The 45,390-nt window shown below is 69.7% G+C and carries 34 protein-coding genes; 14 read left to right on the forward strand and 20 right to left on the reverse strand.

Annotated features, from left to right (window positions below):
- The first annotated feature begins 175 nt into the window (after positions 1-175).
- The 3 genes from AC5JJ2_RS26840 (at position 176) to dnaB (ending at position 3,149) form a co-directional block, all read left to right on the forward strand.
- Positions 176-709 carry a single-stranded DNA-binding protein gene (locus AC5JJ2_RS26840; protein WP_495861133.1) on the forward strand — a complete coding sequence of 178 codons (534 nt, stop codon included), beginning with the start codon at positions 176-178 and terminating at the stop codon, positions 707-709.
- A 219-nt stretch (positions 710-928) separates the two neighbouring features.
- Entirely contained in the window at positions 929-1,519 is a 591-nt protein-coding gene (gene rplI / locus AC5JJ2_RS26845) for a 50S ribosomal protein L9 (RefSeq protein ID WP_495861134.1), read from the forward strand.
- 262 nt (positions 1,520-1,781) lie between these two features.
- Positions 1,782-3,149 (forward strand): replicative DNA helicase, encoded by a 1,368-nt coding sequence (gene dnaB, locus AC5JJ2_RS26850; RefSeq protein ID WP_495861135.1) that lies wholly within the window; start codon positions 1,782-1,784, stop codon positions 3,147-3,149.
- 14 nt (positions 3,150-3,163) lie between these two features.
- Here dnaB and AC5JJ2_RS26855 read toward each other — a convergent pair whose 3' ends face one another.
- Positions 3,164-4,522, reverse strand: a complete 1,359-nt coding sequence (locus tag AC5JJ2_RS26855) for a DUF1501 domain-containing protein (protein WP_495861136.1) — start codon at positions 4,520-4,522, stop codon at positions 3,164-3,166.
- A 171-nt stretch (positions 4,523-4,693) separates the two neighbouring features.
- Here AC5JJ2_RS26855 and AC5JJ2_RS26860 point away from each other — a divergent pair, with 171 nt between their 5' ends.
- From AC5JJ2_RS26860 to AC5JJ2_RS26870, 3 genes are read left to right on the forward strand one after another with little or no spacing between them, the layout of a single operon-like run.
- Entirely contained in the window at positions 4,694-5,254 is a 561-nt protein-coding gene (locus AC5JJ2_RS26860; protein ID WP_495861137.1) for a hypothetical protein, read from the forward strand.
- Positions 5,255-5,269: 15 nt separating this feature from the next.
- A complete protein-coding gene (locus AC5JJ2_RS26865; protein WP_495861138.1) occupies positions 5,270-6,103 on the forward strand; it encodes a CPBP family intramembrane glutamic endopeptidase in 834 nt (277 codons plus the stop codon).
- A complete protein-coding gene (locus AC5JJ2_RS26870) occupies positions 6,100-7,059 on the forward strand; it encodes a hypothetical protein (RefSeq protein WP_495861139.1) in 960 nt (319 codons plus the stop codon). The genes AC5JJ2_RS26865 and AC5JJ2_RS26870 overlap by 4 nt, the downstream gene beginning before the upstream one ends.
- A 1-nt stretch (position 7,060) precedes the next feature.
- On the opposite strand, the gene AC5JJ2_RS26875 is transcribed toward AC5JJ2_RS26870, so the two are convergent.
- Positions 7,061-7,693, reverse strand: a complete 633-nt coding sequence (locus AC5JJ2_RS26875; RefSeq protein ID WP_495861140.1) for a DUF2760 domain-containing protein — start codon at positions 7,691-7,693, stop codon at positions 7,061-7,063.
- A 284-nt stretch (positions 7,694-7,977) separates the two neighbouring features.
- Here AC5JJ2_RS26875 and AC5JJ2_RS26880 point away from each other — a divergent pair, with 284 nt between their 5' ends.
- The 3 genes from AC5JJ2_RS26880 (at position 7,978) to AC5JJ2_RS26890 (ending at position 12,351) form a co-directional block, all read left to right on the forward strand.
- Complete coding sequence (locus AC5JJ2_RS26880; protein WP_495861141.1) at positions 7,978-10,569, forward strand: hypothetical protein; 2,592 nt, start codon at positions 7,978-7,980, stop codon at positions 10,567-10,569.
- A gap of 66 nt (positions 10,570-10,635) precedes the next feature.
- A complete protein-coding gene (locus tag AC5JJ2_RS26885; protein ID WP_495861142.1) occupies positions 10,636-10,929 on the forward strand; it encodes a hypothetical protein in 294 nt (97 codons plus the stop codon).
- Positions 10,930-12,351 carry a WD40 domain-containing protein gene (locus AC5JJ2_RS26890; RefSeq protein WP_495861143.1) on the forward strand — a complete coding sequence of 474 codons (1,422 nt, stop codon included), beginning with the start codon at positions 10,930-10,932 and terminating at the stop codon, positions 12,349-12,351. It begins immediately after the preceding gene.
- Positions 12,352-12,476: 125 nt separating this feature from the next.
- Here AC5JJ2_RS26890 and AC5JJ2_RS26895 read toward each other — a convergent pair whose 3' ends face one another.
- Together AC5JJ2_RS26895 and AC5JJ2_RS26900 are read right to left on the reverse strand one after the other, a co-directional pair.
- Positions 12,477-13,766: a tetratricopeptide repeat protein gene (locus AC5JJ2_RS26895; protein WP_495861144.1), complete on the reverse strand. Its 1,290-nt coding sequence runs from the start codon at positions 13,764-13,766 to the stop codon at positions 12,477-12,479.
- Positions 13,763-15,079 (reverse strand): FG-GAP repeat domain-containing protein, encoded by a 1,317-nt coding sequence (locus AC5JJ2_RS26900; protein WP_495861145.1) that lies wholly within the window; start codon positions 15,077-15,079, stop codon positions 13,763-13,765. Before AC5JJ2_RS26900 ends, AC5JJ2_RS26895 begins: the two co-directional genes overlap by 4 nt.
- A 211-nt stretch (positions 15,080-15,290) precedes the next feature.
- Here AC5JJ2_RS26900 and AC5JJ2_RS26905 point away from each other — a divergent pair, with 211 nt between their 5' ends.
- Positions 15,291-15,962 (forward strand): RNA polymerase sigma factor, encoded by a 672-nt coding sequence (locus tag AC5JJ2_RS26905; RefSeq protein WP_495861146.1) that lies wholly within the window; start codon positions 15,291-15,293, stop codon positions 15,960-15,962.
- Positions 15,963-16,050: 88 nt separating this feature from the next.
- On the opposite strand, the gene AC5JJ2_RS26910 is transcribed toward AC5JJ2_RS26905, so the two are convergent.
- The 3 genes from AC5JJ2_RS26910 to AC5JJ2_RS26920 all read right to left on the reverse strand — a co-directional run bounded on the left by AC5JJ2_RS26910 (position 16,051) and on the right by AC5JJ2_RS26920 (position 27,692).
- Positions 16,051-18,162 carry a DUF1549 and DUF1553 domain-containing protein gene (locus AC5JJ2_RS26910; protein WP_495861147.1) on the reverse strand — a complete coding sequence of 704 codons (2,112 nt, stop codon included), beginning with the start codon at positions 18,160-18,162 and terminating at the stop codon, positions 16,051-16,053.
- 218 nt (positions 18,163-18,380) lie between these two features.
- On the reverse strand, positions 18,381-18,689 hold the full coding sequence (rplU, locus tag AC5JJ2_RS26915; RefSeq protein WP_495861148.1) for a 50S ribosomal protein L21: 309 nt from the start codon (positions 18,687-18,689) through the stop codon (positions 18,381-18,383).
- 246 nt (positions 18,690-18,935) lie between these two features.
- Positions 18,936-27,692 carry a cadherin domain-containing protein gene (locus AC5JJ2_RS26920; protein ID WP_495861149.1) on the reverse strand — a complete coding sequence of 2,919 codons (8,757 nt, stop codon included), beginning with the start codon at positions 27,690-27,692 and terminating at the stop codon, positions 18,936-18,938.
- A 401-nt stretch (positions 27,693-28,093) separates the two neighbouring features.
- Between AC5JJ2_RS26920 and AC5JJ2_RS26925 the strand changes: the two genes are divergently transcribed.
- On the forward strand, positions 28,094-29,356 hold the full coding sequence (locus tag AC5JJ2_RS26925) for an RNA polymerase sigma factor (RefSeq protein WP_495861150.1): 1,263 nt from the start codon (positions 28,094-28,096) through the stop codon (positions 29,354-29,356).
- Positions 29,357-29,378: 22 nt separating this feature from the next.
- Here AC5JJ2_RS26925 and AC5JJ2_RS26930 read toward each other — a convergent pair whose 3' ends face one another.
- From AC5JJ2_RS26930 to sucC, 12 genes are all read right to left on the reverse strand, one after another.
- Positions 29,379-29,924: a hypothetical protein gene (locus tag AC5JJ2_RS26930; protein ID WP_495861151.1), complete on the reverse strand. Its 546-nt coding sequence runs from the start codon at positions 29,922-29,924 to the stop codon at positions 29,379-29,381.
- Positions 29,917-30,459, reverse strand: coding sequence for an RNA polymerase sigma factor (locus AC5JJ2_RS26935; protein WP_495861152.1), 543 nt, complete (start codon positions 30,457-30,459; stop codon positions 29,917-29,919). The genes AC5JJ2_RS26930 and AC5JJ2_RS26935 overlap by 8 nt, the downstream gene beginning before the upstream one ends.
- Before the next feature lie 184 nt (positions 30,460-30,643).
- Complete coding sequence (locus AC5JJ2_RS26940) at positions 30,644-30,829, reverse strand: hypothetical protein (RefSeq protein ID WP_495861153.1); 186 nt, start codon at positions 30,827-30,829, stop codon at positions 30,644-30,646.
- A 111-nt stretch (positions 30,830-30,940) separates the two neighbouring features.
- Positions 30,941-31,582 carry a Uma2 family endonuclease gene (locus tag AC5JJ2_RS26945; protein WP_495861154.1) on the reverse strand — a complete coding sequence of 214 codons (642 nt, stop codon included), beginning with the start codon at positions 31,580-31,582 and terminating at the stop codon, positions 30,941-30,943.
- Positions 31,583-31,647: 65 nt separating this feature from the next.
- The gene (locus AC5JJ2_RS26950) at positions 31,648-34,365 is read right to left on the reverse strand and encodes a WD40 repeat domain-containing protein (protein WP_495861155.1); all 2,718 of its coding nucleotides are present in this window, start codon (positions 34,363-34,365) and stop codon (positions 31,648-31,650) included.
- A 22-nt stretch (positions 34,366-34,387) separates the two neighbouring features.
- Positions 34,388-35,062: a Uma2 family endonuclease gene (locus AC5JJ2_RS26955; protein ID WP_495861156.1), complete on the reverse strand. Its 675-nt coding sequence runs from the start codon at positions 35,060-35,062 to the stop codon at positions 34,388-34,390.
- 396 nt (positions 35,063-35,458) lie between these two features.
- Positions 35,459-35,761 carry a hypothetical protein gene (locus AC5JJ2_RS26960; RefSeq protein WP_495861157.1) on the reverse strand — a complete coding sequence of 101 codons (303 nt, stop codon included), beginning with the start codon at positions 35,759-35,761 and terminating at the stop codon, positions 35,459-35,461.
- A gap of 17 nt (positions 35,762-35,778) precedes the next feature.
- On the reverse strand, positions 35,779-36,693 hold the full coding sequence (sucD, locus tag AC5JJ2_RS26965; protein ID WP_495861158.1) for a succinate--CoA ligase subunit alpha: 915 nt from the start codon (positions 36,691-36,693) through the stop codon (positions 35,779-35,781).
- Between the two features lie 197 nt (positions 36,694-36,890).
- On the reverse strand, positions 36,891-37,133 hold the full coding sequence (locus AC5JJ2_RS26970; RefSeq protein WP_495861159.1) for a hypothetical protein: 243 nt from the start codon (positions 37,131-37,133) through the stop codon (positions 36,891-36,893).
- Positions 37,134-37,149: 16 nt separating this feature from the next.
- Complete coding sequence (locus tag AC5JJ2_RS26975) at positions 37,150-37,983, reverse strand: hypothetical protein (RefSeq protein WP_495861160.1); 834 nt, start codon at positions 37,981-37,983, stop codon at positions 37,150-37,152.
- A gap of 28 nt (positions 37,984-38,011) precedes the next feature.
- Positions 38,012-38,596: a Uma2 family endonuclease gene (locus tag AC5JJ2_RS26980; protein ID WP_495861161.1), complete on the reverse strand. Its 585-nt coding sequence runs from the start codon at positions 38,594-38,596 to the stop codon at positions 38,012-38,014.
- A 19-nt stretch (positions 38,597-38,615) separates the two neighbouring features.
- Positions 38,616-39,815, reverse strand: a complete 1,200-nt coding sequence (gene sucC, locus AC5JJ2_RS26985) for an ADP-forming succinate--CoA ligase subunit beta (protein ID WP_495861162.1) — start codon at positions 39,813-39,815, stop codon at positions 38,616-38,618.
- A 123-nt stretch (positions 39,816-39,938) separates the two neighbouring features.
- Between sucC and AC5JJ2_RS26990 the strand changes: the two genes are divergently transcribed.
- On the forward strand, positions 39,939-40,523 hold the full coding sequence (locus AC5JJ2_RS26990) for a transposase (protein ID WP_495861163.1): 585 nt from the start codon (positions 39,939-39,941) through the stop codon (positions 40,521-40,523).
- An 8-nt stretch (positions 40,524-40,531) separates the two neighbouring features.
- Here AC5JJ2_RS26990 and AC5JJ2_RS26995 read toward each other — a convergent pair whose 3' ends face one another.
- Entirely contained in the window at positions 40,532-43,105 is a 2,574-nt protein-coding gene (locus tag AC5JJ2_RS26995) for a c-type cytochrome domain-containing protein (protein ID WP_495861164.1), read from the reverse strand.
- 207 nt (positions 43,106-43,312) lie between these two features.
- Between AC5JJ2_RS26995 and AC5JJ2_RS27000 the strand changes: the two genes are divergently transcribed.
- Positions 43,313-44,086, forward strand: a complete 774-nt coding sequence (locus tag AC5JJ2_RS27000; protein ID WP_495861165.1) for an alpha/beta fold hydrolase — start codon at positions 43,313-43,315, stop codon at positions 44,084-44,086.
- Between the two features lie 171 nt (positions 44,087-44,257).
- Entirely contained in the window at positions 44,258-45,157 is a 900-nt protein-coding gene (locus AC5JJ2_RS27005; RefSeq protein ID WP_495861166.1) for an alpha/beta fold hydrolase, read from the forward strand.
- Positions 45,158-45,390 lie beyond the last annotated feature (233 nt).

Below are 45,390 nucleotides of genomic sequence, written 5' to 3' on the forward strand. Positions count from 1 at the left end.
CCCTCACCCCGGCCCTCTCCCCCGCAAAGCCGGGGGAGAGGGAGAAAAAGCCGCTACCGACGTTGCGGCCGGCCGACGGATCGCGTAATGATCCACCTACCGACCGCGCCCCGGACGTAGACCTTTTGTCTGACGCATCCCTTTTGCGGGGCCGGCGGTACCGAGGTCGCGACTCATGGCGACGTTCAACAAAGTCATTCTGATGGGGCGGCTGACGGACAACCCGGAGCCGCCGCGGACGCTGCCGAACAGCGGCAGCACGGTGGTGAAGTTCCGGCTGGCCGTCGGCCGGAGTAAGAAGAACCCGCAGACCGGGCAGTGGGAGAACGACCCGAACCCGCTGTACATCGACTGCGAGGTCTTCACCCGCCAAGACACGAAGCGGGACCTGTGCAACCTGGTCACCCAGTACGTGAAGAAGGGCGACCCGATCTTCATCGAGGGCCGGTTGCAACTGGACCAGTGGGACGACAAGACGACCGGCCAGAAGCGGTCCAAGCACAAGGTCGTCGTCGAGGGCATCGAGCTGCTCGGCGGCAACCGGCAGCAGGGCGGGCAACCCGGCGGCGGGTACGACGGCGGGATGGACGACGCCCCGCCGCCGGCGCGGTCGCCCGGCCGGCCCGCGGGCCGCGGCGGGTTCACCCCGCCGGCCCCGGCCGACGACGGCCCCGGCGACGACGAGCCGAAGGGCGACATCCCGTTCTGACAGAGTAGTAGGCACACTCCGTGTGCCGTCTCCTGTCGGTCGCGGGGCGTTCGTCCGAGCCGCTGTGCCGCTCAACAAACGGCACACGGAGTGTGCCTACTACTATGACCAACCGGGGCCGCGGGGTCGGCCCCGGACTTTGTTTCCTTCACCACCGCTTGGGACACACCCCTTCGTCCCTAACCCGCACGCCGGGGACAGGCGCGAGAGACGACGACCATGGCGAAAGCCGACGCGAAGACGAAGCCGGCCGCGAAGGCCGCCCCCGCCAAGGGGGAACGGACGCTGCCGAAGAAGAAGGTCCGCCGCCGCCAGCAGATGATTCGGGGCAAGCACGGCGGGATGCAGCTCGTCCTCGTCGAGGACGTGGCGCACCTCGGCAAGCAGGGCGACCTCGTGGAAGTGAAGGCCGGGTACGGCCGCAACTACCTCGTCCCCTACGGGCTGGCCGTCGTGCCGGACCCGCACAACCTGAAGCGGCTGGAGAGTTACAAGATCACCGTCAGCAAGGCCCGCGAGGCCCGGATCGCGGACCTCAAGGTGCTGGCCGAGCAACTGGCCCGCATGGGGTCGTTCACGATCGAGGCGAACGCGACCGACGACGACCACCTGTACGGCTCCATCGGCGCGGCCGAAATCTCGAAGCTGCTCAAGGGCAAGAACCTCGGCATCGAGCCGGCGATGGTGAAGCTGGAGCACCCGATCAAGGAGGCGAACACGATCTCCGACGTGCCGCTGAACCTCGGGTACGGGATCGAGTCGAAGATTCAGCTCATCGTGGTCGGCATCAAGCAAGGGGCGAAGAAGTAACTTCCCCCGCAGGACGTGCGAACGGCTCACGGAGGACGCTCCGTGGGCCGTTTTTTTACGTCCAGACTTCCGAAGTCCGGCTTCGACTTCGGAAGTCGATCCCGCGCAACGGCTATCGCGGGGTCGGGAACGCTTCACCGCCCCCTCGACTTCCGAAGTCGAAGCCGGACTTCGGAAGTCGGGCATCCGCGATTGACAGCACCGCGCCTCCCGGCGGATAACGTGGTTTGCCAGACCCCAGACCCCAGACCCCGGCCCCGCCATGTCCGACCTCGTCCTGCCCGACCGCGTGCCGCCGCAGAGCAAGGAAGCCGAGATGGGCGTCCTCGGCAGCATCTTGCGCGACAACAACGTACTGAACGAGGTCCAGCAGATCGTCCGCGCCGACAACTTCTACTTCGACGCGCACCAGAAGATCTTCCAGGCCGTCGTCGAGACGTACAACGACGGCAAGCCGGTCGATGCCGTCATCCTGTTCGAGGTGCTGAAGCAGCGGAAGCAGATCGAAGACGTTGGCGGGCCACTGTACATCGCAGAGTTGTTCGACTCCGCGCCGACGGCGGCGAACGCCGAGTATTACGCCCGGATCGTCCGCGAGAAGGCGATCGTCCGCAACCTCATCCACGCGAACACGGAGCTGCTGCGGGACGCCTACGACGGGACGATGCCGGCCGACGAGCTGCTCGGCATGGCCGAGCGGCGGGTGCTGGAGATCGCCGAGAAGGGCACGGTCGGCGAGCTGAAGACGCTCAACGACGCGATGAAGGAGGCGCTCGACCGGATCGACGCCCGCTCGACCGGCAACCTGTCCGAGGTCGGCGTGCCGACCGGGTACATCGACCTCGACAACCTCACCGCCGGGCTGCACGAGAACGAACTCGTCATCCTCGCGGCGCGGCCGGGTATCGGAAAAACAGCGTTCGCTTTGAACATGGTCCGGCACGCGGTGGTGGACGAGCGGATGCCGGTGTTCTTCGTCAGCCTCGAAATGGCCCGCGTCGAACTCGCCGAGCGGTTGCTCGCCTGCCAGTCCCGCGTGGACAGCTTCAAACTCCGGAAAGGAACGCTCAACAGCCACGACATCCAGCGGCTCATGGAGGCCGGCGAGCAGCTCCGCGGCCCGGCCCGCGACCCGGTGAAGCTGTTCATCGACGACACGCCGGCGCAGACCATGCTCCGCATCGCGGCCAACGCCCGGCGGCTGAAGATGAAGCACGGCCTGCGGCTCGTCGTCATCGACTACCTGCAGCTCATCGAACCCGAAAACCGCCGCGACCCGCGGCAGGAGCAGGTGGCGCAGATCAGCCGGCGGTTGAAGTTCCTGGCGAAGGAGCTGCACATTCCCGTCATCGCGCTCGCACAGGTGAACCGGGCGAGCGAGGACCGGCAGGACCACAAGCCGCGGCTGTCGGACCTCCGCGAGTCCGGGTCGCTGGAGCAGGACGCGGACACGGTGATGATCCTGCACCGGCCGGGGAAGTTCGACGGCAACGCGGACGACAACGTGCTGGAGGTGATCGTGGCGAAGCAGCGGAACGGCCCGACCGGGGAGGTGACGCTGACGTACCTGAAGGAGTACATGCGGTACGAGAACTACGCCGCCGACGCCGGCCGCGGGGACGGGATTTAGGCGGCCCGGTACGCTCAGAACAAACCCTTCACCACCTCGCCGCGGCTGGCCGGGAGCGGGCGGCCGAGCGGGTCGATGTACTCCGCGTGCGGGTCGATCCCCATCGCGTGCAGGATCGTCGCCGTCAGGTCTTGCGGCGTCACCTTGCCGTCCTTCGGGTACGCTCCCGCCTTGTCCGAGCTGCCGTGGACCTGCCCGCCGCGGATCCCGCCGCCGGCGAGGGCCACCGAGAACACCGGCCCCCAGTGGTCGCGGCCGCCGCGGCCGTTGAGTTTCGGCGTCCGCCCGAACTCGGACAGGCACGCGACCAGCGTGTCTTGTAGCAGCCCGCGGCGGTCGAGGTCGTCCAGCAGCGCCGCGAACGACTGGTCGAGCGTCGGCGCGAGCGGCGACTTCATCCGCTCGGCTTCCCGCACGTGCGTGTCCCAGCACGGCGCGTCGGACGGCTCGTCCGGGCCGCGGTACCAGTTCACCTGCACCAGCGACACGCCGGCCTCCACCAGCCGCCGGGCGAGTAGGCAGCTCTGCCCGAAGTGCGTCCGGCCGTACCGGTCGCGGGTCGCCGGCGGCTCCTTGTTCAGGTCGAACGCCGCCCGCGCGGCCGCCGAGCCGAGCAGCGCGAACGCCTGCCGCGTGTGCCGGTCGTACTTCCCGCCGGCGTCCTCGGCCGCCTTCGCTAGATAGCGGTCGAACGTTTGCAATAGTCCCTTGCGGTCGCTCAGCCGGTCGAGCGGCACGTCCGGGGCGAGGGTGAACTCCGGGATTTCAAACTTCGCCTCCCCCGGATGGCAGCGGAACAGCCACGGGTCGGCCGCCCGGCCGAGGAACCCGCCGTCCTGCCCCGGCCAGACGGAGCTGTCCGTGTTGAAGATGTGCATCGGCAGCCGCACCGCCCCCGGCAGCCCGCCGGCGTCGCCGCGGATCCGCCGCACGAGGCTGCCGAGGTTCGGCCAGTCGTTCGGCGGGCCGGGGTTCGCGTTCTCGACCTGCATCGGGGCGTGCGGCACGCCGGTCATCATGTAGTAGCCGCTGGACGAGTGCGCGTTGTCGTTCGTGGACATCGCTCGCAACAGGCAGAGTTTGTCCGCCTGCCCCGCCAGCTTCGGGAACAACGACCCGACTCGGAGGCCGGGGACGACGGTGTCGATGGGGCCGAACTCGCCGCGGACCTCGGCCGGGGCGTCCGGCTTCGGGTCCCACGTCGCGTGCTGCGGCGGCCCGCCGAGCAGGAACAGGACGATGCAGTTCTTCGCCTTCGCGGTCGAGCCGGCGGCGCGGGCGGGCGTCAGCTGCGGGAGCGCGAGGCCGAGGGACGAGAGCGCACCGGCCCGGAGGAGTTCGCGTCGGGAGACGCGGTCGGCGAGGCGGAACATGGAACGTGCGTCCGGCGGGGAGGGATGAGCCGATTGTCCCCGCGCCGCCGGTCGGAGTCAACGGTGAAACGGCCGTCCAACCGACCCGGCCGGTTTTTTGTTGGACGGCCCCGAACCGCGGCCGGTATCCTTATTCCGGCCCTCCCGCCGCACCCACCACGAAAGGCCGCCATGGCGAGCGACGAACTCGGCAGCTTGTCCCAAAAGGTCCGTACCGACAGCCTCCGGTCCGCCCGGATCATCATGATCATCGTCGGCCTCCTGATGAGCGGCGCGAACCTGTTCTTCGCCCTCAGCGCCGAGGCGATGGTGGACAAGGAGATCAACGACCTGCGGAAGTCGGGAATGGTGTTCGACGAGGCGAAGTTGAAGCCGTTCCGCGACTCGGCGATCCGCACGACGCAACTGGCCGCCTTCGTGTTCGTCGGCGTCGGGGCGATCTTCTTCGTGCTCGCGGCGATGATCTACAAGGCCCCGGTCCCCTGCACGGTGACGGCCCTGGTCCTGTACGTCGGCGGCTGGGTCGCGAGCGTGGCCATCGCCATATCGAATACGGACGACGCGAAGGAGGTGGGCCAGGCCGTCGCGAGCGGGTGGCTGGTCCGCATCCTCATCATCATCGCATTGGTGAAGGCGGTGCAAGCGGCCATCGCGTACCAGAAGGAACGGCAGAACGAGGCCGCCGACCGCGACGCGGACGGCGACGGGCTGGCCCCGCTCGGCAACCTGTAAGCGGACGGCCCCGGCATGACCCCGCCCGACGACGACGAACCGCCGCCGGACCCGGCCACCGAGCCGGAGCCGATCCTCGAACCCGAACCGGTCGCGTGCTGGCGGTGCGGCCTGGCGGTCGCGGCGAAGCGGGCCGAGTGCCCGCACTGCCGCGCCCGCCTGCGGACGCCCGCCCCGCCGGTGAAGCCCGCCCCGCCCGCGGACGACGGCCGGCCGCTGTTCGTCGCCCTCCGCGGGTTCTTCGCGCTGCTCGTCGTGTCCATCGTCCACGGGGCCGTCCTCGCCGGCGCGGACGACAACCAGCCGCAGGCCGTCGAGAACGTCACCCTCGCCGTGTTCGAGGCCATCGACACGGTCATCATCCTGATTACGTGGGCGGCGTGCGGGTCGGCCCGGCTGCCGCCGCCCCCGCCGCCGCCGGGCCGCCGGCCGCTGGCGTGGGCCGCCGCGTGGCCGCTGCTCGCGGTGATGCTCCTGGTCAACGTCGGCTACCACGCCGTCCTCCGCGAGTACGCGAAGTTCGACGGGCTGAACCTCCCCGCCCCGCCGGGCGTCACGCTCGTCACGGTGCTGCTGATCTGCGTGCAGCCGGCGGTCGTCGAGGAGCTGTTCTTCCGCTACCTGTTGCTCGGCGTCCTCCGCCGGCACGCCGGCGTCCACGGGGCGGTCCTCGCGTCCGCGGCCGCGTTCGCCCTGTGCCACGTCCACGCCCTGCTGAGCATGCCGTACCTGTTCCTCGTCGGCGCGTTCCTGGGGTACGCCCGCGTCGCCTCCCGGTCGATGTTCCTGCCGGTGGCGCTGCACTTCACCCACAACCTGGCCGTGCTCGCGTTGGAGGGGATTCTGTGACAGGGGAAATCGTCGAATCGCGGCCGACCGGCGGGGTCCTGGCCGGCGTCTTCCTGGTCGCCGCGGTCGGGCTGGCCGCGCTGTTCGCGACCGCCCCGAAGAAAAGTAACTGGCCCATCGCGTTCCTGCCGGTGGGCGTAGCGGCCGGGATTTGGCTCGGCCGCGACCGGCTGGTGCGGTTCCGCGTCGGCGAGCAGGCGCTGGAGTTCGAGCGGCCGACGGCGGACATCGTCCACTACCAGTACCTGACGGCCGTGACGACGCCGGTGGACAAGGGGACCGAGTACCCGATCCAACTCACGCACGCGGCCGGGCAGACGCTCATCCCGGCCCGGCTGACGGTCCCGTCCCGCGAGCTGCACGAGTTCCTCGAAAGCAAGCTGCCGCCGGAGGAGGTGGACGACGTGCCGGCCGCGATCACGCCGTTCCGGGACGAGCAGATCGCGAAGTTCGGCCGGGAGCGGGTGTTCACGTACCTCGGCCGGCCGAAGATGCTCCAGCCGCGGTCCTACCGGGGCGTCGGCGGGATGCTCGGCCTCCTCGTCGCCGCGGTCCTCATGGGGTTGCTCGGCACGCTGATTCACGGCGACCGAGACGGCGTGTGGCTGAACGCCGCCATCGGCCTCGGCTTCTTCGGCGGGTTCACGGCCCTCATCCTGTACCTGGTCGGCGGGCCGAAGGCGGAAGACGGGTCGCGGCCGGCGCTGGTCGTCAGCCCGGTCGGCATCGCGCTCGTCCAGGGGGACACGAAGGGGAAGCTGCGGTGGGACGAGGTGAAGGGGATCGAGCACCCCCCGGTGAAGCGGATGGGCACGGCCCGGACCGGGAACAGCCGGTACGGCGTCGGCATCCTGGTGGCCGGGGCGTACATCGTCATCAAGGACCAGTACCACCGGCCGGCCCGCGAAATCTACGACGTGCTGTGCGAGTTCTGGAACGACGGCCGCCCCGGCTGACCTACGCCAACTGCACCTCCGCCGGCTGGACGACGAACGCGTCCTGGCCGGCCGGCAGCGGGGACAGCTTCACCTCGCGGACCCGCCAGCCGGGGTGCTGCACCTCGCCGGTGTACGGCGGCTGCCCGGTCACGTTCCCGAGCACGCGGATCGCCGACGGGTCGAACCCGGCCGGGACCGTCACCTTGTCCCCCTCGGTCCCCGCGACGATCGGCTCCAGCACGAGGTGCTGCTTCAGCACGGCCTGGGCCTTCCGGTGGATGTCCCGCACCGCCTGCCCGACCTGCGCGTCCTGGTAGCCGCCGATGTCTTCCAGCAGGAAGTCGAGGAACCGGGCTTCCGTTTGAAGGAGCGCGAGTAGTCGGAGCGGCTCGCCGGACGGCTTCTCGATCAGCGGCTTCGGCGGCGGGGGCGGCGAACTCGCGACCGGCGGCGGGGGCACGGTCGGGGCCGTGACCGGCAGGCCCATCAGCTCGTTGACCTTGTTCGCGAACGCCGGGTCGAGGTTCGCCCGCCCGGCGACGTTGAGGCCCCACGACGCCCGGCCGATGCTGCCGGCCCGCGCGATCATCACGACCGTGAACAGGAACCCCGCCACGACGAGGCCGACCACGAACCCGAGCAGGTATTCCATCCGAATGTTCCCTAAATAATCTCGTCCCGAACAAGACGCCCCGTCCGACGTCGGAGGGTGCGACGGCGAACGGCACGGCGTCAGCGTGCCGGTGACGCCGCAACCACCCACACCGGCACGCTGACGCCGTGCCGTTCGCCGTCATGGTCCTCGGATTTATACGGATTGTGCGCGTCGCTTGACCCCGGCCGGGCGGCGGTTTACCATCATCTCTACCTGCCACCCGCGGAACCGCGTTCCGCTCTCGCGCTTCTAACGCCGCGCCCGTGTCACGGAGACTCCCCATGCGCCGACCCCTGCTCGCGGTCGCGTTCGCCGTCGCGTCGGTCGCGGTCGCCCAACAGCCGCAGAACCTGCTGCCGCTGCCGCGGATCAACTCCGTCTTTCCGGCCGGCGGGAAGGCCGGCACGACCGTGGACGTGACGGCCCTCGGCACCGACCTCGACGACGCCACGGCCCTGACGTTCTCACACCCCGGTCTGAAGGCGGAGGTCGTGTTGCCGCCGGCCGACCCGCCCGCGGACCCGAAGAAGAAGGACCCGCCGAAGAAGAAGAACGCCCCGCCGCCGACGGAGGCAAAGTTCAAAATCACGGTCGCCGCCGACGTGCCGCCGGGGGCCTATGACGTCCGCGTCGTCAACAAGTACGGTGTCAGCAACCCGCGGCTGTTCGTCGTCGGCGACAAGCCGGAGGTCAACGAGAAGGAGTCGAACAACGACACCGGCGAGGCGCAGAAGGTCGAACTCAATAGCGTCGTGAACGGCGTCATCAGCAACCCGGTGGACGTGGACTACACCGCGTTCAGGGGGAAGGCCGGGCAGCGGGTGCTGATCCACTGCGCGGCGAGCGGCATCGACAGCAAGTTGAAGCCACTGATCGAGGTCTTCGCGCCGGACGGCCGCCGCGTGGCGAACGCCCGCAACTACCAGGACGCCGACGCGCTCGCGGACGTGACGGTCCAGAGCGACGGCGAGTACCTCGTGCGGCTGACGGAGTTCGCGCACCAGGCCGGCAGTCCGGACCACTTCTACCGGCTGACGCTCACCACCGGGCCGTGGATCGACGCCGTGTTCCCGCCGGTCGTGGAGCCGGGCAAGGCGGCGACGCTGACCGTCTACGGCCGCAACCTGCCCGGCGGGAAGCCGAGCGGGATGAGCGTGGACGGCAAGCCAGTCGAGTCGGTCACGGCATCGGTCACACCGGCCCAATCGCCGTTCCGTCGCCGCATCGACCCGCCGACCGGGTTGCAGGACAGCTTCGAGTTCCGGCTGCCCGGCTCGAACGCCGTGCCGGTCTACCTCACGTCCGGGCCGGTGACAATGGAGAAGTCGGCCGACAACGACAAGCCGGAGGCGGCCGAGGCGCTGACCGTGCCGTGCGAACTGGCGGGGCGGATCGAGAAGCGGTACGACCGCGACTGGTACAGCTTCACGGCGAAGAAAGGCGACACGCTCATGGTCGAGCTGTTCGCCGACCGCATCGGGTCCTCGATGGACGGCTTCCTCACGATCCGCAACGCCGCGACGAAGCAGGACGTGGCGAACGAGGGGACGCTCGACGACGACGCGGAATCGCTGCACCCGACGAGCTTCTTCAGCCGCACGACCGACCCGGTCGCGTTCAAGTTCACCGCCCCGGCGGACGGCACGTTCCAAATCCTGGTCGGCAGCCGCGACGCGAACGTGAGTTACGGCCCCCGCAGCTCCTACCGCCTCCGCGTCGGCCCGGCGAGGCCGGACTTCCGCGCCGTGGTCATGCCGCGCAGCCGCGAGTTGCCCGCGGCCGTGGTCGCGCGGCCGGACGGCGAGGTCGCGTTCGACGTGTTCCTCCAGCGGCTCGACGGCTTCGCCGGGGCCGCGACCGTTTCCGTCGAAGGCTTGCCCGCCGGCGTCACGGCGTCGCCGACGACCATCGGCACGGGCCAGAAGTGGGGCACGCTCGTCCTCTCCAGCGCCGCCACGCTCGCCGACGCGCAGGCGACGCTCAAGGTAAAGGTGACGGCCACCATTAATGGGAAGCCGGTCACTCGCGAGGCTCTGCCGGCGTCGATTACCTGGGCCGTGCAGGGGCAGAACGTCCCGACCGTTGCCCGGCTCGACCAGTCGCTGGTCCTCGCCGCCCGCGGGGACAAGGCGACGTTCCGCGTCAAGCCGGACCTCGCCGCCGCGACCGTGAAGCTCGACGGCAAGGACGAGAAGGCGTCGTCCCCCCTCGTCGTGAAGCCGGGGAGCAAGGTGACGGTCCCGGTGAAGGTGACGTGGCAGGAGAAGGACGCCCGGCCGAACCCGGTGAACGTGGTGATCGAGCCGACGCAGCAGAACATGAACCAGTCGGCCGTGAACGTGAACAACGCCCAGCCGGTCGCGATCCCGAAGGACAAGGCGGACGGCACGGTCGTCGTGGACGTGAAGAGCAACGCCGCGCCGGGAACTTACAGCGTCCCGCTGCGGGCCGAGACGACGGTGAAGTTCTCGAAAGACCCGACGGGCAAGGACAAGAAGGACATCACCGTGTATGCGTTCGCGGCCCCGTTCGAGGTGACGGTCATCCCGACGAGCCTCGCGAAGTTGTCGGCCCAGTCGCCGGGCAACCTGAAGCAAGGCGCGACGGCCGAGGTCGTGGTTCGCGTCGAGCGGCAGTTCGACTTCGACGGCCCGTTTACCGTGAAGGTGGAGCTTCCGAAAGAGGCCGTCGGCGTGACGGCGGAGCCGGTGACGATCCCGGCCGGCGCGACGGAGGCGAAGCTGAAGCTCGTCGCCGCGAAGGACGCGAAGGTCGGCGCGGTGAACAACGTGGCCGTCACCGCCGTCGCGAAGTGGGACGGCAAGTACGAGACGAAGCACGAAACGAAGTTCAACGTGAACGTGGTGAAGTGAGGAATTGAGCCCCAGATGAACAAAGAGGACACGGGTAAAATCAGATAGGAGAGCGAAGGATCATCAATGGATCACCCGAACAATCTTGAGCCGATTCGCTGGTCCATACTCGTGCGGTTCGCGGCCGTTTTCGGCCTCGTGTTCGGGTTGATCGGCGTCTCGGCTCGTGCTGTTGCCGAGCGGCTGGTACGCGGTCACGAACTCGATCCCGTCGATTTGGCTCAGGTATTTTTGAGTCGCCTGACCGAGGGCTATTTCTTCTCCCTAGTTTGCGCCTACCTATTGCTCCGACAAATTCGCCAAGAGGCCGCCACGCCGCCACCGCCCGCCACACCTGATTCATCCCCACCGAGAGAATAAATGATGCGCACCCTGACCCTCCTGTTCCTCCTTTCCGCCGTCGCTTCGGCCCAGGAAAAGAAGGACGCCAAGCTCACGCCGATCGAGCCGGCGAAGCTCGACCGGAAGGAGCCGATCGACTACGCGAAGGACGTGCAGCCACTGTTCGCGGCGAAATGCACCGTCTGCCACTCCGGGTCGGAGCAGAAGGGGAAGTTCGACATGGGCACGTTCGCGGCCGTCATGAAGGGCGGCCGCCGCGGCGTCGCCGTCGTGCCGGGCAAGCCGACGGACAGCCTGCTGTACGCGTACAGCAGCCACAACAAGGCCCCGGTCATGCCGCCGAAGTCGGAGGAGAACCCGCTCACCCCGGCCGAGGTCGCGGTCCTGAAGCTCTGGATCGAGCAGGGGGCGAAGGGGCCGACCGCGCCGGAGGTGAAGTCGCGGCCGAAGGTCGTGCTGACGCTGCCGCCGGCGCTCGTGAAGCCGGTGCGGGCCGTGGCCGTCAGCCCGGAGAAGGTCGAGAAGGCCGTCGTCGCCGCCGGCCGCGGGAACCAGATCCACCTGTTCGACGGCAAGACCGGCGCGTTCAAGGCGACGTTCCTCGACCCGACGCTGAAAACCGCGGACGGCAAGGAGGCGAAGTCCGCGCACGTCTCGCTCGTCGAGTCGCTGGCCTACTCGCCGGACGGCAAGACGCTCGCCAGCGGCAGCTTCCAGGAGGTCACCCTCTGGGACGCCGAGAAGGGGACCGTGAAGGCCCGCGTCCCCGGCTTCGCCGACCGCGTCGTGGCGCTCGCCTACTCCGCGGACGGCAAGTTGCTCGCCACCGGCGGCGGCGCGCCGACGGAGGACGGCGAGGTCAAGGTGTTCACCGCGGACGGCAAGCCGGCGTTCGAGGTCAAGAGCGGGCACAGCGACACGGTGTTCGGCGTCGCGTTCAGCCCGGACGGGAAGCTGCTCGCCACGAGCGGCGCGGACAAGTTCGTGAAGGTGTGGGAAGTGCCGAGCGGTAAGTTCGTGAAGTCGTTCGAGGGGCACACGCACCACGTCCTGGACGTGGCCTGGACGGCCGACGGGAAGAAGCTCGTGTCGGCCGGGGCCGACAACGTCATCAAGGTGTGGGACTACGAGAAGGGGGAGAAGGCCCGCGACATCCAGGGCCACCAGAAGCAGGTGACGCGGCTGGCGGTCGTGCCGAAGACGCAGACGTTCCTGACGGCCAGCGGCGACGCGACGGTGCGGCTGTACAACGCGGACAACGGCAACCAGGCCCGGACGTTCGGCGAGAACAAGGACTACGTGTACGCGGTGGCGACGAACCCGGACGGCGCGGTCGTCGCGGCCGGCGGCGAGGAGGGCGTCGTCCGGCTGTACAACGGCACGAACGGGCAACTCGTGAAGGCGATGCTCCCGCCGGACGCGGAGCCGAAGAAGAAGTAGCCTCGACTTCCGAAGTCCGGCTTCGACTTCGGAAGTCGAGCGAGCCCAGAACCTTCGCCGCGTCCGCAGATGCCGCTCTCCCCTCGGACTTCCGAAGTCGAAGCCGGACTTCGGAAGTCGGGTTCTCACTTCCCCATCACCGCCAGCGCCCGCGCCGCGCGGCCGTGGTCCGGGTCGAGCGACAAACACTTCTCGAACGCCTGCCGCGCCTCCGCGGGGCGGTTGAGCGCCCGGTACGCCTCGCCGAGGCGGTACCACCCGTGGGCCAGCTGCGGGTCGAGCCGCACCGCCTCCCGGAACGCGCCGACCGCCTCCGCCGGCTTCCCCGCGTCGTGCCGGTCGATCCCGGCCGACAGGAACGCCAGCGGCAACAGCGCCCTCGCCGCGGCCGCGTCGCCGGCCTGCTCGTGGGCCGCCGCCAGCTTGTACCGCAGGTCCTTCACGTCCGGACCGGTCCCGAAGGCCGCGGCCCGCGCCCATGCCGCCCGCGCGTCGGCGGCGCGGCCGGCGGCCTCGTAAGCCTCGCCGAGCCGCCACACCATCTGCACCGACGGCCCGCCGCGGTCCACGGCGTCCGCCAGCACCTTCACCGCCTCGGCCGGGCGGTTGCGGTTCAGCAGGTGCTCGGCGTACCCGTCGGCCGCCTCGACCGACCATGCGTTCGCCGTCACGTCGGTTAAAAATGCGTCCGCTTCCGCCGCGGGCATCTTCGGAAGTTTCTTGAACGCGGCCCGCACGCCGAGCCGGTCCTTCACGGCTTCGAGCCACGCCGCCTCGCGGTCGAGCGGGTTCGGCAACCGGTCCGGCGACCGCTCGAACCGGTCGGCCAGCTCGTCCGCCTGCCGCGCGTCGCCGCGGGCCAGGGCCGCGCGGTAGCGGAGGGACACCGACTGCTGCGCGTCCGGGAGGTCGGCGGGTCGGCCCAGCCGCACCAACTCCAGCCGGGCGGCGGGCAGGTCGCCGCACTTCGCGAAGGCGTCCGCCGCCGCGACCGCGTCTTCGAGCCGGAGGTGGTTGCGGCCGACGTGGTACCACACTTCCGTCGGCCGCGGGTGGCCGGCGTCGATGGCCGCGGCGTACCGCCCGTTCGCCTCTACCACGAGGCTCAGCCGGTCGAGCGCGAACGCATGGCGGAACAGCGCCTCCGGGTCGCCGGTGCGGGCGGCCACGCGGTAGCACGCCTCCGCTTCGGGCAGGAAGCCGGTGGCAAAGTACGCGTCCGCGAGGTTCCCCCAGTCGGCGGGAGTCTCGCACCGATCCGCCAGCGCGCGAACGTCGGCGGCCGTGATCGGGTCAATCGCCGACAGGTCCGGCCGCGGCGGCGTCGGGCGACTCCACTGCCGGTACGCGAACACCGCCCCGGTGGCGAGTTCGACGAGGATGATGAACGCGAGCAGCGCGCGGGGGCGGGTCATGGGCCGCCCGCCTTCCGGTTCAGCCACGCGGTCAGCCGACCGCGCTTCCCCGGCGGGACCGGTTCCAGGTTGAGCGCCCCGGCCACCACGTCCGTCCGGCCGTCGCCGTCGAGGTCGCCCGCCGCGACCGTGGCGAGCGCCACCGGCCGGTCCGCGAGTGTCTTCGCGGCGAACGTCTGCCGCCCGTCGTTCTCCAGCAGCACGAGGCTCGCGGCCCCGTCCGCCCGCCAGTCGTTGAACATGCACGCCAGCACGAGGTCGGTGTCGCCGTCGGCGTCCAGGTCCGCCGCCGCCGCCGCGTACACGCCGCCGACCGCCGCCAGCCGGTGGACTTCAAACTGCAGGTTGCCCTTGTTTTCCAGCCAGAAGCAGCCATGCCACGCCTGCGGGAAGTGGTGGCCGACTTCCAGATTGTCCCCGGCCGAGAGGATCAGGTCCGGGTCGCCGTCGCGGTCGAGGTCGGCGACGGTCAGCCCGGCGCTGCCGAGGTCGTAGTTCGGGAAGCCGTGCAGCTTCCGCGGCGCGAACGCCCCTTTCCCGTCGTTGACGAACGCCCACACCTCCTCGTGGTCCTGCGACACGAGCGCCACCACGTCGAGGTCGCCGTCGCCGTCCAGATCGACGACGGGGACGTGCGACGGGCCTTGCGACGCGAACAACAGGTGATCGCGGAACCGGCCGCCGCCCTTGTTTTCCAGCCACAGGACGCGGCCGCGGTTGAACCCGTACTCGGCGACCACGAGGTCGAGGTCGCCGTCGCCGTCGAGGTCGCCGGCCCGCACGTCCGTCACCCGCCGCACGTCGTCGAGCAGCGTGCGGCGGCCGAACTCGCCGCCCTTGTTCTCCAGCCACACGACCTGCCCGACGCGGTCGTCCGTCGGCCAGATGCTGCCGACGACGGAGACGATCAGGTCCGGGTCGCCGTCGGCGTCGAGGTCCGCGACGGCGAACGGGCCGGGGCAGTTCAACTCGGGGCCGAGCGGCCGCTCGTCCCAGTTGCCGCCGCGGCGGTGGTACGCGAACAACTGGTTCCGCTGCCCGTCGGCCGCGATCACTTCGGGGCGGCCGTCGCGGTTCAGGTCGAAGAGCTGGACGTGCGTGACCCGCGGCTGCCCGACCATCGGCCCGACGGCTTCCGCCCGTAGGGCCAACGCGGCAGGGGGGAACACGGCGACCGGGCTAACGTGCAGCGGCGGCGGGCCGCCGGCCGCCGGGACCGCCCGCACGACGAAGTAGAGCGCGACCGGCAACACCGCCGCGGCCGCGATCAGCACCCACGGGCGGCGCGGGCGTGTGGGAGATTGATGAGACATCGGGCGGACCTTGCAAGAAACCCGCGGCAAACCGGAATAGCCGATTATCCTACCGGCCGCCGGCAGGGGCGGGGGGCGGTTTCGGGTCGTGCCGGATTTCCCGCCTGTACGGGCGGTCAACTTTCCGCTTCACCCGTTGAGTGCCGGCGGTTTACCCGGTAGGGTTGATAGTAGAGCGTGACCCCGTGCGGCCCCAGCGAGGAGGCGAGTCGTGGCCCTCTTACCCGTCGATCGCGACCTGCTCCAACGGTGCCTGCGGAAGCAGCCGGGGGCGTGGAACGACTTCGTCGACCGCTACCTCAGCCTCATCTACCACGTCATCGGGTACACGGCCCACCTGCGGAGCGCGAAGGTCAACGCCGAGGACGTGGAGGACATCGCGGCCGAGGTGATGCTGCAAATCGTCGCGGACGACTACAAGGTGCTGCGGCAGTTCCGCGGGAACGCGACCCTCGCCACGTACCTGACCGTGATCGCCCGCCGCATCTGCGTCCACGAGCTGACCCGCCGGCAGACGGTCCGCGACGCCATCCGCAAGGGCGACGTGAAGGTGGACGACGTGCCCGACTCGTTCGAGGGGTCGCTGGCCGAGATCAAGGGGCTGGAGCGGCTGGACGAGGTGGACCGGCTGTTGCGGAAGCTCTCCGGCAAGGAGCGGGAGATCGTCCGGCTGTTCTACCTGGAGGGCCGCACCTACGAGGAGATCAGCACGGAGACGGGCGTGCCGGTGAACACGATCGGGGCGGTCCTGAGCCGCGCCCGCGAGAAGCTGCGGAAGTACCGCAAGAGCGCGACGGACATCCCGGTGCTGACGAAGGCGGACATTCGCGCGGCGAACGCCAACGCGCGGAAGCCGGAGATGAAGACGGGGGAGTCGAAGTAAGCAGAGGTCAGAAGTCAGAGACCAGAGGTCAGAAAAGACATTCGGCGTCCTTCTGACCTCTGGTCTCTGACTTCTGACCTCTGGCTCTTCAATCCACGTACAGGAACTCGTTCAGGTTCAGGACGGCGTGGCACAGGTCGGTGACGGCCTCGGCGCTCGTGCCGGGGTGGGCCGCCAGGAACTTCGCCGTCGCCGCCCGCTCCGCGGCCGACGGCCCGCGGGCCAGCGCCAGCGCGAACACGCGGTCGGTCAGCCTCTCGCGGTCCTCGCCGGCCTCTTTCCGCACCCGCTCGGCGAACGCCTTCGCGAAGTCCAGGACGATCGCGTCGTTGACGAGCATCAGCGCCTGCGGGGCCGTCGTCGTCACGAACCGGCGGGCGCACGTCTCGCTGCGGTCGGTCGCGTCGAACAGGAGGAACAGCGGGTAGCGGAGGTTCCGCTTCACGTACACGTACACGCTCCGCCGGTTCCGCTCCGCGGCGTCCTCTGTCACCGCCCACCCCTTCGCCCCCTTCAGTTCCGCCGGCAGCGCCGGCCGCACGCCGGGGCCGCCGGCCTTCGGGTTCAGCGCCCCGCTGACGGCCAGCATCGCGTCGCGGAGGGACTCGCCGTCCAGCCGCTTCCGCGGTGACCGCCAGAGCAGGTCGTTCTCGGGGTCGGCCGACAGCCCGGCGTTCCCCTGGCTTGTCTGCCGGTACGCCGCGGACGTGACGAGCAACTTGTAGACGTGCTTGACGGACCACCCGTGCGCGACGAAGTCGGTCGCCAGCCAATCGAGCAGTTCCGGGTGCGTCGGCTTCTCGCCGGTCAGGCCGAAGTCGCTGCTCGTCTCCACGATCCCGCGGCCGAACGCGTGCTGCCAGACGCGGTTGACCATCACGCGGGCGGTCAGCGGATTCTTCGCGCTCGCGATCCAGTTCGCCAGTTCCGTGCGGCGGCCGGTCGTCGTCGCGGTCGGCTTCGGCTCGGCCGTGCGGTCGTCGATGGCCGACAGGTAGCCGGGATCGACCTCGTCACCCTTCTTTTGCCAGTTCCCGCGCTTGAGTTTGAAGTGCGGCGGGGCGGCCGTCCCCACGTCCGTCATCGTCATCGCCGTCGGCGGCTCCGGCGGCCGCTCCTTCGCCAGGGCCGTCATCTGCTTGGACATCTCGTCCCACTTCGCCTTCGCGTCGCCCTTCAACTGCGTCGCGAACTTCGTATTCCGGGCGCGGTCGAGTTGCTTCTCCACCATCACCGCGATCTGCTTCTGCCAGGGCGTGCGGTCGGCGAACGGGATGTCCACGAGATTCGCGTAGTCCTCGTCGAACCGCGACCGCTCCTTCTTCGCGCTCTTCTCCCGGTACGGTCCTTCCAGTTCCGCCAGCTTCGCCCGCACGTCGGCCGTCCTCGCCTCCCACGCGGCCTTCTTTTTCGCGTACTCGGCGAGTTGCTCCGGGGACTGCACCGGCCGTTCGCTCGGCCAGAACCCGGCGAAGAACGCCTGCATCCGGTAGTAGTCGTCCTGGAGGATCGGGTCGGTCTTGTGGTCGTGGCACTTGGCGCAGCCGAGGGTGATGCCGAGGAACGCGGCCGCCGTCGTGTCGGTGATGTCGTTGAGAATTTCTTGCCGCCGCTGCTCGAGGTTGACCGCGTTGTACTCGTCCGGGTAGTGCCGCAGGAACCCGGTCGCGACGGCCGCGGCCGGGTCGGCCGGGAACAACTCGTCGCCGGCGAGCTGTTCCTTCAGGAAGCGGTCGTAGGGCTTGTCCTTGTTGAAGCTGTCGATGACGTAGTCGCGGTACCGCCACGCGGACGGCCGGGGGTCGTCCGAGTTGAACCCGTCGGTCTCGGCGAACCGGGCCAGGTCGAGCCACCAGACGGCGACCCGCTCGCCGAACCGCGGCGACGCGAGCAGCCGGTCCACGACCTTCTCGTAGGCGTCCTTCGCCGTGTCCTTCTCGAACGCGGTCAGTTCCGCCGGCGTCGGCGGGAGGCCGGTCAGGTCGAACGTGACGCGGCGGAGGAGCGTCGCCTTGGACGCCGCCGGCGAGAACGCGAGCTTCGCGGCGCGCAACTTTTCGAGGAGGAACGAATCGACCGGGTGCGCCGCGAGCTTCGGCGGCGTCGGCCTGCCGAAGGGCTTGTACGCCCAGTCGTCCGGCGGCTCCGCGGCGGGGACGGCTATGGAAGCGAGCAAAAGTGCGAGGGAAGCGAGTCGCATCGGCGGGGTCCGGTCGGCGGGAGACGGTCACCGCTAGTGTAACCGGCCGCGTGCGGAAGGGGCAATCGGATTCCTACAGCCCCCGGCGGTAGAACCCGGAGCGGAAGCGATGGGGTGAGGGACCAACACCCCATCGCTTCCGCTCCGGGTTCTACAAAACAGCCGAGGGCTGACCGCGAATGACGGTCAGCCCTCGGCTTTGTATCCCCGGAGGGGCGTTACCCGACGATCTGCTTGACCTTCACGCGGACGTGCGGCTGGGTGTGGCCGCGGAGCCGCTTGGACGCCTTCCGCCGGCGGAAGTACTGCGTCTGCGTCTTCACCTTCGGGAAGTCCACGACTTCCGCGACGACTTTCGCCCCGGCCACCAGCGGCTGGCCGATCGTCGCCCCGCCGTCCTTGCCGACGATCAGCACCTTCGTCAGCTCGATCGTGTCCCCGAGGTTGACCTCGCGGTAGTCGATGTTGACCGTGCTGCCCTCTTCGACCCGGTACTGGCGGCTGCCGTCTTCAAAAATCGCGTACATCGGAATGAACCCTTGCGTCTCGGTCGCACAATTTTGCGAGACTGCTAACCTACGGCGCGGCTGGTTATGCGGCAAGTTATATAGCCGCCGGTTTACCGGCGGGGTTTGGGGGTCGCAAAACCCCGCCGGTAAGCCGGCGGCTATCTATATTCCTCGTCCCGAACGTCTCGTTTGCGTGCGAGCGGGCGGTTGCAGCCGCCGATGCCCGCGAACCAGAGGTTCGGGACAAGAAGCCCAGAAACATTTTCACCCGACGAACACGCCGCCGGTGAAGTCGTCGAACGCCTCGAACTCGAACGCCGTCCGCGGCAGCGGGTTCGCCGCCAGCTCCGTTCCCAGGTACGCCGCCACCGTGCTCCCGGTGTTCGTCCCGGCCCCGACGACGAGGTCGGCCCGGTCGTCGCCGTCCAGGTCCTTCACGCTCACCCGGACGCCGCCGCGGGTCGCCGGGTCGCCGGCGAAGAAGTTCACGATCTGCGTCTGCGTCGCGCCGCCGGACTTCATCAGCGCCGCCCCGTCGAACGCCGTCACCCGCGGGCCGCCGTTCGGGCCGCCGCCGGCGATGATCTCGGCGATGCCGTCGCCGTCCACGTCGCCGACGGCCACGAACGCGCCGTTGCGGAGCGTCGGCTCGAACGCGAAGAAGTCGTTGAACAGCTTCCGCGGCACGCTGCCGAGCGACTTGCCGTCGAACGCCGCCACGCGGGGGCCGCCGCGGAACCCGGCCGAGACGACCAGGTCGGCCGCCCCGTCGCCGGTCAGGTCGCCGACGGCGGCGCGAGCGCCGCCGCGGAAGTTCGCGTCCTCGATCCCGAAGAAGCTCGCGACCTTCCCGAACCCGGCCCCGGTGTACACGTCCACCCGCGGGCCGCCGCCCCGGTCCGGCGTGATGACTAGGTCGGCGACGCCGTCCCCGGTCGTGTCCCCGGCCGCCACGTACACGCCGCCGGTGAACGCGGCCTCGAACGGCTGGATCGCGAAGATCGTCTTCTGCGTCGCGCCGTCGATGACCTGCACGAACGTCGTGCGGCCCGGCCCGGACCCGACCACGAGGTCCGCGATGCCGTCGCCGGTGAAGTCGCCGGTCGCCACCCGCGCCCCGAATTCCGTGCCGGGGAACGCCTTCGAGAAGAACCGCGGCGACCCGTCCGCGTTGAACAGCGTCACGTCCGGCTGCCCGTCGTCCGACCCGACGGCGAACTCCTGGTAGCCGACCAACTCCGCCCGCCCGGTCGCGTCCACGGCGACCGTCACGAACTGCGTCGGCGTCGCGAACTCGCCGTCGCTCGCGGTGACGGCGACTTTCGCCGTACCGCGGGAGCCGCGCTTTGCCGTGTACGTCAGTGTCCCGTTCGCGTCCACCGACGGCGGCGACGTGAACGTCACGTTCCCGGTCGTGCCGACCACGGTGGCGATGACGTTCAGCGCGTCGGCCTCGTTCGGCCCGGCCGTGAACGCCACCACGTTCGGCACGCTCACGGTCACGCCCTTCGTTCCCGTCGTCGGCGTCGGCACGGTCGCCGTCGGCGCGTCGTTCACCGGCGTCACGTTGATGCTGAACGCGAACCCGAACCCGCCCGGCGTGCCGTTCGCCGCGACCGCGTTGAACACGGCCGTGCCGAAGCTGTCCGGCGCGACCTGGTACGTCAGGTTCCCGGCCGCGTCGAACGTCGGCATCTGCGTGAACACGACGCCCGGCGTCTGCTGCGCGACGGCCACGGACACCGGCATGAACTCCGGCTCCTCCGGGTTGCCGGGGATGAGCGTCACGAACGACGACACGCTCTGCGCCCCGGCGTCCTCCGCGACGGTGACGTTCGGCGCGACCTGGAAGCTCGGCGGCACGGGCACGGCCTTCACCGCGAACGTGAACGCCTGGGTCGCGGAATTCGTGCCGCCGCCGCTGTCCGTCGCGGTGACGGTGATCGTGGCCGTCCCGCTCCGCAGCGGGTTAAGCGCGAACGACACCTTCCCGCTCGCGTCCACGACCGGCGGCGTGGTGAACAGCCGCGGGTTGTCGGTCGTGAGCACGAACGCGATGGTTTGCGCGGCCTCGTTCGCGGGGCCGGCAGTGAGGTTCACGACGGTCGGGAAGATCGCGGAAACGGACGTGTCGAGGCCGAAGCTCGGCGCGTCGTTGACCGGGTTCACGGCGACGGCGAACGTCCGCGGGGCGGACGCCGCGCCGCCGGAGTCCACCGCCACGACGGTGACGGTCGCCACCCCGAAGGCGTCGGGGGCGGCGGTGTACGTCAGCTTGCCGCTCGCATCAATCGCGGGCTGCACGGCGAACAGCGCCGGGTTGTCCGTCGTCACCTGGAACGCGACCGTCTGGGCCGCCTCGTCCGCCGGGCCGACCACGACGCCGGTGACGAGGCCCGCGACGGCTTGCGCCCCGCCGTCTTCCGCCGACGCCGGCGCGACGCCGACGGCGAACGTCGGGGCGTCGTTCACGGCCGCGACGGCGAGCGTGAACGTCTGCGGGTCGGCCGAGTCGTCGCCGCCGTTGTCCGTGCCGCCGTCGTCGGTCGCGGTCACGGTGATCGTCGTCGTCCCGTTCGCGTCCGGGGCCAGCGTGTACGTCAGCTGCCCACTCGCGTCGATGGCCGGCTGCACGCTGAACAGGGCCGGGTTGCTCGCCGTCACCTGGAACGCGACGGTTTGCCCCGCCTCGACGGCCGGGCCGGCCGCGATGTTCGTCAGGAAGCCGGGGACAATGACCGCGCCGCCGTCCTCGGTGGCGGCCTGGTTCGCGCCGACGGCGAACGTCGGGGCGACGTTTTTGAACAGCACGGCCAGTAGGAACGTCTGCGGGGCGGCCGTGTCGGCCCCGCCGCCGGAGTCGGTGGCCGTGACGGTGACGGTCGCCAGCCCGATGGCGTCCGCCGCCGCCGTGTACGTCAGCTTGCCGCTCGCATCAATCGCCGGCTGCACGGCGAACAACGCGGGGTTGTTCGTGCTGACGTTGAACGAAACCGTCTGGCCGATCTCGTCCGCCGGGCCGACGGACACGCTCGTGACGAACCCGACGACGACCTGCGGGCCGACGTTGATCGTCACCGTCTGGTTCCCGCCGACGGCGAACGTCGGCGTGTCGTTGACCGGGTTCACGGTGATTGTGAACGTTTGAACCGTCGTGTCCGTGCCGCCGTTCGCGGTCCCGCCGTCGTCTTGCACCGTGACCGTCACGACGGCCGTGCCGTTCGCGTCCGGGGCGGCCGTGTACGTCAGCTTCCCGCTCGCGTCGATACTCGGCTGCGCGGTGAAGAGGGCGTTGTTGTCGGTCGTGACCGTCACCGTCGCCGCCTGCGTCTCGTTCGCCGGGCCGACGCTCAGGGCCGTGAGGAAGCCCGCGACCGCCTGATCGCCCGCGTCCTCGGCGGTGGCCGGCGCGACGCCGAGGGCGAACGTCGGGGCGTCGTTCACCGGCGTGACGGTAATCGTGAACGCCTGCGGCGCGGACGTGTCCGTGCCGCCGCCGTCGTCCACGGCGAGGACCGTCACCGTCGCGGAGCCGTTGGCGTTCGCCGCGAGCGTGTACGTCAGCTTGCCGTCCGTCCCGATACTCGGCTGCGCGGTGAAGAGGGCGTTGTTGTCGTTCGACACGACGAAGCTGACCAGCTGCCCCGCCTCGTCGGCCGGGCCGGCCGAGGCCGTGGCGAAGCCCGCGACGGTTTGCGGTGCGGCGTCTTCGAGGACGGTCGGCCCGGCCGCCAGGGCGAACGTCGGGGCGTCGTTCACGGCCGTCACGGTGATGGTGAAGATCGCGGTCGCGGCGTCCACGCCGCCGTCGGCCGTGCCGCCGCTGTCGCGGAGGACGACGGCGACCCGTGCCGTGCCGTTCGCGTTCGTCGCCGGGGTGAACGTGAGGTTCCCGGCCGCGTCGATCGTCGGCTGAACCGAGAACAAGGCGTTGTTGTCGTTCGACACCTCGACGGTGAACGTCTGGTCCGCCTCGTTCGCCGGGCCGACGACGACCGCCGACAGGAAGTTGGCGATGCTTTGCTGGCCGGCGTCTTCGAGGACCGTCGGGTCGCCGGCGAGCGCGAACGTCGGGGCGTCGTTCACCGGCGCGACGGTGATGACGAACGTTTGCGCGGCGGACGTGTCCGCCCCGCCGCCGTCATCGACGGCGACGACCGTGACGGTGGCCGTGCCGAACGCGTCCGTGGCCGGGGTGAACGTCAGCTTCCCGTCCGCGCCGATGGTCGGCTGGACCGAGAACAGGGCGTTGTTGTCGTTCGACACCAGGAAGCTGACCGACTGACTGGCCTCGTCCGCGGGGCCGGCGGAGATCGCGGTGACGACGCCGGCCGTCGCGACCGGGCCGCCGTCCTCCAGCGCCGACTGGTCCCCGGCGAGGGCGAACGTCGGGGCGTCGTTCACGGCCGTGACGGTGATCGTGAACGTTTGAACCGTCGTGTCGGCCCCGCCGTTCGCGGTCCCGCCGTCGTCCTGAACCGTGACGGTGACGGTCGCCGTGCCGTTCGCGTTCGCGGCCGGGGTGAACGTCAGCTTCCCGTCCGCGCCGATGTTCGGGGCGACGGCGAACAGCGCCGCGTTGTCGTTCGTGACGGTGACGGTCGCCGTCTGGCCGGCCTCGTTCGCCGGCCCGACGCTCAGGGCCGTGAGGAAGTCCGCGACCGCCTGCGGGCCGGCGTCTTCGAGGACGGTCGGCCCGGCCGCGAGGGCGAACGTCGGGGCGTCGTTCACCGCGGTCACGGTGATCGTGAAGGTTTGTGCGGCCGAGGTGTCGGCTCCGCCGCCGTCGTCCTTCGCGACGACGGTGACGGTCCCGATTCCGAAGGCGTTCGCGGCCAGCGTGTACGTCAGCTTCCCGGCCGCGTCGATGGTCGGTTGCGCCGCGAACAAGGCGTTGTTGTCGTTCGAGACGACGAAGCTGACCGCCTGGCCCGCCTCGTCCGCGGGGCCGGCGGACTTCGTCGCGATGAACCCGGCGACCGCCTGCGAGCCACCGTCCTCCAGTACCGTCTGGTTCGCACCGACGGTGAACGTCGGGGCGTCGTTCACCGCGGTCACGGTGATGGTGAACGTCTTGATCGTGGTGTCGATCCCGCCGTCGGCCGTGCCGCCGTTGTCCACGGCCGTGACGGTCACCGTCGCGGAGCCGTTCGCATTCGCTGCGGGGGTGAACGTCAGCTTGCCGGTCACGGGGTCGATCGCCGGGGCGACGGCGAACAGCGTGGGGTTGTCGCTCGTCACGGTCATCGTGACGGCCTGGCCCGTTTCGTTCGTCGGGCCGGCGGCTAGGGTCGTCAGGAAGTTCGCCACCTCCTGCGGGCCGGCGTCCTCGAGGGCGGTCGGGTTCGCCCCGAGGGTGAACGTGGGAGCGTCGTTCACGGCCGTCACCGTGATCGTGAAGGTTTGCGGGGCCGACGTGTCCACGCCGCCGTTCGCGGTCCCGCCGTCGTCCTTCGCCGCCACCGTCACCGTCGCCGTGCCGAAGGCGTCGGCGGCGAGCGTGTACGTCAGCTTCCCGGTCGCGTCGATGGCCGGGGCGACGGCGAACAGCGCCGCGTTGTCGTTCGACACGACGAAGCTGACCGCCTGCGTGGCCTCGTCCGCCGGGCCGGCGAACGAAGCCGTCACGAAGGCGGCGGTAGAAACCGCGCCGCCGTCCTCCATCGCCGTCTGGTTCCCCGCGAGGGTGAACGTCGGCGCGTCGTTGACGGCGTTCACGGTGATCGTGAACGTCTTGATCGTGGTGTCGATCCCGCCGTCGGCCGTGCCGCCGTTGTCCACGGCCGTGACTGTCACCGTCGCGGAGCCGTTGGCGTCCGCCGCCGGGGTGAACGTCAACGTCCCGTCCGCGGCGATGGCCGGGGCCGCGGCGAACAGCGCCGCGTTGTCGTTCGTCACCGTGATCGTGACCGTCTGCCCGGCCTCGTCCGGCGGGCCGGCGGTGAGGGCCGTCAGGAAGTTCGCGACGGTCTGCGGCCCGGCATCCTCGTTCAGCGACGGGCCGGCCCCGAGGGAGAACGTCGGGGCGTTGTTCACGACGCGGACGGTGATCGTGAACGTCTGCGGGCCGGACGTGTCGATCCCGCCGTCGGCCGTGCCGCCGTCGTCCTTCGCGACGACCGTGACGGTCGCCGTGCCGGTGACGTTCGGGGCGACGGCGTACGTCAGCTTCCCGTCCACCCCGATGCTCGGGGCGACGGCGAACAGCGCCGCGTTGTCGTTCGACACGACGAAGCTGACCGTCTGGCCGGCCTCGTTCGCCGGGCCGGCGGACTTCGTCGCAATGAAGTCGGCGACCGACTGCGCCCCGCCGTTCTCGGCGACCGACTGGTTCGGGCCGACGACGAACGTGGGGGCGTCATTCACCGGCGAGACGGTGATCGTGAACGTCCGCGTCGCGGCATCGCCGCCGCCGTTCGCGGTCCCGCCGGTGTCCTGGACCTTCACCATGACGGTCGCGAGGCCGAAGGCGTCCGCGGCCGGCGTGAACGTCAGCTTCCCGTCCGCGCCGATGGCGGGTTGCGCGCTGAACATGGCGTTGTTGTCGTTCGTGACCGTCACCGTCGTCGTCTGAGCGGACTCGTCGGCCGGGCCGGTCGTCACGGCCGTCAGGAAGTCGGCGACGACTTGCGGCCCGGCGTCTTCGAGGAGCAGCTGGTTCGCCCCGAGGGCGAACGTCGGGGCGTCGTTCACGGCCGTGACGGTGATGGTGAAGATGCCGGTGGCGGCATCGACGCCGCCGTCGGCCGTGCCGCCATTGTCGCGAACGACGACGGCGACCCGCGCCGTGCCGTTCGCGTCCGCGGCCGGGGTGAACGTCAGCTTGCCGGTCGCCGCGTCGATGGTCGGCTGCACGCTGAACAGCGCGTTGTTGTCGTTCGACACCTCCACGGTCGTCGTCTGGCCGGCCTCGTTCGCCGGGCCGGGCGACACGGCCGTGAGGAAGTTCGCGATGGTTTGTGCGCCGGCGTCCTCGTTCACCGTCGGGTCGGCGGCGAGGGTGAACGTCGGGGCGTCGTTGACCGGCGCGACGGTGATCGTGAACGTCTGGGCCGCGGACGTGTCCACGCCGCCGTTCGCGGTCCCGCCGTCGTCCTTCGCGACGACGGTGACGGTCGCCGTGCCGAACGCGTCCGTCGCCAGCGTGTACGTCAATTTCCCGTCGGTGCCGATGGCCGGCTGCACGCTGAAGAGCGTGTTGTTGTCGTTCGTGACGGTAAACGTGACCGTCGTGCCGAGGTCGCCGGGCGGGCCGGCGGTGATGTTCGTCAGGAACCCGGCGACGGTCTGGGCGGCCGCGTCTTCCAGCACGGCCTGGTTCGCGCCGACGGTGAACGTCGGGGCCTCGTTCACGTTCGCTACCGTGACGGTGATCGCCTGGGCGTCCGTGCCGTTGCTGCCGTCGGCCGCGGTGACGGTCACCTCGTACTTGTTGTCGGCGTCCGCGTCGCCCGGCAGCTCGAAGTTCGGGGCCGCGAGGAACGTCAGCACGCCGGTCGCGGCGTCGATGGCGAAGAGCGTCTTGTCCGCCCCGCCGGTCAGGCTGAACGTGACGGCCGCGCCGGCGTCCTGGTCGGTCGCGATGACCTTCGTGACGGCCGTGGCGTTCTCGAACGCGGTCACGGCCGCCGTGTCGCCGCCGCCGTCGCTGGTGATGACCGGGGCGTCGTTCGCGTTCGTCACCGTGATGACGAGCGCCTGGTTCTGGAAGCTCGTCCCGTCGGACACCCGGACCTCGACGCCGTAGACGTTGTCGGCGTTCTTGTCGGCCGGGGTCTCGAAGTCCGGGGCGGCCTTGAATGTCAGCACGCCGGTCGTCGGGTTGAGGTCGAACAGGGCCGCGTCCTCGCCGACGGCCGTGTACGTGAGGACGGCCCCGGCGTCCTCATCGACCCCGACGACGGTGGTCACGGCCGTCGTGTTCTCCGGCACGGAGATGGCCGCCGCCTCGCCGCCGCCGTTGCTCGTGATCCGCGGCGTCTCGTTCGCGTCCGTGATCGTGACGGTGATCGCCTGGGCGTCGGTCAGCGTGCCGTCGGACGCGGTGACGGTCACCTCGTACTTGTTGTCCCCGTTCGCGTCGGCCGGGGCCTCGAAGTTCGGGCTGGCGGCGAAGGACAGGAGGCCGTTCGCGGTGTTGATCGTGAACTTCCCGGCGTCCGGCCCGCCGATGCTGTAGGTGATCGTCGTGCCGGGGTCCGGGTCGGTCGCGGTCACGACCGTCACGTCGGTCGTGTTCTCCGGCAGGGAGATGCTCGCCGTGTCGCCGCCGCCGTTGCTGGTGATCGTCGGCGGGGTGTTCGCGGCCGACGGCTCGCTGGTGACGACGATGTCGTCGATGCCGACCCACTCGTCGTTGCCGACGGCGTTCGACGTGATGATCCGAATCTGGATCGTCGCCTGGTCGTCGAGGTTCGACGGCAGCGTCACGCTGACGGGCGTGACCTTGCCGGCCAGGGACGGCCCCTCGGTGGCGTCCGCGACGTACCCGGCCGGGACGTTGACGAAGTTCCCGGCGTCGTTGAACCGGTACTGGAGGGCGACTTGTTGGGTCGAGTTGTCCGTGCTGCCGTCGAGGTCGCGGATGTTGTAGCTGATCTGCAGGTTCTTGCGGCCGGCCGAGTTCAAGTGGAGTTGGACGTACGGCGCGTCCGCCGTGCCCGACCCGTTCAGGGCGACGGTCGGGTTCGTGATGTGGAACTCGGCAACCCCGCCGGTGAACAGCGTGTCCGGGTTCGTCTGGTTCGCGATGACGTTCACGACCGTCGAGGGCGTGATGATGGTTTGCGGGTCCGTCCCAGTGGAACCCGTCAGGCCATCGCCCCGGTAGCCGATGATGCTCGGCACGCCGGCCCAGTTGTCGTCCGTCGTGATGAGACCGGTGTTCGTCCAGTCTTGGCCGAAGTTGCCGCCGGCGAGGCTGTGGTAGGTCGCGTCTGGCGTGGTGCGGTCTTCGAGCCGGTGCAGGCCGAGGCGGGCGGCTACGGCGCGGGTCCACTGCCGGCGGGCCAGAGATGTCATGACGGGAAGCTCCGGGGTGCGTTCGAGGGTGGGGATCAACGACCGGGGCGGGACGGCTCCCGTCGCGGCACGGGGCGTGGCGGAGCGGTGGCGGGGTCGTCCTTGAGAGGGCCAGCCCGGACACGTCCCGGATATTCGGCACGAAACAACGATTTTCGCCGTTTTACCCGACCCGAATCTTCTGTGCATCCCTCAGAATTGAATCTTCATGCATTCTTTCGCGCGGCGTGTCGTTATTTTCGGCAGCACCACGTTTCACGACGGCCGGCGTTGCGAAAGGGAAACGAATTCCGCGGCGAGTTTGCTCCGGGCGGAACGATTTTCCGGTCCCGGCGAGCGACCGAGCTACAACGACCTCCCAACCTTGCACCCGCGGCCGGAAGTTGGTTTCATTCCCGAACATGCCAACCGCCGTTCACCGAACCATCGACGCCGTCTGGCGGATCGAGTCCGCCCGGCTGATCGCCGGGCTGGCCCGGATCGTCCGGGACGTGGGGACCGCCGAGGAGCTGGCCCAGGACGCGCTCGTCGCGGCGCTGGAGCAGTGGCCGACCGCCGGCGTGCCGGACAACCCCGGCGCGTGGCTCATGGCCGCCGCCAAGAACCGGGCCATCGACCACGTCCGCCGGGTGAAGCGGATCGAGCGGAAGCACGCCGAGATCGGCCGCGGCCGGGCCGACGACCTCGCCCCGCCGGACCTCGACGCCGCGCTCGACGACGACGTGGGCGATGATCTCTTGCGGCTCGTGTTCACCGCCTGCCACCCGGTCCTCTCGACCGACGCCCGCGCCGCCCTCACGCTCCGGCTGCTCGGCGGGCTGACGACCGACGAGATCGCCCGCGCCTACCTCGTCGCCGAGCCGACCGTCGCGCAGCGGATCGTCCGGGCGAAGAAGACGCTGACGGAAAAGAACGTCCCGTTCGAGGTCCCCCGCGGCCCGGAACTGGCCGAGCGGCTCGCGTCCGTGCTGGAGGTCATCTACCTGATCTTCAACGAGGGGTACACGGCGACGGCCGGCGACGACTGGACGCGGCCGTCCTTGTGCGAGGAGGCGCTACGGCTGGGCCGCATCCTGGCGGAACTCGCCGCCCGGGAGCCGGAGGTCCACGGGCTGGTGGCGCTCATGGAAGTCCAGGCGTCGCGGCTGCGGGCGCGGGTCGGGCCGGAGGGCGAGCCGATCTTGTTGCTGGACCAGAACCGGGCGCGGTGGGACCAACTGCTCATCGGCCGCGGGCTGGCGGCGCTGGACCGGGCGGAGCGGCTCGGCGGGGACCGCGGGCCGTACCAGCTTCAGGGGGCGATCGCCGCGTGCCACGCCCGCGCCCGCACCGCGGACGCAACCGACTGGCCGCGGATCGCGGACCTGTACGGCGAGCTGGCGCGGCTGGTCCCGTCGCCGGTGATCGAGTTGAACCGGGCCGTGGCGGTCGGCATGGCGGCCGGGCCGGAAGCGGGGCTGGCGGTGGCGGACGGGCTGACGGCGGAGCCGTCGCTGAGGGGCTACCACCTGCTGCCGAGCGTGCGGGGCGACCTGCTGTTGAAGCTCGGCCGCCGGGCGGAGGCCCGCGGCGAGTTCGAGCGGGCGGCGGGGTTGACCCGCAACGCGCGGGAGCGGGAACTGCTGCTGGCGCGGGCGGCGGCGTGCGACGAGGGGTCCGGGTGATCCGCGGGGGTAAGTTTTTAACCTACCTTTGGGCTTTCGGCCCCGGAGGGGCGGCGGAACGATCCTCTACCCCTTCGGGGCGGGCCGCCTGCATCTGTCGAAGTTGCTCCGCGATCGACTGGAGGCTCACCCGAATTTGTCGGAGGGTGGCCCGTCGGGTGAGGTGGACGAGGACCAGGGTGGTGACCGCGGCCAGGGCCAACACGCCGACCGCGGCCGTCAGGATCACCAGCCCGTAAGTCAGCACGTAGACGTAAGTCACCAGCGGCCCGACGGTCCGCTCCTCGACGCTCGCGTCGGGCCGCGGCGGCGGGTCGCCCGGACGCCCGGACGCGCCCGGCGTGTCCCGCAGTAACTTCCCCGCCTTCGGCATCACGGATTCGTCGAACATCCAGAGCATGCCCGCGACGGTCAGGAGCGTCAGCAGCCAGAAGGCCGCCGCGAGCCACGTCAGTTGCCGCACCCGTCGGGCGTCCCGGCCGAGGACGGCGGCCACCTGCTGCTCCGGCGTGAGGACGGGGACCTCGTCGGCCCCCAACAACCCCCCGCTCATGTCGGCGTCAGCCATCGGACTTCCCCCCTTGAATGATCGTGCGAAGCGCCTTCTTCCCGAAGTGCAGCCGGGACCGCACCGTCCCGACCGGCACCCCCACCACCCCGGCGATGGCGTCGTAACTCAACCCGTCCATGAACCGCAGTACCAGCACCTCCCGCTGCTCGGGCGGGAGCTTGCCGAGGGCCGCGTGGACGGCCGCCGCGTCCTCCGCCGCGAACGCCTCGCCGCCGGGGTCGGGCACGTCGGCGATCGGCTCGGCCGGCGGGTCGCGGCGGCGGAGCCGCAGCGCCGCCCGCCCGCGGGCGATCCGGTACGCCCACGCCGGGAACGCGGCCGGGTCGGCCAACCGGCCCAACCCACGGTACACCTCCAGCCAGGTGTTCTGGAGTTCGTCCTCGGCCGCCTCCCGGTCCCCGACCAGCGACCGCAGGAAGTACCGCAACCGGGGGCCGAACCGGGCGACCAACTCGGCGAACGCGGCCGCGTCGTCCGCCTGGCAGCGGACCACGAGCAGTTGGTCGTACACGCGGTCGAGCGGGTCGGTCATGGGACTCCCGCGAGACAGGTTGCGCGGGGGCGGGCGAAAGTTCAAACGGGGCGAAATTCTACCGCACGAATTGCGGCCCGCCGCGGACGCGCGGCGGGGCCGAGGGAAGTGTGGGAGCAACTCCGCGGCTACCGGCGGCCCTTTACCTCGTCCGTCAATCTCGGAAATCGAGTACGGGCTTGTCCTACGCTTCGAGCATCAGGAGCAACGTCTCGCGCAAGTCGTCCACGCTGTCGCCCTGCACGACTGCGGGGGCGGCCGTGTAACCGGTTTCCGCGGCGGTCGCCGTCCGATCGTCCACGGAATCGTCGCGGTAGTGGACCTCGTGCATCGCGAACCACGCCCCTTTCGGGTCCGTCGTGTGGCGCATCACGCGGTAGTTCCAGCCCACGCAAACCCTACCCTTCTGCGTCCGCCCGACGCCGTGGGACCGGTTTTCGGTCCCGGATGGGGCCGCGAGCGGTAGCCACGGGTGACCCTTCTACGGCAGCAGGTCCGCGACGGGGATCGTGGCGACGGCCGCGCCGTCAAGCGCGAGCGGGATCGCTTGGCCGGGGAGGTAGGTCTGGGCGGTCGCGTAGGTCGGCACGGCCGTCGGGCCGGACGGTTGGGTGTAGACCTCGACGCGGTTGTCCACGAGGTTGATGATCCAGTACTCGGCGATGCCGGCGCGGGCGTAGAGGCGGAGTTTGTCGCCCCGGTCGTAGGAGAGGGAGCTGTCCGACGCCTCGATCAACACCCCGATCTCCGGCGGCTCTGGGTGACGGGAGCCGTAGGTGCGGGGGTCGCCGCGGGCGATTACGCCGTCCGGTTCGGGCTGACTTTCCGTCAGTTCGATCGCCCCCTGGACCCGCAATTGCCAAGTGTCCGGCAGCATTCGGAAGGCGCGGATCAACAGCGCGAGGCACGACTCGTGCGGCGGGTTCTTCGCCATCTTCTGCACCACGATCCCGTTGATGAGTTCGACCTTGTCCTCGCCGCCGAGGATGCCCGCGCGGATCATCTGCTGGTACTGCTTCACGCTCAACCGGTACGGTGCGGGCGCGGGGGCGGTCGGGGGCGACGACGGCCCGACGGCCTTCGGCGGCGGGGTCTGGGGCGGGGCGGCGACCGCGGCAGTCATGATCGAACTCCGAAGGCGAATCTCCACACGATGATACCCGTCGGCCGGCGGCCGCGACACCCCGGCTACCGCCCGCCCTTCACCTCGTCCGTCACGCCGGCCGGGGTCAGCTTCGAGAACTGCGGCAGCACCTTCACCCCGGCGTCCGTCTTCGCCAGGAACCGCGGCAGCGCCGAGTTCTGGCCCCACGTCACCACCTCGTTCCACATCTGCTTGTGCAGGTGGCGGCCGATGTCCGTCTCGTCCTTCGGCAGTTGCAGGAAGAACGGGCTGTGCGTCCGGTGCTTCACCGGCTCCGGCGACCAGAGCACCTCGCCGTTCGCGGACAGCTCCGTCTCCGTCGTCAGTTCCAGCACGTTGACCGACTCGCCGCCGAGCGGCCCGCCGAACGTGCGCCGGAACGACAGCTTCTCGCCGGTGTCCCGCTCGCCGACGGTCATCGCGACCGTCACGTCGGCCCCGTCGTTGACGATCGCCAGCTCGCGGGCGGCCCACGCCTTCCGCAGCGCGTCCATGATCTTCGGCCGGTACTCGTCCGCCAGCCCGCCGCCGGTCTGGAGCTTCAGCGCGACCTTCGTGCCCGGCTTCAGCAGCGCGCCGGGGCCGTCGATCACGTCCGCGATCACCCGCTCCGTCTCGGCCGTCGGGAACGGGGCGGCGACGATCATCCCGTCGTTGTCGAACCCGTTGACGAAGTACCACACCCGATCGTCCGGCCGGGACCACGCGAACGCCCCCTGCCCCGGCGGCACGGCCGCGTTCCACACAAACGCCTTCCGCTTCAGGTCGTACAGCCAGCCGAAGTCGAACATGACGTGGTGGTCGCCGACGTACCCCGGCTTCGGGCGGCTGCCGAGCGTCCCGGCGAACGGGTCCTCCGCGATCAGCGTGCCGGTGGCGGTGTCCCACCGGCTGAGGAACGCGCCGCCCTTCGGGTCCTGGAACCCGGCGAGTACCTCCCGGCCGTCGCCGCGGAACATGACGAACGACGGCAGCGGCGTCTCCTGCGTGCCGGCCGTCGGCACGAGGTCGCCGGCCCACGCCCCGGTCGTCGTGTCGAGGACCCGCACCGCCCCGGCGTGCTGGGCCGCGAGGTACTTCCGGTTCGGCGAGAGGGTGAACGCCTTGCCGCCGGGCAGCTCCGCCGCGAACGACAACTTCAGGTCCGGCAGCGACCAGGCGGCGATCACCCCCTTCTCGCTGACCGTCAGGACGCGGTCGTCGGTGAGGAAGCGCACCACCGCGACCTTCTTGCCGCCGTCGGGCTGGTCGTCGAACGGGCGGAAGCTGGTCGGTTTGCCGCCGTCGAGCGGGAACACGTCCACCCGGCGGCCCGTGACGGGGTCGAACGTCACGAGCTTCGACCCGGTCGGCGACACGTCCTCGGTTTGCAGCGTCGGCGGGACCTCGAACGTGGCCGTCGTCTTCCCGGTGAGGAGATCGACCCGCCTCGCCTGCCGCGGCTTGGTGGCGTCGCCGCCGTGCGGGGTGAACTCGAAGAGCGCCACCGGCGACGGCCCGGCGGTGACGAAGAACGCCCGCAGGTTCCGGGTGGTGAAGTCGGTCCGCAGCGGCCGGAGGACGGCCGGCGTCGGCGGGGCCGGGTCCGGGGCGGCGGCCCACTTCTCGCCGACGAGCGGGACCGGCACGGCCTTCGACACGTCGAGCGCCACCTTCGTCAGCGGCGGGAGCAGGGCGTCCGCGGCCGTGCCGTGGACGGCGGCGGCCTTCATGGCGGCCGTCAGCTCCGGGCCGTGGCCGACGACCGCCAGCCGCCGCTTGGCCCGGTCGGACGTGTCCCACACGACGGCCCGGCCGAGCGTCACCGCCAGCCGCGTGCCGTGCGACCCGGCCGGGAACTCGAAGATCGGCTTGCCCGTCTCCGGGTCCACGATCGCCTCGCCGTTGAGCAGGACGCCCTGGCTGTCGACGGACCACGCGACGCGGACCGGGTGGAAGACGTTCTTGATGGCGACGACGTTGTCGAAGAGCGGCTTGCCGGTCTCCGTGTCGTAGACGACGAGCGTGCGGTGGCCATACGCCTCCGTCGCCACGGCCATCCGCTTGCCGTCCGGGGAGAACGCCACGCCGTCCGCGTTCGTCGCCCCTTTGGCGCTCTTCGGCGAGTCCATCTTGAACAACGACCGGCCGGACTCCACGTCGTACACGCGGAGGCCCTGGCCGGACGTTTCGACGAGGAACCGGCCGGTCGGGGTGAGGGTGGACTTCGCCCCGCCCCAGGGGTTCCGCTGGTGGTCGAGGTTCACCATCGACTTCCAGTTCTGCACGTTGTACACGTCCGTCTCGGTCTTCGAGCTGACGAGCAGCCGGTCGCCGGCGAACTGGAGCACGTCGAGTTCGCCCTTGACCGGCAGCTCCGTGACCTTGCCGGACGCCACGTCCACGACGGCGACGGTCGCCTTCTGCCCGAACCGGCCGCCGAGGACGATGGCGAATTTCTTGCCGTCGGTGCTGAGGGCGGTGAGGCCGTGGGCGTCGAGTTCGTCCTTGAGCGTGCCGTAGGTCTCGCCGGTGCGGAGGTCCACGAAGATGCGGTACTCGCCCTTGCCGCCGTTCCGCCCGACGGCGACGAACGGCCCGCCCTGGGCGGCGAACTCGATCCCGCCGTCGAAGAAGTGCGGCGGGGTGACGACGTTGAGGTTCGGGTCCACGGCCCAGGCCGGCTTCTCCTTCGGCGGGTCGGCGATCGACTTCCAATCCGGGACCGGCTCGGCGGCGCGGGCGACCGACGCGAGAAGCAACAGGCAGACAAGTGGGCGCATGGGGAGGTGGTCTCGGGGAGTGTTACGGAAGAACGTCGGCGACGGGGACGCTCGCGACGGCCGCGCCGTCGAGGGCGAGCGGGACGGCCTGGCCGGGGGCGTAGGTGGTGAGGCTGCCGTAGCTCGGCGCGGCCGTCGGGCCGGAGGGTTGGGTGTACACTTCGATGCGGTTGTCCACGAGGTTGACGATCCAATACTCGACGATGCCGTTCGCGGCGTAGGCTTGCAGCTTCTCACCGCGGTCCAGCGCGAGCGAACTGTGGGACACTTCGATCAAGAGGCCGATCTCCGCCGGATGCGGGTGGCGGGTGGTGAAGGTCCGCGGCCCGCCGCGGACCAGGGCCATGTCCGGTTCCGGCATGCTTATGTCCAACCCAATCGGTTCTTGGACCCGCCACCACCAGTCGGCCGGCAGTAACGGCGGCAAGATGTGACGCAACAGTCCCAGGGCCGTCGCGTGGGGCGGGTTGATGCTCATCTTGCTCACCAGGACGCCGTTAAGGAGTTCGACCCGTTCGCCGTTCGCGAAGATGCCGACGGCGGACATCTGTTCGTACTGCTTGACCGTGAGCCGGTGCAACTGCGGCCCGCTCGCCAAGAACAGCGGCGCGGGGTAGGCCGGGGTGGGCGGCGGGCCGGGGACCGGGGCCGCCTTCGGCGGCGGGGTCTGCGGCGGGGCGGCGAGGGTGGTGGACATCGTCGAGGGTTCCTGAAACGAACGCGGCAACGGGCATGATACCCGTTGCCGTGCGAGGGTCGCAAGTGAGGCGAAGCCTTTCAGGTTAAGGCCGAGGCTCGTTCCGCGGCGGGGGAAAAGATCGGCCACTTGCCGAGACCGATAATCGTGTCGCGGAACAATTCGCGGTCGGTCGGATCGGTCGATCCGACGAGGGAGGGCAAGAATTCGATCCGATCCAAGATGTCGTAAAGTTCTTGGTGTGGAAGCCGTTCCCCGATCAAAAACCGAACGCGACCCAGAACGCTTTGGAGGATGTCCCATTGCTCGCGTGCGCTATCGCCGTCCGCGGTTGCGGAGGGTTGAGGCGGGGCCGGTAACGGGTTCGAGCGATGCGTACTCACGACAGCCCCCTGGTCAGACTTTTCGCACGTCCGCGATGTGGGGCGGGTGAGTTCCGACGCACACCTCGATAGGCGGGAGTGATCCGGCCCGGCCGGCCCTCACGGCCTGGACAATGCTATTGTAGCGGATGCGGCCGGTCGGGCTGGTCACGTCCAACACCGGTTTATGGGGTGAGCCGAGTTCATCGACTCGCACGTCCACGACGCCCGGTTGGCCGTCGATCATTGCACGGATAAACGGGATTCCGTACTCGTGGAAAACTTTGGCGCGACGCACGCCGTTCAAGATAACGTACCGGATCACGGGCGGCGGCATGGGCACTCCGGTCGCGGCTACTTCTTCTTCGCCGCGATGGCCCGCTTCACCGCGTCGCCGAGGTCGGCGGGCGTCGCCGCGACGGCGATGCCGGCCGCCTTCAGGGCCGCGATCTTCTCCGGGGCCGACCCGCTGCCGCCGCTGATGATCGCGCCGGCGTGGCCCATCCGCCGGCCGGGCGGGGCCGTCTGCCCGGCGATGAACGCCGCCACCGGCTTCGTGACGTGCTTCGCCACGTACTCGGCCGCCCGCTCCTCGGCCGTGCCGCCGATCTCGCCGATCATCAGGATCGCTTCCGTGCCGGGGTCCTTCTCGAACATCTCCAACAGGTCGATCTGGTTCGTGCCGATGATCGGGTCGCCGCCGATGCCGACGCACGTGGACTGCGAGTACCCCATGCTCGTGAGTTGGAAGACGGCCTCGTACGTCAGCGTCCCGGACCGGCTGATGATGCCGATGCCGGTCTTGCCGGGTTCCGTCGGCTTGTGGATGTAGCCGGGCATGATGCCGATCTTGCACTGGCCGGGGGTGATGACGCCGGGACAGTTCGGGCCGATGAGGCGGCAGCCGGGTTTCGTCTGGAGGAACCGCTTGGCCTTCGCCATGTCGAGGACCGGGATGCCTTCCGTGATGGCGACGATGAGCCGGATGCCGGCGTCGGCCGCTTCCATGATCGCGTCGGCGGCGAGGCCCGGCGGCACGAACAACATGCTCGCGTCCGCCCCGGTCTTCGCCACGGCCTCGGCGACGGTGTTGAAGACGGGCAGCTCCTTGCCGCTGGTGGCCTTCCACGTCTGGCCGCCCTTCTTCGGGGTGACGCCGCCGACGAAGGTGCTGCCGTACTCGAGGCTGAGGTTGGTGTGCTTGGTCCCCTCGGCCCCGGTGATCCCCTGGGTGATGACGCGGGTGTTCTTATCGACCAGGATGCTCATGGGTGGTCCTGCAACGTGAGGGTGGTTCGGTACTCGATTGATACGGTCGGCCGCGACGCCCGGCGAGTGCGGCCCGACTTCCGAAGTCCGGCTTCGACTTCGGAAGTCGAACGGAACCAGAGCCGACAGGGGTAGAGGACCGCCTCTGCACCACATCGACTTCCGAAGTCGAAGCCGGACTTCGGAAGTCTGAGTGCTCAGTACGGGATGTCCATCGTGTCGTCGTCCAGGAGCGCGACGACGTGATGGAGGGCCAGCACGGCGGCCCGCTCCCGGCCGTGCTGCGTGTCGGGCTGCCGGCGGAATACGACCACCGTGCCGCCCGCGTCGAGCATCGCCAGATCCGGCTCGCGGATGATATGGCTGTCGCCGTTCGACATCCGAATCTTGAACGGCGCGAACGGCCGGACGGCGAGCAGTTGTTGCAGCGCGTGTTCCATCGCCGGCTCCTCGGGGTTAGTCGATCTTCACGTCGGCCACCAGCCGGTCGAACGGCCGCTCGCCGGGAACCAGCGTCAGCGCGAACGCCTTCTTGCCGGCCGCGCCGGTCAGCTCGCCGGTCACGATGTTGCCGTCCGCCTTCGCGATCGTGAACCCGGTGAAGGGGCCGCGGTAGCCGTCGAGTTTCGTCTTCAGGATGCCGGGGCTGTACGGCCGGGTCTCGCCGCCGAACGGCGGGGCGAGTTGTTTCTTCGTTTCGAGCGCCATCAGCCCGGCGGCCTGCGTGTCGTTGCCGGCGAGCAGCGCCGCCAGGAACGCGGCCGCGGCGAACGTCGGGGCGGCGTCGGCGGGCAGCGTCACGGGTCCGACCTCCGCCACCGAGAGCCAATCGACGATCCAGCCGCCGCCGGATTTCACGAGCCGCACGGCCAGTTGCACCGGCTTCTCGGCCGGGACGGTCCCGGTGAAGAAGGCCGCGTCGCCGTCCGTGCCGGGGGACGAGGTCGTGAACGACGGCAGCTTGCCCCGGTACTGCTTCAGCCAGTTGTCCGCGACCGAATCGGAGTAGCCGAGCTGCTTGTCGGCGTCGAACACCGGCTCGGCGACGACCTTCTTGAACTGCGGCGTCAGTTGCGCGGCCGTGGCGGTCCCGGCGTGGACGGCGGTGAGGAAGTCCTTGACGAACAGCCCGGCCGCGACCGCGGCGTTCGGGTCGGCCGCGGCGGCCTGCGGCGACGCCGCGCCGGGCGTGGTCGGCTTGTCCTTCTCCGCGAGCGGCGGGTTCGGCGACGGCTTCGTGCAGCCGGCCGCGAGCAGCACTCCCAACAGGCAGGCGAATCGCGCGGACATCAGCGGTTCCTTTCCGAAGGCGGGACGTTCACGCGGCCGCCGGGCCGGGGAGAGCGAACAACTCGGCGACCTTGCAGGCGAAATCGGGGAGCACACCGTTGCCGGTGAGGGCTTCCGTCTCGTCGAGGACTTTCGGGAACTCGTTCGGGTAGTAGACGTGGACCGTCCGCTCTTCGGGGTCGATGACCCAGACGAGCGGCACGCCTCGGGCATGGTACTGCTGGACCCGCAACAGCGTCCGCGTCTGGGTGTCCGACGGGGACAGGACTTCAACGACCAACGCCGGGACTTCTTCCGACGGGCGGCGGGGAATGTCGTCGAGGGCAATGATCGGGAGGAACAACATTAGGTCCGGGCCGCGGACCGTGTCCGGGTTTCGGCGGACGATCAACGCCGAATCGTTCGACGCGATCGACCCCGCGCCGCGGGCGAAGATGTAGTTGCCCAGGATTCGCGTGGTCAAGGCACAGACCGTCCCGTGGAACCGGGTGGGCGAAGGCATGTCGATGATCCTTCCGTGAACGAGTTCGCACCGCCGGCCCGCATTCTCCGGTTGTTGGAGCCACTCGGCGAACTCCTCCGCCGTTAACAGACCCGTGGTTGCGACCGCCATTCCTTCGCCCTCCGTGTCGTTACTTCGCCAGTTCCACCACGAGCTTCGCGGCCTCCGTCAGCCCGGCGGCGACGCGGATCGCCGGGAGTTCCGCCTTCACGCCGTTGAGGATCTCGCGGGCTTTCTCGACCTCGTTCCCCTCCAGCCGCACGACGACGGGGATCTTGAACCCGACCTCGCGGCCGGCCTTCACCAGCGCCTCGGCGATGCGGGCGCAGCTCGCGATGCCGCCGAACACGTTCACGAAGATCGCCTTCACCTTGCTGTCGGACAGGATGATGCGGAAAGCCTCGACCGCGTTCTCGGCCGTGACGCCGCCGCCCACGTCGAGGAAGTTCGCCGGGCTGCCGCCGTGGTGGTTGACGATGTCCATCGTCGCCATCGCCAGGCCGGCCCCGTTCACGAGGCAGCCGATGTTGCCGTCGAGCTGGATGTAGTTCAGGCTCGCCTTCGCGGCGCGAATCTCGGTCGGGTTCTCCTCGCCGAGGTCGCGGAGGGCTTGCACGTCCTTGTGCCGGAACGTCGCGTTGTCGTCGAAGTCGATCTTCGCGTCGAGAACCACCACCTCCCCTTTCTTGGTGACGGCCAGCGGGTTCACCTCGACGATGCTCGCGTCCTTCTCGAAGTAGACCTTCGACAGCGCCATCATGATCTTGACGACGGAGCCGATCTGCTCGTTGGTGAACCCGAGGTCGAACGCCAGCTTCTGCGCCTGGAACGGCAGCAGGCCCGTCTCCGGCGACACGGGGACCTTCAGAATCTTCTCCGGCGACGTGTGCGCGACTTCCTCGATGTCCATGCCGCCCTCGGCGGACGCCATGAGGACCGGCAAGCCGATGGCGCGGTCGAGGACCATGCCGACGTAGAACTCCTTCGCCGGTTCCGCGTCGGCTTGAAGAATCAGCGTGCTGATCTTCTGCCCCTCGGGGCCGGTCTGCTTCGTCTTGAGCGAGTGCTTGAGCATCGCGTCGGCGACGGCCTTCGCCTTCTCCTTCGTCGGCACGAACTTGACGCCGCCGAGCTTGTCGGCGTACCCCATGAGCTGCCCGGCCCCGCGGCCGCCGGCGTGGACCTGCGCCTTCACGACCGCCCCGCCGCCGTTGCTCAGCTGGTCGAACGCGGCCGCGACCTCGTCCGGCGTCTTGCAGACGACGTGCTTGGGCACGGGCGCGCCGTACGCGGCCAGCAGTTCTTTCGCCTGGTATTCGTGGACTTTCATCGGCGGGTTCCCGGTAGGAAGTTGGTGGGGGAGTTATAGGTTTGGTGTTTGACTTCTGGGAGTGGGGTGGGGATTATGCGGAAAGCCCAGGGTCGGCCGTGCCTGGGCTTTCGAGGGGCGCACATGGAGAAGTGGTTTCACTGCACGACGCACACCTACGGCGCGTGGCTGTACGGCGACCCCCGCGGGTTCCGCACCCGCCACCACCGGGAGCACGTCGAGGGCGACTACAAGCACCTGCCGCCCCGCGGCCTGTACCAGTCCCAACTCGAACGGAGCAAGAAGCTGCTGAAGCAGCCGCCGGTCACGCTCGCGCCGTACTGGCGGGCCGTCGTCGGGGCGGCACTCGTCGAGAAGCTACAAACCTTCGACCTCATGCTCTTGTGCTTGAGCATGAGCGGTCAGCACTGCCACTTGCTGGCGAAGATGCCGGGCGGCCCGGTCCCGCGGGAATGGGTGGGGCGGGCGAAGAAGCACTCGAACTTCATCGCGAAGGAGCACGGCTGGACCGGGAAGCTGTGGGCCGTGCGGGGGAAGCCGAACCCGGTCAAGGACCGGGCGCACCAGTTGAACGTGTACGCCTACATCCTGCGGCACGTTCACGAGGGCGCGTGGGTGTGGGATTTTCGCCGGGGCGTCATCACGCCGGAAAGCCCAGGGTCGGCCGACCCTGGGCTTTCCGGGAAGTCCCGTCCTTCTTCAACTTGAAGCCCCCGTCACTTCGCCCCGGACGCGATCCAGTCCTTGATCGTTTGCTTCTCCGCCGCCGTCAGCCGCGGCTTGTCCGGCGGCGGCATGCTGTCCGACAGGATCGCCCCCCACAGGTCGCTCGCGTCCGGCTTGCCGGGTTCCACCAACCCCTTCTTCTTGCCGATCGACTCCAGCGTCCGCAGGTCGATGTTCGCCCGAATCTGCGGCGTCCCGTGGCACGTGACGCAGTGCGACTGGAAGACCGCCTGCACCTTCTGGAACGTCACCATCCGCGCCGCCGGCTCCGGCGACCCCGGCTCCGACTTCATCTCCGTGCCCGTCCCCTCCTCCGCCTGCGCTTCGGGGATGACCTCCCACTTCAGGCCCAGGGCGATGTTCTTGTGCATCTTCGCCAGCACTTCCCAGGGCGTCCCCTTGTGGTCCTCGGCCATCTTCGCCAGCGCGTCGCGGGCCTCCTCCGCCTTCTCCAGCACGTCCTTCTTGCTCGTCATCTTCATCGCCGACGCCAACCGGTAGCCGGCCGCCTTGCCCTTCTCCGGCTTCGGCAGGCTGTCCGTGCGAATCTTCCCGAGCGCCCCGCGGTACTCCTCGATGAACGCCCACCGCAGGTCGATCTGCGCCTTCGCGTACTGGTAGAGGGCCTGCCACCGCTTCGACTTCTCGTTCGGCAGCTCCGCCGCCGCCTTCTCCAGCGCCAGCATCCGTTCCTTCAGTTCCAGCTCGATCAGGGCCGGGCCGTTCTGGTCGTCGAGGGCGTTCTTCTTCGCCTTGTCGTCCACGTCGCCGAGGAACTCTTCCTTCAGGCCGTTGTCGCCGAACGTCCACTTCTCGCGGATCGTTTGCAGGGCCGTCAGCGCCGCGTGGCGGACCGGGTACTTCGCCTCGTCCTTCAAAATCTGATCGTCGGCGACGCCGTCCTCGGCGTACTCCTTCATCCGCGCCGGGTCGAACGGGTAGACCTGGCCGAGCGTCGCCGGGATTTCCTGGTCCTTGCGGATGCCGGGGAGCGTGGCCACTTGCAGCATCTTCGCGATCTCGTCGACGGACGCGCCCTTCGGCACGTCGGCCCACGCGAACCGGGCGGCCGGCGGCTCGTCCTTGTTGTACTCGACGGCCGCCTTCGGCTCCTCGCCGGCGAGCTTGACCGTCTGGGCGGTGCGGTTGTCCCGCTTGCCGCTGAGGTACGCCTTCACCGCGTCCATCCACGGGGCGACCGGCAGCGGGTCGGCCGGCGTCGGGGCCGGCTGCTTCATCGCCTTCACGCGGTCCGCCTGGACGCGGAACGCGGTCAGGAACTCGCTGCCGGTTTCCTGAATCTCGAAGGCGTTCTCGCCGGCCGAGCAGCTCGTCACCACCTGCACGCCGTCCGGGGCCGCGTGCAACAGTTGGTCGAGCTTCTCGCTCATCGGTTCGCTGCCGGGCTTCGCCGCGCCGTACACGGTGTTGAGCCGGCACACGTCCAGCAGCAGCACCTTTTGCTGGGCCTTGCACTCCTTGAACTTCGCGAACACACTCTCCAGCGGGATGAGCGTCTCGGCCACGCCGGGTTCCCCCTCGACGGGAACGAGGTACGCCTTGCCGTCGATCTCGGTCGCGTGGCCGCCGAAGTAGAAGGCGACGCGGTCCTGCGGGCGGCTGGTCGCGCAGAAGTCGGCGACGGCCTTCTCCAGCACCGACTTGATCGGCGGCTTGAAGTCCTTGTCCCCGCCGGTGTCGCTGAGGACGAACAGCTGGTTGTTCTCCTTGTCGGCGGGAATCCGCCACTCGAACGCGAGCTTCCGGGCCGTCTTCGTGGGTACGTCGTCGCCGGCCGCGCCGCCGGGGGTGAGGGCGTTGAAGTAGATGTACTTCGAGGCGTGGACGAACAGCATCCGCCGCGGGAACGGGTCGGCGGCGAGCTTCGCCTGCGGCTTCCCGGTCTCCGGGGGCGGCGGGTTGCCGTCGTTGATGTTCTTCGCGTTGAGTTCCTTCGTCGCCCGGTCCTTCTCGATCCAGTTCATCGCGTAGATGCCGCCGGCGACGAGGCCGCCGCACAGGACGAACACGACGACCGGGCCGAGCCAGCGGTTCCCCCGCCGCCGGCGGTAGCCGGTCGGGGCGGACGGCTCGAAGTCGGCCTGGAACGCCACGTCCGCCGGCGTCGGCGCGGGAACCGGGACAGGGATCGGGTACGGCTGCGGCTGGTAGCCGGCCGGGACCGGATAGGCTTGCGGCGGGTACGGGTACGGCTGCGGGTAGCCCTGTTGCGGCGGGTACGGGTAGGGGTACGGTTGCGGGGCGGCGTAGGGCTGTTGCGGGTAGGCTTGCGGCGGGTACGCCTGCGGGACCGGTTGCGGTTGCGGGACGGGCATCGCCTGCGGCGGCGGCTGGAGCGGCGTCGCCTGCACCGGCGGGCGGGCCACCGGCAGTGGCGGTGGCGGCGGTGGCGGACTGGGTTCCGGCGGGCCGCTCTCCGGCTTCTTGCGGCCTTGGACGGCCAGGCCGCACTTCTTGCACTTCATCGCCTTCTCGGCCCAGTCGATCGGGATGCGAAGGATGTTGCGGCAGCCGGGGCACATCGCCTGAACGGTGGCGGTCATTCGCCGTCTCCAATCGACTCTGGGCGGTCCTGGACACGACCTACGTAACCGCAGGGGGTCCTAATCGTTGGAACCATTTTATGTCACGGAGTTCCGGCCCGCATTACCGATCCGCGAGAGTTTTCCCGATCCGGCGTAAAAAATACGCCCGCGGATAGAATCTTCTCACCGCCCCGCGGCACGGCCGTTGCTGCCGAGGACGCCACCATGACACTCTTCCACACCGCCTCCGGGTCCGGCCTTCCGCTCGTGCTGCTGCACGCCTTCCCGTTCTCCGGCGAGATGTGGCAGCCGCAGCTCGGCCTCGCCGGGCATCGGCTCATCCTGCCGGACTTCCCCGGCTTCGGCAAAACCGACCCCGCCCCGGACATGACCATCGACGCGATGGCCGACGCGGTCGCCCGGCTGCTCGACGAGTTGAAGCTGACGGAACCGGTCGTCCTCGGCGGCTGCTCGATGGGCGGGTACGTGGCCTTGGCGTTCGCCCGCACCCACGGGAAGCGGCTCCGCGGCCTCTTGCTCAGCGACACGAAGGCGGAGCCGGACGACGACAAGGCGAAGGCGACCCGGAACAAGGTGATCGATTCCGCCCCGACGCTGACGGCCGCGGCGCTGATGGAAGACATGATCCCGAAGCTGCTCGGCAAGACGACGCAGGACTCGCGGCCGTTGGTCGTGGAAGAGGTCCGCCGCATCGGGGCGGCGCAGCCGGTGGCGGGCATCGTCGCGGCCCAGAAGGCGATGCGGGACCGCGCCGACGCGCGGCCGTGGCTGAAGGACATCCCGGTTCCGACGCTGGTGGTGGTCGGCGAGGAGGACGCGGTCACCCCGCCGGCCGCGGCGAAGGGGCTGGCCGACGGCATCCGCGGCAGCACGCTCGTGACGATCCCGACGGCCGGGCATCTGCCGAACCTGGAGACGCCGGACGAATTCAACCGCGTCGTCGGCGAATGGCTCACGTCCGGAATGGCCCGCAGATGACGCGGACCTTCGGACGCAGATGAAGAGGATGAAAACCAGGAAACGATTTGGATTTATCCGGTTTTCATCTGCGCTCTTATCGGCGTCATCTGCGGCCCATTCTTGTTCACCCCGTCTGGCAAAACCTTGACCCCCTCGGCATAATTGGGCGTCCCTCCAGGATTCCCGACCATGCCTCGACTGTTCGCTTCGCTCGCCGCCTTGCTCTTCGCCGGGTCCGCCGTCGCCGCCGACCCGGTGGCCATCGACCGTAACATCGTTTACGCCAACTACGACGCCGAGAAGCTGCTGCTCGACATCGCGACGCCGGCGACGCCGGGGCCGCACCCGTGCGTCGTGTGCCTGCACGGCGGGGCGTGGAAGTTCGGAAGTAAGGACCACCTCTCGAAGACTTCGCGGTATCTGGACGTGGAGTTCGGCACGGGCCGGAAGAGCCTCATCGAGTGGCTGGCCGGTGAGGGGTACGTCGCCGTGTCGGTCGGCTACCGGCTCGCGCCGAAGAATAAGTTCCCGGCGCAGATCGAAGACGCGAAGACGGCCGTGCGGTTCCTCCGGGCGAACGCCGACAAGTACGGCATCGACCCGGACCGGATCGCGGCGCTGGGCTACTCCGCCGGCGGCCACCTCGCCGCGCTCCTCGGCACGACGACGACCGCCGCCGGGTTCGACGGGCCGCTGCTCCGCGGCGTGTCGAGCCAGGTGAGGTGCGTCGTCGATTTCTTCGGCCCGACCGACCTGACGCTGTACACGGAATCCGAAGGGATCGAGAAGGCGTATCTCGCGCCGTTCCTCGGCGGCCGGTACGCGGCGAAGCCGGAACTGTACACGAAGGCGTCGCCACTCGCGCACGTCACGAAGGACGCGCCGCCGTTTTTGATCCTGCACGGCACGGCCGACATCCTGGTCCCGATCATCCACTCGGAGCGGTTCCACAAGAAGCTGCTGGCCGCGGGCGTGTCGAGCGAGCTGAAGACGCTCCCCGGCGAGGGCCACGGCTGGACCGGGAAGGTGGCGGTCGAGACAATGACGGACGTGACGGCGTTCCTGAACAAGCACCTGAAGGCGAAGTGATGCCGACCGCCACCTACCTACCACGCCGAGACCGGCTGTGGTTTTGTCCCCTCCCCCCTTGGGGGGGAGGGCTAGGGAGGGGGGTGAGCACGTCCCGCCCAGTTAAGGATCGCGTCGGGGGGAGGGAGGTGGGGGGGGGGGGGGGGGGGGGGGGGGGGCGGGGGCCCGCCGCCCCCCCCGGGCCCCCGCGCCCGGCGCGGGGCCGCCCGCGCCGACCGCGGGGGGGGGGGGGG

Source organism: Limnoglobus sp., from assembly GCF_059499385.1.

Excerpts from the sequence above, each read along its gene's own strand:
- AC5JJ2_RS26860 (WP_495861137.1), top strand. The coding sequence starts at position 4,694 with ATGGCGAGCGACGAACTCGGCAGCTTGTCCCAAAAGGTCCGTACCGAC.
- AC5JJ2_RS26880 (WP_495861141.1), top strand. The coding sequence starts at position 7,978 with ATGCGCCGACCCCTGCTCGCGGTCGCGTTCGCCGTCGCGTCGGTCGCG.
- AC5JJ2_RS26925 (WP_495861150.1), top strand. The coding sequence starts at position 28,094 with ATGCCAACCGCCGTTCACCGAACCATCGACGCCGTCTGGCGGATCGAG.
- AC5JJ2_RS26935 (WP_495861152.1), bottom strand. The coding sequence starts at position 30,459 with ATGACCGACCCGCTCGACCGCGTGTACGACCAACTGCTCGTGGTCCGC.
- AC5JJ2_RS26970 (WP_495861159.1), bottom strand. The coding sequence starts at position 37,133 with ATGGAACACGCGCTGCAACAACTGCTCGCCGTCCGGCCGTTCGCGCCG.
- AC5JJ2_RS26945 (WP_495861154.1), bottom strand. The coding sequence starts at position 31,582 with ATGACTGCCGCGGTCGCCGCCCCGCCCCAGACCCCGCCGCCGAAGGCC.
- AC5JJ2_RS26895 (WP_495861144.1), bottom strand. The coding sequence starts at position 13,766 with ATGACCCGCCCCCGCGCGCTGCTCGCGTTCATCATCCTCGTCGAACTC.
- AC5JJ2_RS26875 (WP_495861140.1), bottom strand. The coding sequence starts at position 7,693 with ATGGAATACCTGCTCGGGTTCGTGGTCGGCCTCGTCGTGGCGGGGTTC.
- AC5JJ2_RS26995 (WP_495861164.1), bottom strand. The coding sequence starts at position 43,105 with ATGACCGCCACCGTTCAGGCGATGTGCCCCGGCTGCCGCAACATCCTT.
- AC5JJ2_RS26980 (WP_495861161.1), bottom strand. The coding sequence starts at position 38,596 with ATGGCGGTCGCAACCACGGGTCTGTTAACGGCGGAGGAGTTCGCCGAG.
- AC5JJ2_RS27005 (WP_495861166.1), top strand. The coding sequence starts at position 44,258 with ATGCCTCGACTGTTCGCTTCGCTCGCCGCCTTGCTCTTCGCCGGGTCC.
- sucD (WP_495861158.1), bottom strand. The coding sequence starts at position 36,693 with ATGAGCATCCTGGTCGATAAGAACACCCGCGTCATCACCCAGGGGATC.
- AC5JJ2_RS26955 (WP_495861156.1), bottom strand. The coding sequence starts at position 35,062 with ATGTCCACCACCCTCGCCGCCCCGCCGCAGACCCCGCCGCCGAAGGCG.
- AC5JJ2_RS26900 (WP_495861145.1), bottom strand. The coding sequence starts at position 15,079 with ATGTCTCATCAATCTCCCACACGCCCGCGCCGCCCGTGGGTGCTGATC.
- AC5JJ2_RS26840 (WP_495861133.1), top strand. The coding sequence starts at position 176 with ATGGCGACGTTCAACAAAGTCATTCTGATGGGGCGGCTGACGGACAAC.
- AC5JJ2_RS26865 (WP_495861138.1), top strand. The coding sequence starts at position 5,270 with ATGACCCCGCCCGACGACGACGAACCGCCGCCGGACCCGGCCACCGAG.
- AC5JJ2_RS26920 (WP_495861149.1), bottom strand. The coding sequence starts at position 27,692 with ATGACATCTCTGGCCCGCCGGCAGTGGACCCGCGCCGTAGCCGCCCGC.
- rplU (WP_495861148.1), bottom strand. The coding sequence starts at position 18,689 with ATGTACGCGATTTTTGAAGACGGCAGCCGCCAGTACCGGGTCGAAGAG.
- AC5JJ2_RS26890 (WP_495861143.1), top strand. The coding sequence starts at position 10,930 with ATGATGCGCACCCTGACCCTCCTGTTCCTCCTTTCCGCCGTCGCTTCG.
- AC5JJ2_RS27000 (WP_495861165.1), top strand. The coding sequence starts at position 43,313 with ATGACACTCTTCCACACCGCCTCCGGGTCCGGCCTTCCGCTCGTGCTG.
- AC5JJ2_RS26885 (WP_495861142.1), top strand. The coding sequence starts at position 10,636 with ATGGATCACCCGAACAATCTTGAGCCGATTCGCTGGTCCATACTCGTG.
- AC5JJ2_RS26940 (WP_495861153.1), bottom strand. The coding sequence starts at position 30,829 with ATGCGCCACACGACGGACCCGAAAGGGGCGTGGTTCGCGATGCACGAG.
- AC5JJ2_RS26910 (WP_495861147.1), bottom strand. The coding sequence starts at position 18,162 with ATGCGACTCGCTTCCCTCGCACTTTTGCTCGCTTCCATAGCCGTCCCC.
- sucC (WP_495861162.1), bottom strand. The coding sequence starts at position 39,815 with ATGAAAGTCCACGAATACCAGGCGAAAGAACTGCTGGCCGCGTACGGC.
- AC5JJ2_RS26930 (WP_495861151.1), bottom strand. The coding sequence starts at position 29,924 with ATGGCTGACGCCGACATGAGCGGGGGGTTGTTGGGGGCCGACGAGGTC.
- AC5JJ2_RS26855 (WP_495861136.1), bottom strand. The coding sequence starts at position 4,522 with ATGTTCCGCCTCGCCGACCGCGTCTCCCGACGCGAACTCCTCCGGGCC.
- AC5JJ2_RS26990 (WP_495861163.1), top strand. The coding sequence starts at position 39,939 with ATGGAGAAGTGGTTTCACTGCACGACGCACACCTACGGCGCGTGGCTG.
- rplI (WP_495861134.1), top strand. The coding sequence starts at position 929 with ATGGCGAAAGCCGACGCGAAGACGAAGCCGGCCGCGAAGGCCGCCCCC.
- AC5JJ2_RS26960 (WP_495861157.1), bottom strand. The coding sequence starts at position 35,761 with ATGCCGCCGCCCGTGATCCGGTACGTTATCTTGAACGGCGTGCGTCGC.
- AC5JJ2_RS26950 (WP_495861155.1), bottom strand. The coding sequence starts at position 34,365 with ATGCGCCCACTTGTCTGCCTGTTGCTTCTCGCGTCGGTCGCCCGCGCC.
- dnaB (WP_495861135.1), top strand. The coding sequence starts at position 1,782 with ATGTCCGACCTCGTCCTGCCCGACCGCGTGCCGCCGCAGAGCAAGGAA.
- AC5JJ2_RS26975 (WP_495861160.1), bottom strand. The coding sequence starts at position 37,983 with ATGTCCGCGCGATTCGCCTGCCTGTTGGGAGTGCTGCTCGCGGCCGGC.